The following is a 45150-nucleotide window of genomic DNA, read 5'->3' on the forward strand; positions in this document are numbered from 1 at the left end:
GGTAGAGCGAGTCGATGTCGTCGGGGCCGGAGATCGCGCGTGCGCCGATGAAGCGCTGCCGCGCGGCGCACACGTCGACGAGCGCGATCTCCTCGCGCCCCGGCTGCTCGCCCGCGACGCAGCGCACGACGAGCCGCTTGTTGCGCACGAACGCGACCTCGGCCGGCACCGCGCCGCTCGCGGCGAGCCCTGCCGCGACGCCGGCGACGGTCGCCTCGCGATGTTCGGGAAACGCGTTGTTGGTGCCGGTGGACAGCGCGACGAGCGGCGTCGCGCCGCAATGCGCGGCCACCGCGCGATGGGTGCCGTCGCCGCCGAGCACGACGATCAGCGACACCTCCATCCGGTGCAGATAGGCAGCGCCGGCCTGCGTGTCGGCGACGGTATCGGTGATCGGCAGGTCGACGAAGTCGACCTCGGGCCAGCGCTCGTGCGGCGCGACCGCACGATGCGTGTCGATCGCGCGCAGCAGCAGCGTCGCGATGCCCGTGCGGTCGCGCAGCGTCAGCACGCGCTCGACGCCCATCGCACCAAGGCCGGCCAGCAGGCGCACGATCATGTTCGCCTTCTCCGCGGTCGGAAACACGGATGCATGCGTCGTGAGGCGGCGGATGTCGCGCCCCGATGCGGGGTTCGCGATCACGCCGACGGTAACGGGCGTCGTCACGGGTTTGTCTCCATCCAGTCTGCAGGGCCCGCGCGTTGGCGCGCGCCGGCTCCGCCTGTTTCGTCCGCCGCCATCGACGGGCGGCGGATCGTCGTCGCCGATGCGATCGCGCCGGCTTGCCCTTATCTCTGCAAGCGGCGTGCCATCGTGCGTGCGATGGCCGCGAAACCCGCGTCCGCACTGGCGCAGCGGGCCTGCACGGGTTCGGAATGCGCGACCGTGACGACGCGGCGCGCATCGAATTCGCCGGGACGTCTCACGTCGTCGATACGGCGAACGCGATCGTCGCGGCGCCCGCGCATGCGCGTCGTTCCGCCGCAAACCCAGCGTTCGCGCGGCGTCGCGCAGGCGACGTCCCGCCGCACGCCGCGCATCCGGCCGTCTCAACGGCGCGAGACACGTTGCGATACCGGTGAGACGACCGTCTCACGCACATCGCGTGCTGCGATGCAATGTGATCCGCCGGACCGGATGTGCTACAAGAACAGCGACATCCCCGCCGTACGGAACCGGAGCCGACCATGCCCTACGCCGTCCCCCAGGCCCAGCACGCCGACCGTGTACTTGGCGCGCTCGCCGGACGCCTGCCCGCGCCGGCGGATTCCGCGCGTCTCGTGTCGTCGTGGCAGCGGTCGCTGGAGCGCTACCGTCTCGACCCCGCTTCGTCGATCGGCCCGCGCGTGCTGACCGCGGCGGAGCTGCGCGAAGTACGCGACAAGGAAGAAGCCTTCCTGCGCGCGTCGGGCCAGTGCCTGACACGGCTGCACGACATGATCCGCGTCGCCGACTACTGCGTGATGCTGACCGACGCGCACGGCGTGACGATCGACTATCGGATCGACCGCGAACGCCGCAACGACTTCCGTCACGCGGGGCTGCACATCGGCTCGTGCTGGTCGGAAAGCGAGGAAGGCACCTGCGGTGTCGCGAGCGTGCTGACCGATCTCGCGCCGATCACCGTGCACAAGACCGATCACTTTCGTGCGGCGTTCACGACGCTCACGTGCAGCGCGGCGCCGATCTTCTCGCCGGGCGGCGAACTGATCGGCGTGCTCGACGCGTCGGCCGTGCACTCGCCGGACGGCCGCGACAGCCAGCGCCTCGTCTACCAGCTCGTGCGACAGAGCGCGGCGCTGATCGAGGACGGCTACTTCGTGCACAGCACCGCGCAGCACTGGATATTGTTCGGGCATCCGAACCGTCACTACGTCGAGGCGCAGCCCGAGTGGCTGATCGCGTTCGACGAATGCGGCAACATCGTCGCCGCGAACCGGCAGGCGCGCGACGCGCTGCCGGCGCTACGCGAGCCGCGCCATATCGACGAGATCTTCGATGCGACCGAAATGCCGCTGCGCGACGCCGCGCGGCTCGATGCGATCGTCGCGCTGCGGCTGCGCGCGACCGGCGCCCCGCTCTACGCGCGGCTGCGTGCGCCGCTACGGCGCGCCGGCCGCGAACCCGGCGCGGCATCGCGCCGCCCGGGCACCGCCGCGCCGCGTCACGTCGGCGCGCTGACGCCGTTCCTGAACAGCAGCGACCCGCGCATCGCGCAACAGGCGGAACTCGCGCTGCGGGTCGCGAGCAAGCGGCTGCCGATCCTCGTGCTCGGCGAAACCGGCGCGGGCAAGGAAGTGTTCGCCCGCGCGATCCACGACGCCGGCGCGCGGCGCGCGCGGCCGTTCGTCGCCGTCAACTGCGGCGCGCTGCCGGAAGCGCTGATCGAGAGCGAACTGTTCGGTTATGCGGCCGGCGCGTTCACCGGCGCACGCAAGCACGGTGCGCGCGGCAAGATCGCGCTCGCCGACGGCGGGACGCTGTTTCTCGATGAAATCGGCGACATGCCGCTCGCGCTGCAGACGCGTCTGTTGCGCGTACTGGCCGACGGCGAGGTCGTGCCGCTGGGCAGCGATACACCCGTGCGCGTCGACCTCGACGTGATCTGCGCGACCCACCGCGATCTCGCGCGGATGGTGGCCGACGGCACGTTCCGCGAAGACCTGTACTACCGGTTGAGCGGTGCGACGTTCGACCTGCCGCCGTTGCGCGAACGCGCGGACGTGCGCGACGTGATCGCCGCCGTATTCGCCGAGGAAGCGCAGGCGACCGGCCACGTGCTCACGCTCGACGCGACGCTCGCCGAACAGCTCGCCGCGTATCCATGGCCGGGCAACGTGCGGCAACTGCGTAACGTGCTGCGCTATGCATGCGCGGTGTGCGACGCCGCACGCGTGACGCGGCGCGACCTGCCGGCCGATCTCGCCGCGCAACTCGACGGCGCCCCGACGGGCGCGCTGCCCGATGGCGAACGCGGCCGCATCGTCGCCGCGCTCACAGCGCATCGCTGGCGGCCCGACGCGACCGCCCGCGCGCTCGGCATGTCGCGCGCGACGCTGTATCGGCGCATCGCGAAGTACCGGATCGTCGCGCCGCACCGCGCGTGACGCACCGGCGCACGCTCCGTCAGGCGAGCTGCCCGGCCGCTTCGTTCGCGTCGTCCGCCACGCCGGCCGCTTCGTCGCGCCGCGTGAACACCTCGTGCGCGGCGAACAGCGCGTTGAGCGCGGCCGGCATCCCCGCATACACGGCCATCTGCATGAACACCTCGACGATCTCGTCGCGCGTGCAGCCGACGTTCAGCGCGGCCTCGATATGCACCTTCAATTGCGGCTGCGCGTTGCCGAGCGCGGCCAGCGCCGCGATCGTCGCGATTTCGCGCGCCTTCAGGTCGAGCTGCGGCCGGCTGTAAATGTCGCCGAAGCTGAATTCGACCAGCAGCCGCCCGAAGTCCGGCGCGATCGGCGCAAGCGCCGCGATCACGCGTTCGCCCACTTCGCCGTCGATTTCCTTGAGTTTGTTCCAGCCGCGCGTGTAGCGATCCTCAGCGAGTCGTTCCATCGTGTCCGTCCTGTTCCGATAAAGAGTGAGAAGGATTCGCCCGTCGTTCCGTTTCCCGTGCCTGCGCCTCGTAGTACGCGATCTTGTCGCCGATCGCATCGAGGTTCGCCTGCAGCTCCGCGATATGCGCGCGCACCGCGTCGCGATGCGCGACCAGCAAGTCGCGCCGCGCGCCGAACGTCGACTCGCCCTGCTCGCGCAGCACCGCGAACGCCTGGATCTGCGCGATCGGCATGCCGGTCGCCTTCAGGCGCATCACGAAGGCCAGCCCGGCAAGGTCGGCCGGTGCATAGAGCCGGTGCCCGGCCGCCGTGCGCGAAATCGCACGTAGCAGGCCGGCCTGCTCGTAATACCGCAACGTATGCGTCGACACGCCCGTCAGTTCGGCGACTTGCCCGATCGTCAGCGGACCGGCGGCGGTGGGTTGGGATACGGTTTTCGACATGGCAGGAACAAGGTTAGGAGTTAGAGTTCACTCTAAGTCAAGCGTTGTCGAACGGCCAGCGTCGCGACAACCGGCGACACCGTAAAGAATGGTCAAAATCGGCGCATGGCATCGGTTTCGGCCTTTACAGCACCGCAAGCCTTCAGCAAGATTCGGTCAGCTTGTCTTAAAAAGGGCACGCATTTGTCCTATGCTTAACGGCGACGCCCGGCCACCTCGCGCCCCGTCGTCCGTTGCAACAGCCATTCATCCGTCAGAACCAGGGAGCCTTTGCCATGCTGAAAAAGCTGCTGATGCTGTTCGTCGCGCTATCGCTGTCGCTCGCCGCCGGCCTTGCCGCAGCCGTCGAAGTCAACACGGCCGACCAGGCCGCGCTCGAATCCGTGAAGGGTCTCGGGCCCGTGAAGTCGAAGGCGATCATCGACGAACGCACCAAGAACGGCCCGTTCAAGGACGCCGACGATCTCGCAAACCGCGTGAAGGGCCTCGGCACGAAGTCGGTCGGGCATCTCGAGGAAAACGGCCTGACGATCGGCGGCGCGTCGACGCCGCCGAAGGGCGTGAAGCTGTCGAAGCCGGCCGCGACGACGTCCGCGACCACGTCGACCACGACGTCGGCGGGCACCGCATCGACGTCCACGACCGCGACGGCCGGCACGACGACCGCGGCGCCCGCGCCGACGGCGAGCGCACCGGAAGCGGCCGCCAAGCCGGCCAAGACCAAGCGCGCATCGAAGAAGGAAAAGGCGGCAGCGGCTGCCGCGGCATCCGCCGACGCGGGTGCGAGCGCACCGGCGGCCGCGTCGTCCACGAAGGCGACGAAGGGTTCGAAGAAGAAGAGCAAGAAGGACAAGGCAGCCTCCGCCGCCGCGGCGTCGGGCGCCTGATGTGCGCCGCGCGCACGACGGCGTGCGCGCGGCATTCGTTCAACGGGCGCCGTCGTCACGGCGCCCTTTTCAGTAAAGGTGAAGAACCATGGGTCTCCTCGACATCGTTGGCGGTCTGATCGGCGGCCAGGCCGGCGGCAACTCGCAAAGCGCGCTGATCGCGACCGCGCTCGAATTCATCAACAACCAGCCGGGCGGCCTGAACGGGCTGATCGAGAAGTTCAAGGCCGGCGGCGCCGGCGACGTGATCGGTTCGTGGGTCGGCAACGGCGAAAACCAGCCGATCTCGCCGGACACGCTGCAGAACGTACTGGGCTCGGACGTCGTCGGCTCGCTCGCGAGCAAGGTCGGCATCGATCCGGCGCAGGCCTCGTCGATCCTCGCGCAGGTGCTGCCGCACGTCGTCAACGGCGCGACGCCGAACGGCGAAGTGCCGGCCGGCGGCCAGGTCGACACGTCGAACGTGCTCAGCACGCTCACGCAGCTCGCCGGCATGTTCGGCGGCAACAAGCAGGCCTGAGCGCCCGCCGCGACCGGGCGGCCCGTTCGGCCGCTCCATAAGCAAACACCCCGCCGAGGCGGGGTGTTCGTTTTTGCGCCCGGTGCGAACCGGGCGCGCTGCCGACGGCAGGCGATCAGTGAACGACGCGGTCGAACACGAACTGGCCGTCGTTGACGTCGACCGGGATCACGTCCTTCGGGCCGAAGCGGCCGGCGAGGATCAGCTTCGCGACCGGGTTCTCGATCTCCTGCTGGATCGCGCGCTTCAGCGGCCGGGCGCCGAACAGCGGATCGTAGCCGACCTTCCCGATCTGTTCGAGCGCCGCGGGCGACACGTCGAGCGCCATGTCGAGCTTCGCGAGCCGGTCGTGCAGGCGCGCGAGCTGGATCTTCGCGATCGACTCGATGTTGCTGCGGTCGAGCGCATGGAACACGACGACGTCGTCGATCCGGTTCAGGAACTCGGGACGGAAGTGCTGCTTCACCTCGAGCCACACGGCGTCCTTGATCTCTTCCTGCGGCGCCCCCGTCATGGCCTGAATCACCTGCGAGCCGAGGTTCGACGTCATCACGATCACCGTGTTCTTGAAGTCGACCGTACGCCCCTGCCCGTCGGTCATGCGGCCGTCGTCGAGCACCTGCAGCAGCACGTTGAACACGTCCGGATGCGCCTTCTCGATCTCGTCGAGCAGGATCACGCTGTACGGCTTGCGACGCACGGCTTCGGTCAGGTAGCCGCCTTCCTCGTAGCCGACATAGCCCGGCGGCGCGCCGATCAGCCGCGCGACGCTGTGCTTCTCCATGAATTCGCTCATGTCGATGCGAATCAGGTGCTCTTCCGAATCGAACAGGAACGACGCCAGCGCCTTGCACAGCTCGGTCTTGCCGACCCCCGTCGGGCCGAGGAACAGGAACGAGCCGTACGGACGGTTCGGATCGGCGAGACCCGCGCGCGAACGACGGATCGCATCGGCCACCGCGCTGATCGCCTCGTCCTGGCCGACCACGCGCTCGTGCAGCTTTTCCTCGATGTGCAGCAGCTTCTCGCGCTCGCCCTGCATCATCCGCGACACGGGAATGCCCGTCGAACGCGACACCACTTCCGCGATTTCCTCGGCGCCGACCTGCGTGCGCAGCAGGCGCGGGCGGGTCGGGTTGTGCTGCTCCTGCTCTTCGGCCTGCGTGACCTGCTTCAGTTGCGACTCGAGCTGCGGCAGCTTGCCGTACTGCAGCTCGGCGACCTTCTCCAGCTTGCCTTCACGCTGCAGGCGCGCGATGTCCGCCCGCACCTTCTCGATCTCTTCCTTGAGCTGCGCGCTGCCCTGCACCGCGGCTTTCTCGGCGGTCCAGATCTCCTCCAGGTCCGCATATTCGCGGCCGAGGCGATCGATCTCTTCCTCGATCAGTTGCAGGCGCTTCTGCGACGCTTCGTCCTGCTCCTTCTTCACGGCTTCGCGCTCGATCTTCAGCTGGATCAGACGACGGTCGAGCTTGTCCATCTCTTCGGGCTTCGAATCGATTTCCATCTTGATCTTCGAAGCGGCCTCGTCGATCAGGTCGATGGCCTTGTCGGGCAGGAAGCGGTCGGTGATGTAGCGATGCGACAGCTCGGCCGCGGCGACGATCGCCGGGTCGGTGATGTCCACGCCGTGGTGCAGTTCGTACTTCTCCTGCAGCCCGCGCAGGATCGCGATCGTCGCCTCGACGCTCGGCTCGTCGACGAGCACCTTCTGGAAGCGGCGTTCGAGCGCGGCGTCCTTCTCGATGTACTTGCGGTATTCGTCGAGCGTGGTCGCGCCGATGCAGTGCAGCTCGCCGCGCGACAGCGCCGGCTTCAGCATGTTGCCCGCATCCATCGCGCCTTCGGCCTTGCCCGCCCCGACCATCGTGTGGATCTCGTCGATGAATACGATCGTCTGCCCTTCGTCCTTCGCGATATCGTTGAGCACCGCCTTCAGGCGCTCCTCGAACTCGCCGCGATACTTCGCGCCGGCGAGCAGCGCGGCCATGTCGAGCGACAGCACGCGCTTGCCCTTCAGCGTCTCGGGCACTTCGCCGTTGACGATCCGCTGCGCGAGCCCTTCGACGATCGCGGTCTTGCCGACACCCGGCTCGCCGATCAGCACCGGGTTGTTCTTGGTGCGGCGCTGCAGGATCTGGATCGAGCGGCGGATTTCGTCGTCGCGGCCGATCACCGGATCGAGCTTGCCCGCGCGGGCGCGCTCGGTCAGGTCGACCGTGTATTTCTTCAGCGCCTCGCGCTGGCTTTCCGCGTCCTGGCTGTGCACCTGCGAGCCGCCGCGCACCGCGGCGATCGCGGCTTCGAGCGACTTGCGCGTGAGGCCGTGCTGGCGTGCGAGCTTGCCGGCCTCGCCCTTGTCGTCGGACACGGCGAGCAGGAACATCTCGCTCGCGATGAACGTGTCGTTGAGCTTCTGCGCTTCCTTGTCGGCCTGGTTCAGCAGTCCGGCCAACTCACGGCCGACCTGGATGTCGCCGCCCGTGCCCGTCACTTGCGGCAGGCGCGAGATCGCTTCGTTCAGCGCGCCTTGCAGCGCCTGCACGTGCACGCCCGCGCGCGACATCAGCGAGCGGGCCGAGCCGTCCTGCTGCGCGATGAGCGCCGCCAGCACGTGAACGGGTTCGATGTATTGATTGTCGCGGCCGGCGGCAAGGCTTTGCGCGTCCGCGAGTGCTTCCTGGAACTTGGTGGTGAGCTTGTCGATTCTCATTTAGTCGAGACCTCCAATTTTCGATTAACACCAAGATGAGGATGGCTATGCGGCTTTCAAGCGAAATTCGGGTTGATTCAGCGCAAAAATTGCCGGATAGCCTGAAAACGGTCCAGCGGCGCGATGGGGACGGGATCGCCGTGCGGCGCGCGGCGTCCGCGTGTCAGTGGGCCTTGGGCGACTGCTCGGCGGCGGCCGGCGCGTCGTCCGGCACCGGGGCACGCACGAGCGCGACCGGACGGATGCCGAGCAGCGCCACGAGCGGCGATGCGGGCTCGGCCAGGTCGCCCAGCGTGTGGCGATCGAGTTCCGCGAAGAACGCGTCGCGCGCGGCCGCCAGCACGCCCTTCAGCCGGCACTGCGGCTCGATCACGCAGCCGCGCGACTCGCTGCCGTCGGGCGAAAAGCAGCCGACCAGCGCGAAGTCGTTCTCGGTCGCCCGCACGACCTGGCCGACCGTCAGTTCCAGCGAATCGGCAAACAGCCGCAACCCGCCGTTGCGGCCGCGAACGGTGTCGACCCAGCCCAGTTCGCCGAGTCGCTGGACGACTTTCATCAGATGGTTCTTCGAGATGCCGTAGGCGTCCGAGATCTCCTGGATGGTCGCGAGCCCCTCACCGCGCACGGCCAGGTACAGCATCACGCGTAGCGAATAGTCGGTGTAGTCGGTGAGTCTCATGAGCGAATACGGAAAAGATCGATCGTGCCCCGATTACCTGAGCCGGGCGGCGCTCGATGCGTGCAGGGCCGATGATGGTGCCGTAGCGCGGCCGCGGGTTGCCGAGAGCGCGTGCGCGCAATAAGATGCGCAGTATCTACACGTTTTTCAGGGGTTACAGGACGCTATTTTGCGTCAAAATCCGGCCGGCGTCCTGCTCGTCGCCCGCGCCGCCGCCCCGATCCACCGGCCCCTTTTTTGTCATGACTGCCCTGCCCGCCTCGCCCGAACCCGCACCGGCCCGCCCTCGCGACGCCGAGCCGACCGAAGACAACATCCGCGATCTCGTCTACGCGTTCTACGACCGCGTGCGCGCCGACCCGCTGCTCGGGCCCGTGTTCGACGCGAAGCTGGCCGGGCGCTGGGACGATCATCTGCCGAAGATGGTGACGTTCTGGTCGAGCCTCGTGCTCGGCACCAAGGGCTATCGCGGCAACGTGCAGCAAGCGCACCAGCCGCTCGACGGGATCGAGCCGGCCCATTTCAGCCGCTGGCTGGCGCTGTTCCTGAAGACCGTCGACGCGCGCTACGCGCCGCCCGCGGCGATCCGTTTCATGGAGCCCGCATTGCGGATCGCGCAGAGCCTGCAGTTGAGCCGGTTCGGCTGGGACTACCGGATTCCGCCCGAGCAGCAGGCGCTCCTCGACGCGATCGCGCCGCGCCGCCGCGACACGGGCGACGATCCGCATGGGTTGCCGTCGCGCGCCCGCGGCGAGCCGTTTCCGACCAAGATCATCGGGCGCGGCGTCGACCCGGACGCGTAACGCCCCTCGCGCACGACGATGGCGCGCCTGCAGCACATCGCCGCATCGCCCGGGTGCCGCGCTCAGCGCGGCGTGTTGCCCGACTCGACGCCCCAGCGCGCGAGCGCGGCGTCGTCGGTACTGCGCGCATCGACCCAGCGCTCGCCGTCCGGCGTCGTTTCCTTCTTCCAGAACGGCGCTTCGGTCTTCAGATAGTCCATCACGAACTCGCACGACGCGAACGCATCGCCACGGTGCGCCGCGACCGTCGCGACCATCACGATCTGGTCGAGGGGCAGCAGCCTGCCGACGCGATGCACGATCGCGACGTCGATGCCCGGCCAGCGCCGGCCGGCCTCGGCCGCGATCTTCTCGAGCGCCTTCTCGGTCATTCCCGGATAGTGCTCGAGTTCCATGACGGCGACCGCATCGCCTTCGTTCAGGTCGCGCACCGTACCGACGAAGCACGCGACCGCGCCGATCTTCGGGTTGCGCGCACGCAATGCCATCACTTCGGCATTCAGATCGAAATCGTCGGTCTGGACTCGTACCATAACCATCGTTTGCTCCTGCTCCTGTCGACCCGAGTTGGCGCTTTAGCGCTTACTCGGGTCCCATGCAACGCTGCCGACCCGCGTGAGCGCTTCAGTGCCTACCCCGGGCCCCATGCAAGACTCAACCGCCCGTCACCGGCGGGAAGAACGCGACCTCGCAACCTTCGGTGAGCCGCGTGTCGGGATCGGTCATCTCGTGGTTGCATGCCATGCGCAATGCGCGCCCTTCGGCGAGCGTGTCGGCCCACGCGCCGCCGCGCACGCGCAGCCACGCGCGCACGTCGCCGACGGTCGTCACGCTGTCCGGCACGTCGGCTTCTTCGTCGGCCACGCCCAGTGCTTCACGCACGCTTGCAAAAAATTTCAGCTGAATCTTCATGGTTCGGGGAGCCGCCGCGTTACGACAGCAATTCGGAAAACGGAATGAAACGCACGGTCTCGCCTGCGCTGATCGCGTGCTGCGGCGGATTGTCGATCAGGCCATCGCCCCAGACCGTCGACGTGAGCACGGCCGAGCTCTGGTTCGGGAACAGGTCGAGGCCGCCGGCCGCATTGACGCGCGCCCGCAGGAATTCGTTGCGCCGGTCGCCCTTGCTCTGCGAAAAATCGGCGCGCAGCGACAACGCGCGCGGCGCGACGTCGCGCACGCCGGACAGGCGCAGCAGGAACGGCCGCACGAACAGCAGGAACGTGACGAAGCTCGACACGGGGTTGCCGGGCAGCCCGATGAAATGCGCATCGGCGCGCGCGTCGCCGCGGCGCACCGCGCCGTACGCGAGCGGCTTGCCGGGTTTCATCGCGATCTGCCACAGCGCGAGCCGCCCTTCGGCCTCGACGGCCGGCTTCACGTGATCCTCGTCGCCGACCGACACGCCGCCGCTCGTCAGGATCACGTCGTGATCGCGGGCGGCCTCGCGCAGCGTGTCGCGCGTCGCGGCCAGCGAGTCGGGCACGATCCCGTAGTCGGTCACGTGGCAGCCGAGCCGCTCGAGCAGCCCGCGCAGCGTGAAGCGGTTCGAGTTGTAGATCGCACCGGGCTTCAGCGGCTCGCCGGGCATCGTCAGTTCGTCGCCGGTGAAGAACACCGCCACGCGAATCCGCCGCGCGACCGACAGTTGCGCGCAGCCGACCGATGCGGCCAGGCCGAGCGCCTGCGGCGTGAGCCGCGTGCCGGCCGGCAGGATCACCGCACCCCGACGGATGTCCGCGCCCTGCGCGGTGATCCATTCGCCGGCCTTCGGCGTGTGGAGGATCTCGACCGCGTCGCCGTCGGCCGACGTCTGCTCCTGCATCACGACGGCGTCGGCGCCGGGCGGCACCGTGGCGCCGGTGAAGATCCGCGCGGCCGTGCCGGCCGCGAGCGGCGCGGCCGGATGGCCGGCCGGAATGCGCTGCGACACCGGCAAGCGTCGATCGCCGTGCAGCAGATCGGCGACGCGCACCGCATAGCCGTCCATCGCGCTCGTATGCATCGGCGGCACGTCGAGCGGCGAGCTCACGTCGGCCGCCAGCACGCGGCCGAGCGCGTCGAGCGTGGCGACGGTTTCGGCGCCGGGCAGCGGCTGCGCGGCATCGAGCAGCGCGGCAAGCGCCTCGGCGGTCGACAGCATCGGCGCGCGCGGCGCCGCGGGATTCGGGTTCGACATCGATGGAATCGGGAATCGTTGGAGTCAGTACGTCATTGTAGCGACGCCGCCACGCGGGCGCGCGATATGGCGGACATGCGAAGACTGTGATCGGCGCGAACGCGCGGATTTGGCACGTGTTTCGCGCCACCTGCGATGCCGCAGGCCAAACGAAACGGCCGGAACCCCGATCCGTTCGACGAATCGGCATTCCGGCCGTCCTGCACGACCGGGCCCGCAGGCCCGGCCGCGCGTCATGCGCCCGTATGGGCGGCGATGAAGTCCTTCACCTGCTGCGCGTCGGCCTTCACGACCTCGAAGCGCTGCGGCAGCGCCTCGAGCCCGTCGAATGCGGCCGGCCGCTCGGCTTCGCGATCGAGCGCTTCGCGAATCGTCTCGCCGAACTTGATCGGCTGCGCCGTCTCGAGCACGACCATCGGCACGCCGGCCTCCAGATACTCGCGCGCGACCTTCACGCCGTCGGCCGTATGTGTATCGATCATCGTGTCGTAGCGCGAGAACACGTCGCGGATCGTCGCGATACGGTCGGTGTGGCTGCTGCGGCCGGACACGAAACCGAATTCGGCGACGCGCGCGAAATCGCCGCTCGCCGCGAGATCGAAGCCGCCCTTCTCCTCGACATCGCGGAACAGTTGCATCACGCGGGCCGGATCGCGGCCGAGCAGGTCGAACACGAAGCGCTCGAAGTTCGATGCCTTCGAGATGTCCATGCTCGGGCTGCTCGTGTGATAGGTGTGCTCGGCGCTGCGCACGCGATACGCGCCGGTGCGGAAGAACTCGTCGAGCACGTCGTTCTCGTTGGTCGCGACCACCAGCTTCGCGATCGGCAGCCCCATCATCCGCGCGATGTGGCCCGCGCAGACGTTGCCGAAATTGCCCGACGGCACCGAGAACGATACGCGCTCGTCGTTGGACCGCGTCGCCGCGAAGTAGCCCTTGAAGTAGTACACGACCTGCGCGACGACGCGCGCCCAGTTGATCGAGTTGACGGTGCCGATCTTCTGCCGCGCCTTGAACGCATGATCGTTCGACACGGCCTTCACGATGTCCTGGCAATCGTCGAACACGCCTTCGACCGCGAGGTTGAAGATGTTCGGATCCTGCAGGCTGAACATCTGCGCCGTCTGGAACGCGCTCATCTTCTTGTGCGGCGACAGCATGAACACGCGCACGCCGGCCTTGCCGCGCATCGCGTATTCGGCCGCGCTGCCGGTGTCGCCCGACGTCGCGCCGAGGATGTTCAGCGTTTCGCCATGCTTCGCGAGCGTGTACTCGAACAGGTTGCCGAGCAACTGCATCGCCATGTCCTTGAACGCGAGCGTCGGGCCGTTCGACAGTTCGAGCAGCGACAGCGCCGCGCCGCTCTCGGTGCCGAGCGTCTTCAGCGGCGTGATGTCGGACGCGTTCTCGCCGTGGCGCGTGTTGCTGTACACGGCGGCCGTATACGTGCGGCGGGTGATCGCGCGCAGGTCGTCGGCCGGCACGTCGTCGCAGAACTTCGACAGGATCTCGAATGCGAGATCCGCGTACGGCAGCGTGCGCCAACGCGCGAGCTCGTCGGCGGAGACCTTCGGGTATTCGGCCGGCAGATAGAGCCCGCCGTCCTTCGCGAGACCGCCGAGCAGGATGTCGGAGAACGTGTGGCGCTCGCCGATGCCGGCGCCGCGCGTGGAGATGTAGTTCATGTCGTCAGCCTCAGTTCAGCGCTTCCATGCGCAGCTTCGTCACCTTCGACACGACGGTCGCGAGGCTCTCGATTTGTGCGATCGCCGCATTGACGTTCTTCTCGACCGTTTCGTGCGTGATCAGGATGATGTCGGTCTCGCCGTTCGCGCCGTCGATCTGCTCCGATTCCTTCTGCAGCAGCGCGTCGATCGAGATGCCCGATTCGGCGAGGATGCGCGTGATGGCGGCGAGCACGCCGGTCTGGTCGGCGACGCGCAGACGCAGGTAGTAGCCGCTCGTCACTTCCTCGATCGGCAAAATCGGCGTGTTCGACAGGCTGTCCGGCTGGAACGCGAGGTGCGGCACGCGGTGCTCGGGATCGGCCGTATGCAGGCGCGTGACGTCGACGAGATCCGCGACCACGGCCGATGCTGTCGGCTCCGCGCCCGCACCCTTGCCGTAGTACAGCGTCGTGCCGACCGCATCGCCGTGCACGACGACCGCGTTCATTGCGCCCTCGACGTTCGCGAGCAGGCGCTTTTCCGGGATCAGCGTCGGGTGCACGCGCAGCTCGATGCCGTTCGTGGCGCGGCGCGCGATGCCGAGCAGCTTGATCCGGTAACCGAGCTCCTCCGCGTAGCGGATGTCGGTCGCGTCGAGCTTGCTGATGCCTTCGACGTACGCGCGGTCGAACTGCACCGGCACGCCGAACGCGATCGCGCTCATGATCGTCGCCTTGTGCGCGGCGTCGACGCCCTCGATGTCGAAGGTCGGATCGGCTTCCGCGTAGCCGAGTTCCTGCGCGGCCTTCAGCGCGGTCGCGAAGTCGAGCCCGCGGTCGCGCATTTCCGACAGGATGTAGTTCGTCGTGCCGTTGATGATGCCGGCGATGTACTGGATGCGGTTCGCAGTCAAGCCTTCGCGCAGCGCCTTGATGATCGGGATGCCGCCGGCGACGGCCGCCTCGAACGCGACCATCACGCCTTGCTCGCGCGCGGCTTCGAAGATCTCGGTGCCGTGCACCGCGAGCAGCGCCTTGTTCGCCGTCACGACGTGCTTGCCGTTCGCGATCGCGCGCAGCACGAGCTCGCGCGCGATGCCCGTGCCGCCGATCATCTCGGCGACGATCGCGATCGACGGATCGTCGACGACCGCGTTGAAATCGTCGGTGATCTGCGCGGTGCCGGCGTGAGCGCCGAGCGCGGCCTGCGCCTTGGCCGGGTTGCGCACGGCGATGCGCGCGACCTCGATGCCGCGCCCCGCGCGTCGTTTGATTTCTTCCTGGTTGCGGTGCAACACCGTGAAGGTGCCGCTGCCGACGGTGCCGAAGCCCAACAGGCCAACTTTGATCGGTTCCATGCTGCGTGTGATCGATGAGTAAGAAGTAGTGAGTTCCGTGCGGCCCCTGCCCGCTCAGACCGAATGGCGCTTGCGGTAGCCGTCGAGAAAGCGCGCGATCCGGTTGATCGAATCGGCCAGGTCGTCGAGGTTCGGCAGGAAGACCACGCGGAAGTGGTCCGGCGCCGCCCAGTTGAAACCCGTGCCCTGCACGAGCAGCACGCGTTCCTCGAGCAGCAGGTCGAGAATGAACTGCTGGTCGTTCTGGATCGGGTAGAGCTTCGGGTCGAGGCGCGGAAACATGTACAGCGCGGCCTGCGGTTTCACGCAGGTCACGCCCGGGATCGACGTCAGCATGTCGTACGCGAGTTCGCGCTGCTTGTACAGGCGCCCGCTCGGCACGATCAGCTCGTTGATGCTCTGGTAGCCGCCGAGCGCCGTCTGGATCGCGAACTGGCCGGGCACGTTCGCGCACAGGCGCATCGACGACAGGATGCCGAGCCCTTCGAGGTAGTCCTTCGCTCGCCGGCGGTTGTCGCCGCCGAGGCCCGACACGGCCATCCAGCCCGCGCGATAGCCGCACGACCGATAGCTCTTCGACAGGCTGTTGAACGTGACGGTGATCACGTCCTCCGACAACGCACCCAACGCGGTGTGCTCGAGGCCGTCGTAGACGATCTTGTCGTAGACCTCGTCGGCGAACACGATCAGCCCGTGCTGGCGCGCGATCTCGAGCAGTTCGAGCAGCAATTCGTCGGAATAAAGCGCGCCGGTCGGATTGTTCGGGTTGATCACGACGATCGCCTTCGTGTTCGGCGTGATCTTGCTGCGGATGTCGTCGAGATCGGGCATCCACGCGTTCTGCTCGTCGCACACGTAGTGCACGGGCGTGCCGCCCGACAGGCTCACGGCCGCCGTCCACAGCGGGTAGTCGGGCGCGGGCAGCAGCACTTCGTCGCCGTCGTTCAGCAGCGCCTGAGTCGCCATCACGATCAGCTCGGACGCGCCGTTGCCGATGTAGATGTCGTCGAGGCCGACGCCGACGACGCCCTTTTCCTGCGTGTAGTGCATCACGGCCTTGCGCGCCGAGAACACGCCCTTCGAGTCCGAATAGCCGGACGACGCCGGCAGGTTGCGGATCATGTCCTGGATGATCTCGTCCGGCGCGTCGAACCCGAACGGCGCGAGGTTGCCGATGTTCAGCTTGATGATGCGGTGGCCTTCTTCCTCGAGGCGCTTCGCGTGCTCGAGCACCGGGCCACGGATGTCGTAGCAGACGTTGAGCAGCTTGTTCGACTTCTGAATCGGTTTCACGACGACACGGTTCCTGGGTTGGCCTTGCGGCCGGGGGACGGGATCAAAACTGGAAAGCGGCCGGTCTGTGCGCGCTGTCTAGACTGGGAAAAAGCGGCGGCCGGACGCGGCTTGTGGCGGCGCACGACGCAAGTGGCGCCCGCGGGCGACCAAAAAGTTATAATTTAGCGGATTTTGGCCGACTTTCGCAATGCACCATAGCCGTGCCGGGCCCGCGCCGTCGGGCGTCCGCGCGTGCCCGAGGGCGCGAAACCGGCCGGCCGGGCCGGTACGGCCCTGCCAACCCATTCCTACGGAACCGCGGAATACCGATTTGAAACTGCACCAGGACACGAGCGGCGCGCTCAACACCGTCACCGGCTACGGCCCCGATTATGTCGACGTCAACCTCGAACGCCATGAAACGAGCGTCATCGTGCTGCCCGGCGCGCCGGTCCAGACCTGGCCCGTGTCGTCGTTCGACGCGCTCGCGCCCGAGCATTTCGCGATGCTGCTCGACCCGACGCCCGAGCTCGTGATCTTCGGCAGCGGCGCGCGGCTGCGCTTCCCGCATCCACGGCTCGTCGCGGCGCTCACCGCGAAGCGGATCGGCGTCGAGACGATGGATTTCCAGGCCGCCTGCCGCACCTACAACATCCTGATGGCCGAGGGCCGCAAAGTCGCCGCCGCGCTCTTAATTGAACGTTAACCCCCGATGCGGCAAAAATCGGGCCGGCGCAGCGGGTCGATCCCCCGATCGCCCCGGCCAGGCCGCCCGGCCCCGGCGCATCCGCCGGCGGCCCGTCACAACAACCAAACAGGCTGAAAACCCATGAACGATACGCCGTCGAGGCTACCGCTCAATCGCATCACGCTCGTCCTCCTGCTCGTCGCGCTCGCGATCGTCTGGTTCGCGCCGCTCGGGCTGCGCCACCTGATCCCGAGCGACGAAGGCCGCTATGCGGAAATGGCGCGCGAGATGTTCGTCACCGGCGACTGGATCACGCCGCGCTACAACGGCTACAAGTACTTCGAGAAGCCGCCGCTGCAAACCTGGCTGAACGCGCTGACATTCGCGTGGTTCGGCATCGGCGAGTGGCAAGCGCGTCTGTATACCGCGGTGGCGAGCTTCGCCGGCGTGCTGCTCGTCGGCTACACCGGCGCGCGCCTGTTCAACCCGCTGTCGGGCTTCCTCGCGGCCGTCGTGCTCGCCAGCTCGCCGTACTGGAACCTGATGGGCCACTTCAACGCGCTCGACATGGGGCTCGCGTTCTGGATGGCGCTGTCGCTCTGCTCGCTGCTGCTCGCGCAACGGCCCGGGCTGCGCCCGAGCGCGGTGCGCGGCTGGATGTGGGCGTGCTGGGCCGCGATGGCGTTCGCGGTGCTGTCCAAGGGCCTCGTCGGCCTGATCCTGCCCGGCGCCGTGCTCGTGCTGTATACGCTGATCGCGCGCGACTGGGCATTGTGGAAGCGCCTGTACCTGGTCAGCGGCCTCGTGATCTTCTTCGCGATCGTCATGCCGTGGTTCGTGCTCGTCCAGCAGCGCAACCCCGAATTCTTCAACTTCTTCTTCATCGTCCAGCAGTTCCGCCGGTACCTGACCCCGGAACAGAACCGCCCGGGCCCGCTGTACTACTTCGTGCCCGTGCTGCTGGTCGGCTTCCTGCCGTGGCTGTCGGTCGCGTGGCAGAGCATCCGTCATGCGCTGCGCATGCCGCGCCAGCCGAACGGCTTCTCGCCGATGCTCGTGCTGCTGATCTGGAGCGCGTTCATCTTCCTGTTCTTCAGCGCGTCGCATTCGAAGCTGATCTCGTACGTGCTGCCGGTCGCACCGGCGCTCGCGCTGATTATCGGCGCGTACCTGCCGCTGATGACGGCCGAGCGCTTCCGTCGCCATCTGCTCGGCTACCTCGTGTTCTTCGTCGCCGCGGCGTTCGGGATCATCTTCCTCGCTTATCAAGGCGACGCCCGCACGCCGAACGCGCTGTACCGCGCTTTCCAGATGTGGCTGTACGCCGGTCTCGCGGTCTCGGCCGCGCTGACGCTCGCGGCCGCGTGGCTGAACCGCCGCGCGGGCGTGACCGCCGCGCTCGCCGCGTTCGGCGCCGCGTGGCTTGCGTTCGGCACGATCGGCGGCACCGGGCACGACGAGTTCGGCCGCTACAGCTCGGGCGCGCTGCTCGCGCCGGCCGTGCGCGCCGAACTGGCGAAACTGCCGCCCGACACGCCGTTCTACTCGGTCGAGATGCTCGATCACACGTTCCCGTTCTACATGGGCCACACGACGATCATGGTGCAGCGTCAGGACGAGCTCGCGTTCGGGATCTCGGTCGAGCCGAACAAGTGGATCCCGACCGTCGGCGAATGGATCACGCGCTGGAAGCAGGACGCCCATGCGCTCGCGATCATGGCGCCCGGCCAGTACGACGCGCTGGTCAAGGAAGGCGTGCCGATGCGCGTGATCGCGCGCGACAACCGCCGCGTGATCGTCGAGAAACCGCAATCGTAAGGACGCCCCCGCATGAATCCCGTTTCGTTCGTCTGCATCGTCACCGGCGTGATGCTCAACGCCTGTGCGCAACTTCTGCTGAAAGCCGGCGTCAACGCCGTTGGACACTTCGAATTCAGCCGTGCGAACATCATCCCGGTCGGGCTCAAGATCGCGACCCAGCTGCCGATCATCGGCGGCCTCGGCTGCTACGTGCTGAGCGTCGTCGTGTGGATCGTCGGGCTGTCGCGCGTCGACGTGTCGATCGCGTACCCGATGCTGTCGCTCGGCTACGTCGTCAATGCGTTCGCGGCGTGGTACCTGTTCGGCGAGGTGTTGTCGGTCCAGCGGCTCGTCGGCATCGGCATCATCCTGATCGGCGTGCTCGTGCTCGCGCGCAGCTGAGCACTGCCCGCCGCGTTAAGCGTCCGCCTACAAAAAATCACGGTACGAATCCGCCAACCGGTGTTTAATGCCGGTTTCGGACGGATCGCCCGACCCTTTTATTACACGCCATTACAGGCCAAACGCGTTCATGAGCCAGACTACCGCTCCGTTTCTGCCGTTCACCCGCCCCGAGATCGATGAGGAAACCATCCAGGGCGTCGTCGACGTGCTGCGCTCGGGCTGGATCACCACCGGCCCGCAGTGCCAGAAATTCGAGGCCGCGCTGTCCGAGTACTGCGGCGGCCGTCCGGTCCGCGCATTCAATTCGGGCACCTGCACGCTCGAGATCGGCCTGCGCATCGCGGGCGTCGGCCCCGGCGACGAGGTGATCACGACGCCGGCGTCGTGGGTCTCGACCAGCAACGTGATCATCGAAACGGGCGCGACGCCCGTGTTCGCCGACATCGATCCCGTCACGCGCAACATCGACCTCGACAAGCTCGAACAGGCGATCACGCCGCGCACGAAGGCGATCATCCCCGTGTTCCTGTCCGGCTTGCCGGTCGACATGGACCGCCTGTACGCGATCGCCCGCGCGCACAAGCTGCGCGTGATCGAGGACGCCGCGCAGGCGTTCGGCTCGACGTGGCGCGGCAAGCGCATCGGCGCGATCGGCGACCTCGTGTCGTTCAGCTTCCACGCGAACAAGAACCTGACGACGATCGAAGGCGGCGCGCTCGTGCTGAACGACGAGGACGAAGCCGTGCTCGCGCAGAAGTACCGGTTGCAGGGCATCACGCGCACCGGCTTCGACGGGATGGACTGCGACGTGCTCGGCGGCAAGTACAACCTGACCGACGTGGCCGCGCGCGTCGGCCTCGGCCAGTTGCCGCACATCGAGCGCTTCACCGCGCAGCGCCGCGCTCTCGCCCGCGCGTATTTCGCCGCGTTCGACGGCGGCGCGGCCGTGAAGCTCGGCGTCGGCCTGCCGGTCGCCGAATTCGAGCACGGCAACTGGCACATGTTCCTGGTCACGCTGCCGCTCGAGCGGCTGTCGATCTCGCGCGCCGAGTTCATGGCGCAGATGAAGGAACGCGGCATCGGCACGGGCATCCACTACCCGGCGATCCATCTTTTCACGCTGTACCGTGCGCGCGGTTTCAAGGAGGGCATGTTCCCCCACGCCGAACGGTACGGCGCGTCGACCGTCACGCTGCCGCTGTTTACGCAGATGACGGAAGGCGACGTGCGTCGCGTGGTCGACGCCGTCAATCAGATTTGCGAACAATACGGAAAATAAGCGTACATGAGTCACCTTGAAGCACGCGCCGGGCACTCGGGCGCCGCGCACCTGGACGCCGGCCGGCCCGAAGTATCGGTCATCATCCCCGTGTACAACGAGGAAGACGGCCTCGCCGCGCTGTTCGCGCGGCTGTATCCGGCGCTCGACGCACTCGACGCGTCGTACGAAGTGATCCTGATCAACGACGGCAGCCGCGACCGCTCGGCCGCGATGCTCGCCGATCAGTTCCACGTCCGGCCCGACACGACGCGCGTGGTGCTGCTCAACGGCAACTACGGCCAGCACATGGCGATCCTCGCCGGCTTCGCGCAATCGCGCGGCGAGATCGTCGTCACGCTCGACGCCGATCTGCAGAACCCACCCGAGGAAATCGGCAAGCTGATCGCGAAGATGCGCGAGGGCCACGACTACGTCGGCTCGATCCGCAAGCAGCGCCAGGACAGCCTGTGGCGACGCAAGGCGTCGCAGATGATGAACCGGCTGCGCGAGCGCATCACGCGCATCAAGATGACCGACCAGGGCTGCATGCTGCGCGCGTACAGCCGCCGCATCATCGATACGATCAACGTGTGCGGCGAGGTCAACACGTTCATCCCCGCGCTCGCGTACACGTTCGCGCAGAACCCGACCGAAATCGAGGTCGCGCACGAGGAACGCTTCGCGGGCGAATCGAAGTATTCGCTGTACAGCCTGATCCGGCTGAACTTCGACCTGGTGACGGGCTTCTCGGTCGTGCCGTTGCAGTGGCTGTCGTTCATCGGCGTGATCCTGTCGCTCGGCTCCGCCGCGCTGTTCGCGCTGCTGCTCGTGCGCCGCTTCATCGTCGGCGCGGAAGTGCAAGGCGTGTTCACGCTGTTCGCGATCACGTTCTTCCTGCTCGGCGTGATCATCTTCGCGCTCGGCCTGCTCGGCGAATACGTCGGCCGCATCTACCAGCAGGTGCGCGCGCGGCCGCGCTACCTGATCCAGGCCGTGCTCGAGCAGCACGACGGCGTGCCGCCGGTGCCGGCCGCCGCGCACCGCCCGGGAGCCGCGCAATGAAGCCGCGCGCGGTCGTCTTCGCGTATCACAACGTCGGCGTGCGGTGCCTGCAGGTGCTGCTCGCGCGCGGCGTCGACGTCGCGCTGGTCGTCACGCACGAGGACAATCCGAACGAGAACATCTGGTTCGGCAGCGTCGCGTCCGTCGCGGCCGAACACGGCATTCCGGTCGTCACGCCGGCCGATCCCGCCGATCCGGCGCTGCGCCGCGCGGTGTCCGACGCGCGGCCCGATTTCATCTTCTCGTTCTACTATCGGCACATGCTGCCGGTGGACCTGCTCGCGATCGCGCCGCGCGGCGCGTACAACATGCATGGTTCGCTGCTGCCGAAATACCGGGGTCGGGTACCGACCAACTGGGCCGTGCTGAACGGCGAGACCGAAACCGGCGCGACGCTGCACGAGATGGCCGCCAAGCCCGACGCGGGCGCGATTCTCGCCCAGACCGCGGTGCCGATCCTGCCGGACGATACGGCCGCGCAGGTATTCGACAAGGTCACGGTGGCCGCCGAGCAGACGCTGTGGCGCGTGCTGCCCGCGCTGCTCGCGGGCGAGGCGCCGCACCTGCCGAACGATCTCGCGACCGGCAGCTACTACGGCGGGCGCAAGCCGGAGGACGGCCGCGTCGACTGGTCGAAACCGGCCGCGCAGGTCTACAACCTGGTGCGCGCGGTCGCCCCCCCGTATCCGGGTGCATTCACGGACGTCGGCGGCGCGCGCTTCGTGATCGCGCGCGCGCGCCTTGCGGCGCCCGGCAGCGCGGCGGCGACGGCCGCGGCAGATTTGCCGCCCGGCCTGCACGTAAGCGATAATGCGCTATTCGGCGTCTGCGGCGACAGCCGCGCCCTATCCATTCTCGAGCTGTGGCAGCAGCGCGACGGCGGCGAAACCGTCGTGACGCCCGCGGAATTCGCGCAGTTCATTCATTCTTCCCGTCATTCATGAAAGCAAAAAAAGTCCTGATCCTGGGTGTGAACGGCTTCATCGGCCATCACCTGTCGAAGCGCATTCTTGAAACCACCGATTGGGAAGTGTTCGGCATGGACATGCAGACCGACCGGCTGGGCGACCTCGTCAACCACGAGCGGATGCATTTCTTCGAAGGCGACATCACGATCAACAAGGAGTGGGTCGAGTATCACGTGAAGAAGTGCGACGTGATCCTGCCGCTCGTCGCAATCGCGACGCCCGCGACCTACGTCCAGCAGCCGCTGCGCGTGTTCGAACTCGACTTCGAGGCGAACCTGCCGATCGTGCGTTCGGCCGTCAAGTATGGCAAGCACCTCGTGTTCCCGTCGACCTCCGAGGTCTACGGCATGTGCTCGGACGAGCAGTTCGACCCGGATGCGTCGGCGCTCACCTACGGCCCGATCAACAAGCCGCGCTGGATCTATGCGTGCTCGAAGCAGCTGATGGATCGCGTGATCTGGGGCTACGGGATGGAAGGCCTGAACTTCACGCTGTTCCGTCCGTTCAACTGGATCGGCCCGGGCCTCGACTCGATCTACACGCCGAAGGAAGGCAGCTCGCGCGTGGTCACGCAGTTCCTCGGCCACATCGTGCGCGGCGAGAACATCAGCCTCGTCGACGGCGGCTCGCAGAAGCGCGCGTTCACCGATATCGGCGACGGCATCAGCGCGCTGATGAAGATCATCGAGAACAAGGGCGGCGTCGCGTCGGGCAAGATCTACAACATCGGGAATCCGAAGAACAACTTCTCGGTTCGCGAGCTCGCGCACAAGATGCTCGAGCTGGCCGCGGAATTCCCCGAGTACGCCGAGTCGGCCAAGCAGGTGAAGCTCGTCGAAACGACGTCCGGCGCCTACTACGGCAACGGCTATCAGGACGTGCAGAACCGCGTGCCGAAGATCGACAACACGATGCAGGAGCTCGGCTGGGCGCCGCAGGCGACGTTCGACGACGCGCTGCGCAACATCTTCGAAGCGTACCGCGGCCACGTCGCCGACGCGCGCGCGCTCGTCGAACAGCAAGGCTGATCGGGACGCTCGCTTGGCTCGTATCGTCCTCAAGATCGACGTCGACACGCTGCGCGGCACGCGCGAAGGCGTGCCGAACCTCGCGCGCATCTTCGACCGCTTCAATGCCCGCGCGACCTTCCTCTTCAGCCTCGGCCCCGATCACACGGGCTGGGCGCTGCGGCGCGTGTTCCGCCCGGGCTTCCTGAAGAAGGTGTCGCGCACGTCGGTGGTCGAGCACTACGGCGTGAAGCAGCTGATGTACGGCGTGCTGCTGCCCGGCCCCGACATCGGCCGCCGCGCGATCGCCGACATGCGCGCGATTCACGAGGCCGGCTTCGAATGCGGGATCCACACGTGGGATCACGTCTACTGGCAGGACAACGTGCGCGTGCGCGATCGCGACTGGACCGCGCGTGAAATGCAGAAGAGTCACGCGCGCTTCGTCGAGATCTTCGGCGCGCCGCCCGTCACGCACGGCGCGGCGGGCTGGCAGATGAACGACGCCGCGTTCGAGCAGATCGACGCGTGGGGGATGCGCTACGCGTCCGACGGTCGCGGCCACTCGCCGTACCTGCCCGTGGTCGGCGGCCGCACGCTGTCGCACGTGCAGATGCCGACCACGCTGCCGACGCTCGACGAAGTGCTCGGCGTCGACGGCGTCGACACGCACAACGTCGCCGCGCACCTCCTCAAGTTCACCGAAACCAATCCGCACGACCAGGTGTTCACGCTGCACGCGGAACTGGAAGGCCAGAAGCTCGCGCCCGTATTCGAGCAACTGCTCGCCGGCTGGCGTGCGCAAGGCCACACGTTTGCGACGATGGGCGACTACCATGCAACGCTGGACCGCGACTCGCTGCCATCGTACCCTGTCGCGTGGGGCGAAATCCCCGGCCGCTCCGGTGAACTGATCGTCCAGCCCGACTGAGTTCGCGCGCGAGCCGGCGTCGCCGCCGCGCCCTTGCGACGCCCCGCCGAACCGCGCCGCCGCAGCGGCGCTCTTCCATAACAACAGGAGAAACACGTGTCCGTCGAAGTTGACCGTCAAGTTCCCGATTTCACCGCACCGGCCACGGGCGGCGACATTTCGCTGTCCGACCTGAAGGGCAAGAAGCTCGTGCTGTACTTCTATCCGAAGGACAACACGCCGGGCTGCACGACCGAAGGGCTGCAGTTCCGCGATCTCTATCCGAAGTTCAAGAAGGCCGGTGCGGAAGTCATCGGCGTGTCGCGCGACAGCCTGCGCTCGCATGACAATTTCAAGGCCAAGCTCGAGCTGCCGTTCCCGCTGATCTCCGATGCCGACGAAGCGCTGTGCGCGTTGTTCGATGTCATCAAGATGAAGAAAATGTATGGCAAGGAAGTGCGCGGAATCGAGCGCTCGACGTTCCTGATCGACGCCGACGGCGTGCTTCGCCAGGCATGGCGCGGCATCAAGGTACCGGGTCACGTGGACGACGTGCTAAAGGCTGTACAAGCGCTTTGAGGCGCGTTATATTGGGCCGCAATGAATGCCAGTTCGCCCCATATTTCTCGTAGCTGCGCCGGTGCCCGTTGCAATGCTTGCCGGCACCTGACGCGCATCACGACGGCATCAGCCGAGCCGCATGTCCCTGTCGACGGGGCAGCGGCTTTTTTTATGGAACGCGCGCCGGCCCTCCCCGGTCCGGCCCTTACCGCATCGAGGAGCTGATCGACACTTAGGCGAACCGGCTAGACGAAATTCCTGTGCGCCACCGCGCGCAAACTGCATGCGTCTACGTCACGCAGGATGCGATCAGCGGCGCACTTCATGCGACACGATTCCTCCCGAGGGACACCATGCCTTTGCCTACTCCCCCCAGCAAGCTCGGCAGCCTGCTGCCGCCCGACGAATACAAGGCGAAAGCGCGGCCCGCGAAAGCCGCGAAGAAATCCGCCGAAGGGGACGCATCCACAGCCGGTGACTATGGTTCGGCCAGCGTGGCCCCACCGATGATCGAAGCCGCGAACACGGCCGCGCCGTTGCGCGCCGTCGCGTCTTCGGTGTCCGGCGCCGCGAGCGCACCCGCACGCGGCCGCAAGACCAAGCAGACGGCCGCCCTGCTGCAGCCGCTGCCGGCGCCCGTCGAGCCCGCGGCGCCGGTCGTCGCACGCAACGACAAGCCGGCCGCCGGCAAACCGGCGGCCACGCCCGCGCGCGACGCCGGCGCCGCGACGAAGTCGCGCGGCCGCAAACCCGCCGAAGCCGAACTGCAGAAACTGTTCGTGCTCGACACCAACGTGCTGATGCACGACCCGAGCAGCCTCTTCCGCTTCGAGGAACACGACGTCTATCTGCCGATGATGACGCTCGAGGAACTCGACAACCACAAGAAGGGGATGTCCGAAGTCGCGCGCAATGCACGCCAGGTCAGCCGCACGCTCGACGCGCTCGTCGCCGACGGCGGCCCGATCTCGGCCGGCATTCCGCTGTCGCGCCTCGGCAGCCGCGACGCGCTCGGCCGCCTGTACTTCCAGACGAAGCTCGCCGACATCGCCCCCATCGAAGGCCTGCCCGAAGGCAAGGCCGACAACCAGATCCTCGGCGTCGTGCGCGCGCTGCAGCGCGACCGCCCCGATCGCCAGGTCGTGCTGGTGTCGAAAGACATCAACATGCGGATCAAGGCGCACGCGCTCGGCCTGCCCGCGGAAGACTACTTCAACGACCAGGTGCTCGAGGATTCGGATCTCCTGTACAACGGCGTGCGCGAGCTGCCGCAGGACTTCTGGACCAAGCACGCGAAGGGCATGGAGAGCTGGCAGGACACGAAGACGGGTACCACGTACTACCGCGTGACGGGCCCGCTCGTCGCGTCGATGCTCGTCAACGAGTTCGTCTATCTGGAGCCGCAGAACGGCGAGCCGACGTTCCACGCGATCGTCCGCGAGTTGAACGGCAAGACGGCGCTGCTGCAGACTTTGCGCGACTACAGCCACCACAAGAACAACGTGTGGGGCATCACCGCGCGCAACCGCGAGCAGAACTTCGCGCTGAACCTGCTGATGAACCCCGAGATCGACTTCGTCACGCTGCTCGGCCAGGCCGGCACCGGCAAGACGCTCGTCGCGCTCGCGGCCGGCCTCGCGCAGGTGCTCGACGACAAGCGCTACAACGAGATCATCGTGACGCGCGCGACCGTGCCCGTCGGCGAGGACATCGGTTTCCTGCCCGGTACCGAGGAAGAGAAGATGCAGCCGTGGATGGGCGCATTCGACGACAACCTCGAAGTGCTGCAGAAGACCGACGATGCGGCCGGCGAATGGGGGCGCGCCGCGACGCAGGAGCTGATCCGTTCGCGCCTCAAAGTGAAGAGCATGAACTTCATGCGCGGCCGCACGTTCGTCGACAAGTACCTGATCATCGACGAGGCGCAGAACCTGACGCCGAAGCAGATGAAGACGCTCGTCACGCGCGCGGGTCCCGGCACGAAGATCGTCTGCCTCGGCAACATCGCGCAGATCGACACGCCGTACCTGACCGAAGGCAGCTCGGGCCTGACCTACGTCGTCGACCGCTTCAAGGGCTGGGGCCACAGCGGCCACGTGACCCTCGCGCGCGGCGAACGCTCGCGGCTCGCCGACTACGCGTCGGACATCCTGTAACGCGCAGGCCGGCCGATCGGCCGGCTTTCGACGCCACGCGGCGCTCCGTTTTTGGAGCGCCGTTTTTATTTAGGGTCGAAGATATAAGTAATGCTTCGTCACGCAACCATGCAGTTTACGCGCGAAACTTCAAGTAAATTCTCAAGAATGGTTGCTTAAGCCCCGCCGGTGCGTCTACCATCGGGTCTGTCTGTCGTCATACGATTCGCGAGCGCGCCGCGCTCGCCCGCCTTGCCATGCTTCGAATCTGGGTTCCCGTCGCCGTCGTCTCCCTGCTTGCGGCCTGTTCCAGCGTGCCGCCGCAGTCGGCATCGCGTTCCGCTTCGGGCATGAAGATCACGACGCCGCGTGCATTCCCCGCGCCCGCCAATTTCCCGAAATTCGTCGACCACAGCGTCGGTCAGGAAGAAATCTCGATCCAGGCGATGAGCCTCGTCGGCGTCCCGTATCGTTGGGGCGGCAACACGCCGGCGAGCGGCTTCGATTGCAGCGGGCTCGTCCGCTACGTGATCGGCCGTGCCGCAGACGTGAACCTGCCGCGCACGACCGCCGACATGAGTAGCCGCGGCGTGTCGATCGAACCCGATGAAATCGCGCCGGGCGACCTGATCTTCTTCAATACGACCGGGCGTCCGCATTCGCACGTCGGCATCTATGTGGGCAAGCTGCGCTTCGTGAACGCGCCCTCGAGCGGCGGCACCGTGCGGCTCGACTATCTGACGAATCCATACTGGGCGAAGCGCTTCGACGGCATTCGTCGCGTCGCGCCGCCGCGCTCGGCCCCGACGCCGTTCGATGCGCCGACCTACGAAGCCAAGCGCGACGAGCCTCGCAATGCGCCGGCGGTCGCGGCCGCTCCCGTGGTCGTGACGGCTGCCGCCGCGCCGCGGCAGCCCGCGTATGCGCCGCCGCAAACGAGAGCGACGCAGGCGCCGGCCGCCCCGACCACGCCGGTCGTGACGGCCGCCGCAGTTGCACCGGCGGCACCGGTCGCCGATCCGTACGAACCTCCGCCGCCGCGGATGCAGGCGGCGCAGCAGCAAGCCACGTCGGCGAATGACGCGATGTCCGCGATGACGGCCGATGCCGCACCGGCCGCCCCGGCGGAAGTCGGCACGCAGATCCCGACGACCGCGCTGACGGCCGCCGAGGCCGCCGCCTTCGATGCCGAACCGCCGCCCGCCACCGCGTCGACGCCCCCACGCGGTATCGAGCCCGCGCCCGTGCAGGTATGGCGAGCATCGACGCAATCCGCGCCCATCAGCCCGCGCACCGGTACGGCAGACGATCCGATCGCGCGGTTTGCGAACGGCAGTTATTGAGCGATTGCCCGACTCCGCGCGTCAACGACGTTGACGGCATCTGCCGCCCCGCCTCGTCGCCGCTCTCTTGCGCCGCCCCCAAAAGAAAATGCGCCGCAGTCTTTCGGCTTGCGGCGCATTTCATGTCGATCCGGCCGTGTCGGCGCTCAGAAGATCTGGCGTCCGAGCCACCACCCGCCAGCCGCGAACAACGCGGCCGCCGGCAGCGTCAGCACCCACGCCCACACGATGTTGCCGGCGACGCCCCAGCGCACGGCCGACAGCTTCTGCGTCGCGCCGACACCGACGATCGCGCCGGTAATCGTGTGCGTGGTCGACACGGGAATGCCGAGGAACGACGCGATGAACAGCGTGATCGCGCCGCCGCTTTCCGCGCAAAAACCGCCGACCGGCTTGAGCTTCGTGATCTTCTGGCCCATCGTGCGCACGATGCGCCAGCCGCCGAACAGCGTACCGAGGCCCATCGACAGGTAGCACGCGCCGATCACCCAGGCCGGCGGCGCATCGGCGCTCGCCGACGCGTAACCGCTCGCGATCAGCAGCATCCAGATGATACCGATCGTCTTCTGTGCGTCGTTGCCGCCGTGACCCAGGCTGTACAGCCCGGCCGACAGCAGTTGCAGCCGGCGGAAGCGCCGGTCGACCTTGCTGGGCGCGGTACGGAAATACAGCCACGACACGCCGAGCATGAACAGCGACCCGAGGATGAAACCGAGCAGCGGCGAAATGAAGATGAACGCGATCGTCTTCAGCAGCCCGTCGATGTTCAGCGCGCTCCAGCCGGACTTCGCGAGCGCCGCGCCGACGAGGCCGCCGATCAGCGCGTGCGACGAGCTCGACGGAATCCCGTAGTACCACGTGATCACGTTCCAGCCGATCGCGCCGACCAGCGCGCCGAACACGACGTAATGGTCGACGATCTCGGGGTCGATCGTGCCTTTACCGACGGTCTGCGCGACTTTCAGGTGGAAGATGAAGTACGCGATCACGTTGAACGCGGCCGCGAACACCACGGCCTGCTGGGGTTTCAGCACGCCGGTCGACACGACGGTGGCGATCGAGTTCGCCGCGTCGTGAAAGCCGTTCATGAAGTCGAATACGAGCGCGACGAGCACCAGCGTCGCGACCATCCATAGGGCGAGTTGTATCGAATGCATCGTGGTCCGCTCAGGCGTTTTCCAGCACGATGCCTTCGATGATGTTCGCGACGTCCTCGCACTTGTCGGTGATCTCCTCGAGCAGCTCGTAGATCGCCTTCAGCTTGATGAGCGTCTTCACGTCGTCTTCCTCGCGGAACAGCTTCGACATCGCCGCGCGCAGCACGCGATCGGCCTCCGACTCCCAGCGGTCGATTTCCTCGCACTGCTTGAGGATCTGTGCCGACTGCTTCATGTCGGACAGCAAGCCGACGGCCTGCTGCACGTGTTGGGCCGACTGCGTGACGATGTGCGCGAGCTGGCTCGCCTCGGACGTGACGGACTGCACGTCGTACAGCGACACGGCCGTCGCGACGTCTTCCATCAGGTCGAGGATGTCGTCCATCGTCGTGATCAGCTTGTGGATCTCGTCGCGATCGAGCGGCGTGATGAAGGTCTTGTGCAGCAGATCGATCGCCTCGTGCGTGAGCTTGTCGGCGGCCTTCTCGGCGATTTGCACGTTTTGCTTGTGAATCTCGGCGTCGGCGAGATTGTCGATCAGCAGTTCGAGCTCGCGGCCACCGGAAACGATGTGCTTCGCGTGCGCGTTGAAGAGTTCAAAGAACTTGCCCTCGGTGGGCATGAATCGACCGAACATGGGATTCCTGAGAGATTGTCAAACTACTGTCACGAAAACGGGCGACATTGTACCGTTTCCGGTCGCGACGCGACGTGCGCATATGCGCACGCCGGGATTGGATACAACATTTGGCGAAATAGGTGTTTACAACCGGCTTCACTCGCCGTAGAAGGTTTGCGCCCCGGCAAAGTTGTCGAACTTCGTGTATTGCCCCAGGAACGTGAGCCGAACGGGCCCGATCGGGCCGTTACGCTGCTTGCCGATGATGATTTCGGCCGTCCCCTTGTCTGGGCTGTCGGGATTGTAGACTTCATCGCGATAGATGAACAGGATCACGTCCGCATCCTGTTCGATTGCGCCCGATTCGCGCAAATCCGACATCACCGGACGCTTGTTCGGGCGCTGTTCGAGGCCGCGGTTCAGCTGCGACAGCGCGATCACCGGCACGTCGAGCTCCTTCGCGAGACTCTTCAACGAGCGCGAAATCTCCGAGATTTCCGTCGCGCGGTTCTCGCCCTGCGACGAGCCCGACATCAGCTGCAGGTAGTCGACGATGATCAGGCCGAGCTTGCCGCACTGCCGCGCAAGGCGCCGCGCGCGCGAGCGCAACTCCATCGGGTTCAGGCCGCCCGTCTCGTCGATGAAGAGCTGCGCCTCGCTCATCTTCTGCACCGCGTGCGTCAGTTTCGGCCAGTCCTCGTCCGTCAGGCGGCCGGTTCGCATCCGGTGCTGGTCGAGCCGACCGATCGAGCCGAGCATCCGCATCACGAGCTGGGTGCCCGGCATTTCCATCGAGAACACCGCGACCGGCAACCCGTACTCGACCGCGACATATTCGCCGATGTTCATCGAAAATGCGGTCTTACCCATCGACGGTCTGCCGGCCACGATGATCAGTTCGCCGCCGTGCATCCCCGACGTCATCCGGTCGAGATCGACGAAGCCGGTCGGCGTGCCGGTGACGTCGCTCGGATTCGCGGTGTGGTACAGCGTGTCGATGCGCTCGACCACCTGCGTGAGCAGCGGGCCGATCTCGAGGAAGCCCTGGTTGCCGCGCGCGCCCTCTTCGGCGATCGAGAACACCTTCGATTCGGCTTCGTCGAGCAGCTGGCGGACTTCCTTGCCCTGCGGATTGAAGGCGTCGGCCGAGATTTCGTCGGCGACCGACACCAGCCGGCGCAGCACCGCGCGGTCGCGCACGATTTCCGCGTAGCGGCGGATGTTCGCCGCGCTCGGCGTGTTCTGCGCAAGGGCGTTCAGATACGCGAGCCCGCCGACGTCGTCGGCCTTGCCGGACGTGGTCAGCGCTTCGTACACGGTCACGACGTCGGCCGGGCGCGTCGCCGCGATCAGCCGGCCGATGTGCTCGTAGATGATCCGGTGGTCGTAGCGGTAGAAGTCGCCCTGCGACAGGAAGTCGGCAATCCGGTCCCATGCCGCGTTGTCGAGCAACAGGCCGCCGAGCACCGACTGTTCGGCTTCGACCGAATGCGGCGGGACTTTCAGCGATTCGATTTGGGGATCTTGCGGCGCGTTCATGGGTTGGGATTATCGCGAATAGATGGCGGCAGCGCTACCACCGCTTGCCGGCGAGCAGGCAATAAAAAAGGCAGGCCCCGGTTGCCCGGGCGCCTGCCCTTGTCCGGACGGCGGAAGCCGCCCGGCAAGCTTGCATACGCTTACGCGTGGTCGCCGATCACGTTGATCGTGACGTCGACGACGACGTCCGTGTGCAGCGCAACCTGGACGTTGTGCTCGCCGATCATCTTCAGCGGGCCTTCCGGCATGCGCACTTGCAGCTTTTCGACTTCGTAGCCTGCCTTCTTCAGCAGTTCCGCGACGTCGCCGTTCGTGACCGAGCCGAACAGACGGCCGTCGACGCCCGACTTCTGCGTGATTTCGAACGTCTGGCCGTTCAGCTTCTCGCCGACTGCCTGCGATGCCGCCAGCTTTTCAGCGGCGATCTTTTCGAGTTCAGCGCGGCGCACTTCGAATTCGGCGATCGCTTCCTTCGTTGCACGGCGAGCCTTGCGGTTCGGGATCAGGAAGTTGCGAGCGTAACCGTCCTTGACCTTGACGATATCGCCGAGGTTACCCAGATTGGCGACTTTTTCCAACAGAATGATTTGCATTCGAATTCTCCTTATTGCGTCGCCTGATTACGCCTTGTGCTGATCGGTGTACGGCAGCAGCGCGAGGAAACGCGCACGCTTGATGGCCGTATCCAGCTGACGCTGATAGTGCGCCTTCGTACCCGTCAGACGAGCCGGCGTGATCTTGCCGTTTTCGCCGATGAAGTCCTTCAGCGTTTCCGTGTCCTTGTAGTCGATCTGCTCGACGCCGGCAGCCGTGAAACGGCAGAACTTCTTGCGCTTGAAGAGCGGGTTTTGTTGCTGACGACGCTTGTCGAATTTCTTACCAGTCGGGCGGGGCATGATTTCAGTCCTTTCCAATGTCCTGCAATGCTGTGATGTGAAACACCAAGGTTCTCGCGTTGCGGCTTTTCTTGGCCAGGAAGCCCGTGAACAGCGTTTCGACGCCCATTTCACGACTTTCCAGCTTGCCGCTCGCCTCACCGGCCGCCACCGCCTCGATCGTCATTTCGACCTGGCGGGGAATGCCTGCTTCGACGACTTCCGTGCGGTGATGCAATGTGGCGCTTGCGATCGGAACACCTGCCGGCGTGTATCGCACCGGTGCGCGTTCGACGACGCTCGCCGTCAATTGCAACCTGTTCACGTGAGTGGCGCGCTCCTTGATGGCTTAATGCGTGACGAACTTAAGCCTGCGCTTCGGCCGGCTGAGCTGCAGCCGCCTTCTTGGCTTCTTCGCGCTGAACTTCCTTCATCATCGGCGACGGGCCGGTTTCGGCCTTCTTCATCTTGACGATGAGGTGGCGCAGCACGGCGTCGTTGAACTTGAACGCGTGTTCGAGTTCGTCGAGCGTCGTCTGGTCGCACTCGATGTTCATGCAGACGTAGTGAGCCTTCGCGAGTTTCTCGATCATGTAGGCCAGTTGGCGACGGCCCCAGTCTTCGACGCGGTGGATCTGGCCGCCGTGCGACGTGATCGTGGTCTTGTAACGCTCGATCATCGCGGGCACTTGCTCGCTTTGATCGGGGTGCACGATGAATACGATTTCGTAATGACGCATTACACACTCCTTGTGGATTAAAGCCACCCGGGCGTCTGAACCGGTGTGGCAAGTGAGAAGCCGAAGATTCTAACCCGGTTACGGGGCGCATGCAAGGCCAATCGACGATTGGCAAACGGATTCGGTCGTGTTTTCAAAGACTTGAACAGGTATGCCGGCGCAAATGCCATCGGTTCGCGCGTTATCGCACCGGGGTCGGAACAGCCATGCGCCGGCCCCGCCGCCGGCGCGGTCATTCGCCGTGCGTGCCCGCAAGCCGAGCGTCGAGCGCCGTCCGGAACGCCGCGAGCGCCGACGGCTCGGCGTCGGTCACGGCCCACCACGTCATCCCGGCCGCGCTCCAGCGGTCGAGCGCATAGCCCTGCGACACCGTCGCATACGGAGCAGCCGGCCGCTCCCCGGCCGGCTGCACGTAGACGTCGACAACGTGCTGCCGGTGGCGATAGACGAGCACCGCGACGCGGCGACGCCCGACGTAGTCGAGCCGGCCGCCGACCAGCGCGAAGCCGCTCGCCGCAAGATCCTCGACCGGCGGAGCATAGTCGAGCCGGCCGTTGAACCACGGCTTGACCGTGTGCCGGTCGGTCGAGATCACGTCGATGTCGCGCGCCGACAGGTCGGCCCGCACATGGCTCGCGACGAGCTCGTCGACCGTTCGGTCGGTATCGGCATGGCGGGCGGACCATGCCATTGCGCCCGCCGCCGCGAGCGCCACCAGCAACGCGACGCCCCAGCCGAGGCCCGGCAACGCGGCCACGCGGGGCCCGGCACCGGTCGATACCGGTCGTGCCGCGCCACCGCGCCCGGGCAGCCACGAGAACCGGTCGCGCCCGCGCGGCCGCCGCGGCGGCGACCGGGGCTCAGGCCGCGGCTCGGCCCGCGACGGCTCTTGGGCATGCGCGTCGGCCGCCGCCGGCAGGCTCGCGAGGATGCTCGCCCGCAGCGCGTCCGGCGCGCGGTGATAATCGGCCTGCCGTACGGCCTGCACCAGCGCGACGATCCGCGCACGTTCGCGGCGGCACGCATCGCACCCGTCGACATGCTGCTGGACCCGCAACGCATCGGGCGCCGACAGCTCGCGGTCGACGTCCGCGTCCAGCAACGCTCGCGCTTCGTTACAGTCCATCGATAGCCTCCGATGCGGTTCCGCCTGCCGGCGCACGGCCCGGCCGGCCTTCGGTCGCCGGCGCAGACGCGCCGCCCAGCAACGCGGCGAGCTTGCGCCGGCCGCGCGCGAGCCGCGACATCACCGTGCCGACCGGCACGTCCGCGATCGCCGCGATCTCGCGGTAGCTCAGGTCCTCCATCTCGCGCAGCACGAGTACCTCGCGGTATTCGGGCGGCAGCTGCGCGAGCGCCGCATTCACGAGCCGCACGTTCTCTCCGCGCAGCAGGTGCGCCAGCGGATCTTCCGTGGCCGGCTGCCAGTCGTCGGGCACGTCGGCGTCGTCGAGCGTGTCGGGCAGCGCGACCTCGTGCGCATGCGTGCGCCGCCGCCACTCCGTGTACCAGGTGTGGCGCACGATCGTCAGCAGCCACGGCCGCGCGTTGTCGCCGCGACACGAATCGACGAAGCGCAGCGCGCGCATGCACGCGTCCTGGACGACGTCGTCCGCATCGCCGGCGCTGCCGCTCAGCCAGCGCGCGAGGTTGTACGCGGCGTCGAGATGCGGGAGCACGAGCGCGCGAAACCGCTCGCCGCGCGCGATCGCATCGTCCGCCGCCCGTTCATCGACCGCCTGTCCGGCTTGCCCCACATGGCCTCCCTGGTCCCGGCGGCCGACGCCGCGCCCGTTCCGCGCACGGCGCCCGGACAGACCGGCAACGTGCGCGCTCGATGACCTTACCGCCGCTGCGTCGAGTTTATTCCCGCACCGTGCACACGAAGCGTAAAAAATCGCCGGACGGCCGCACGGGCTGCCCCGTCACGGCGTGGTGCTCCAGTAGCCGGGGCGCGCGTACGCGGCGCGCAGGTAGTCGATGAAATAGCGCACGCGCGCCGGCACGTAGCGTTGCTGCGGGTAGACCGCGAGGATGTCGTAGTCGGGCAGCGCATATTCGTCGAGCACGGTCTCGAGTTCGCCCGTTTCGAGCTGCGCGGCGATTTCCCACGTCGAGCGCCAGCCGAGCCCGAGCCCTTCGGCCACCCAGCGGTGCAGCAGCTCGCCGTCGTTGCAGTCGAGATTGCCGGTCACGCGCATCGTCGCGATCTTGCCGTGGCGCTGGAAATACCAGCCGCGGTTCTGGCCGCCCTGCAGGTTGAACGCGAGACAGTTGTGCTTCAGCAGGTCGTCGAGCGACTTCGGCCGGCCGTGCTTGCGGAAATACCCGGGCGTGCCGCACACCACGCGCCGGTTCGACGCGAGCTTCACCGCGACGAAGTTCGGATCGACCGCGCCGCCGATCCGGATCGACAGGTCATAGCCCTCGCGCACGAGATCGACGACGCGGTCGGTCAGGTTGAACGACAGCTGCATCTCCGGCTTGTCGGCCAGAAAGCCGGGCGCGTGCGGCGCGACGTGCTTGCGGCCGAACGCGGCCGGCGCCGACACGATCAGGTGGCCGCTCACCGCGCGCCGCCCGGCGGCCAGCTCGTTCTCGGCCTGATCCCATTCGCCGAGCAGCCCGCGGCAGCGCTCGAGGAACGCGGCCCCCTCCTCGCTGACGACCAGCCGCCGCGTCGAGCGGTACATCAGCTTCACGCCGAGGCGCTTCTCCAGCGCGTCGATGCGCCGCCCGAGCACCACCGGCGACACGCCCTCCTCGAGCGCCGCCGCCGCGAGGCTGCCGGCATCGGCCACCCGCACGAACGTCTCGATCTGCTTGAAGCGGTCCATCTTCCGTCTCCGTTCCGACTCCGGCGGGAAGCCCCGTCCGGCGGTCATTCCATACTTTTAGTTTCGAAATAAGCGACTTCGGCTGATCTTATCAAACCTTTCCTGCATCCCTAAAGTGTTCCCAACAGACCGATTCGCAAGATCCGCCACATTCAAGGAGACATTCATGGCCAAGATGAGAGCCGTCGACGCAGCCGTACTCGTGCTCGAGAAGGAAGGCATCCAGACCGCGTTCGGCGTGCCGGGCGCCGCGATCAACCCGTTCTACTCGGCCATGCGCAAGTCGGGCGGCATCAGTCACGTGCTGGCCCGTCACGTCGAAGGCGCGTCGCACATGGCCGAAGGCTTCACGCGTGCGGCGCCGGGCAACATCGGCGTGTGCATCGGCACGTCGGGCCCCGCCGGCACCGACATGATCACCGGCCTCTACTCCGCGTCGGCCGACTCGATTCCGATCCTCGCGATCACGGGCCAGGCGCCGCGCGCGCGCCTCTACAAGGAAGATTTCCAGGCCGTCGACATCGAATCGATCGCCAAGCCGGTCACCAAGTGGGCCGTGACCGTGCGCGAACCGGCGCTCGTGCCGCGCGTGTTCCAGCAGGCGTTCCACCTGATGCGCTCGGGCCGTCCCGGCCCGGTGCTGGTCGACCTGCCGATCGACGTGCAGCTCGCCGAAATCGAATTCGACATCGACACGTACGAACCGCTGCCGGTCTACAAGCCCGCGGCCACCCGCGCGCAGATCGAGAAGGCGCTCGCAATGCTGAACGACGCGGACAAGCCGCTGATCGTGTCGGGCGGCGGCGTGCTCAACGCCGCGGCCGAAGACCTGCTCGTGCAGTTCGCCGAAACGGTCGGCGTGCCGGTGATCCCGACGCTGATGTCGTGGGGCGCGATTGCCGACGACCACCCGCTGATGGCCGGCATGGTCGGCCTGCAGACGTCGCACCGCTACGGCAACGCGACGATGCTCGCATCCGACTTCGTGCTCGGCATCGGCAACCGCTGGGCGAACCGCCACACGGGCAGCATCGAGGTCTACACGAAGGGCCGCAAGTTCGTGCACGTCGACATCGAGCCGACGCAGATCGGCCGCGTGTTCGGCCCCGACCTCGGCATCGTGTCGGACGCGAAGGCGGCGCTCGAGCTGTTCGTCGCGGTGGCACGGGAATGGAAGACCGCCGGCAAGCTGAAGGATCGCAGCGCGTGGGTCGCGGAATGCCAGGAACGCAAGCGCACGCTGCAGCGCAAGACGCACTTCGACAACGTGCCGGTCAAGCCGCAGCGCGTGTACGAAGAGATGAACAAGGTGTTCGGCCGCGATACCTGCTACGTCAGCACGATCGGCCTGTCGCAGATCGCCGCCGCGCAGTTCCTGCACGTGTTCAAGGCGCGCCACTGGATCAACTGCGGCCAGGCCGGCCCGCTCGGCTGGACGATCCCCGCCGCGCTCGGCGTGCGTGCGGCCGACCCGAGCCGCCCGATCGTCGCGCTGTCCGGCGACTACGACTTCCAGTTCATGATCGAGGAGCTGGCGGCCGGCGCGCAATTCAAGCTGCCGTACGTGCACGTCGTCGTGAACAACTCGTACCTCGGGCTGATCCGCCAGGCGCAGCGCGCGTTCGACATGGACTACTGCGTGCAGCTCGCGTTCGACAACGTGAACGCGCCGGAACTGAACGGGTATGGCGTCGACCACGTGGCCGTCGCGGAAGGCCTCGGCTGCAAGGCGCTGCGCGTGTTCAAGCCGGAAGAAATCGAGCCGGCGCTGCGCCAGGCGCAAACGCTCGCGGAAGAGTTCAGCGTGCCGGTGGTCGTCGAAGTGATCCTCGAGCGCGTGACGAACATCTCGATGGGCACCGAAATCGACGCGATCAACGAATTCGAGGAGCTCGCCGAAAAGGCCGAGCACGCACCGACCGCGATCTCGATGCTCGACTGAACCGCACGACATTTTTGACTGACCGACCGAAGAGGCTTAGCTCATGCCGAAGTTTGCTGCAAACCTGACCATGCTGTTCAACGAAGTGCCGTTCCTCGACCGCTTCAAGGCGGCCGCGGACGCGGGCTTCGACGCCGTCGAGTTCCTGTTCCCGTATCCGTACGCGAAAGAGGAACTCGCCGAGCGGCTCGAGACGCACCGCCTGCGCCTCGTGCTGCACAACCTGCCCGCCGGCAACTGGGATCAGGGCGAGCGCGGCATTGCGTGCCTGCCCGATCGCGTGAGCGAATTCCAGGAAGGCGTCGGCCGTGCGATCGAGTACGCGAAGGCGCTGAAGGTGCCGCAGCTGAACTGCCTCGTCGGCATCCCGTCGGCGAGCACCGCGCGCGACAAGACGTTCGTGACGATCGTCGACAACCTGCGCTTCGCCGCCGACGCGTTGAAGCGCGAAGGCATCCGTCTGCTCGTCGAACCGTGCAACAGCTTCGACATCCCGGGCTTCGCGCTGAACCGCTCGTCCGAAGGGCTCGACGTGATCCGCGCGGTCGGCTCGGACAACCTGTTCCTGCAGTACGACATCTATCACATGCAACGCATGGAAGGCGAACTGGCCGCGACGATCGAACGCAACCTCGCGTCGATCGGCCACGTCCAGCTCGCGGACAACCCGGGCCGCAACGAGCCGGGCACCGGCGAGATCAACTACGCGTTCCTGTTCGCGCTGCTCGACCGGCTCGGCTATGCCGGCTACGTCGGCTGCGAATACAAGCCCCGTACCACCACGACGGAAGGCCTCGGCTGGCTGCAAAGCGTGGCCGGCTGCGCACCGGCCTCGGCGCGTCGCGCCGCCTGAGTCGCGCCCTTCCCGTTTTCAGCCCTATAGGAGACTTTCACATGGCAACCATCGGTTTCATCGGCCTCGGCATCATGGGCGCGCACATGGCGCGCAACCTGCTCAAGGGCGATCATCAGCTCGTCGTAAACGGTGCGTTCCCGATTCCCGACGACCTGCGCGGCAGCGCGAAGGTCGTCGCGAACTCGACCGAAGTCGCGCAGCACGCCGACATCATCATCTCGATGGTGCCGGACACGCCCGACGTGCGCAACGTGCTGTTCGCCGACGACGGCGTCGCGAAGGGCCTGACGGCCGGCAAGCTCGTGATCGACATGAGCTCGATTTCGCCGCTCGACACGCAGGCATTCGCGAAGCAGATCAACGCGCTCGGCTGCGACTACCTCGACGCGCCGGTGTCCGGCGGCGAGGTCGGCGCACGCGAAGCGACGCTGACGATCATGGTCGGCGGCCCGGAGAAGGCATTCGAGCGCGCGAAGCCGCTGTTCGAGAAGATGGGCAAGAACATCACGCTCGTCGGCGACAACGGTGCCGGCCAGACCTGCAAGGTCGCGAATCAGATCATCGTCGCGCTGAACATCGAGGCGGTCGGCGAAGCGCTGCTGTTCGCCGCACGTTCGGGCGCCGACCCGGAGCGCGTGCGCCAGGCGCTGATGGGCGGCTTCGCCGCGTCGCGCATCCTCGAAGTGCACGGCGCGCGGATGACCAAGCGCACGTTCGATCCGGGCTTCCGCATCGAGCTGCACCAGAAGGACCTGAACCTCGCGCTCGACGGCGCACGCAAGCTCGGCCTCGCGCTGCCGCACACCGCGAGCGCGCAGCAGCTGTTCAGCGTGTGCGCATCGCACGGCGGCAAGGCATGGGATCACTCGGCCCTCGTGCGCGCGCTCGAGATCATGTCGAACTTCGAGATCGGCCATACGCCGGCCGCGTAACGCGGATGCCGCAACGCGCGCTTTCGCTGCAATGGCGCAGGCGCGCGACGCATACACGCGACTCGGCCACGGCCGGTCGCCTCGATGCGCGACGCACGCGCGCATCACGTTGGGGCGCCCCGCCCCGCATCGCCAACGGCATGCGGGACGGGGCGAAAAACGCCGCTCTGGGCTGAGAGCGGCGTGGTGGGGTCCGCAGCGGCACCCGGCGGCGCCGGGGAAGCCTTGGTCGGTCAGACGTCGTCGTCGGGTGTCCGCCTGTCGGATTTCGCGTATTACATTTCTTTACGTTCGAGCGTGCGATTTTTCATGCAATCGTCGCGTTGAACGCCTACACTTTCGCCACGCCTTTCGAGAAAACCGCCGCGCTTGCGCCCGCCCAGGTGGCCGCATCCAGCGCGGTGTTTTTTTCGCCACTTCATGGCGCGTTTTCTTTTCAACCACCTAAGGAGTGCAGCGATGGGTCTTCTTTCGTTTATCAAAGAGGCGGGTGAAAAACTGCTGGGTCATGCCGACGCGCAAGCGGCGGAAGATCCGAATGCCGCAAACCAGACCGCGGCCGACGCAATCAAGAACTACATCAACACGCAAGGTCTCGACACGTCGAATCTGACCGTCGCGTTCGACGGCGCGTCGCGCACCGTGTCGCTGTCGGGCAGCGTGCCCGATCTCGACACGAAGGCGAAGGTCAAGGTCGCGGCCGGCAACGTGCAAGGCGTCGCGGGCGTCAACGACGACGGCCTGCAGCCGGACGATCCGGAAGTGCAGTACCACGACGTGAAGCCGGGCGACACGCTGTCGGCGATCGCGAAGGAAGTGTATGGCGACGCGAACAAGTACCCGGTGATCTTCGAGGCGAACAAGCCGATGCTGTCGAGCCCCGACCGCATCTACCCGGGCCAGAAGCTCGTGATTCCGCCGCAGTCCTGATCGTGCAATCCTGATCGTTCTCGCAGTACCGACGCAAAAATGGCAGGCCACCGGCCTGCCATTTTTTATGCGCGCCGCACGCCGCCCGAGCGGCGGCCATCCGTCACAGCGTATCGAACGCGTGCTGCAGTGCGTCTCGATCCCGAATGCCGTTCGCCAGCGCGAGCATCAGCAGCACGCGCGCCTTGAACGGGTGCAGCGAGCCCGCGCTCACGAAACCGAGCGCATCGTCGCTCGCGGCGCCGTTGCGCATCACGTGTCCCGAACCGACGCGCGACGCACGGACCACCGCCACGCCCGCGTTCGCCGCATCGGCGAGCGCCGCCTGCAGCACCGCATGGATCGACCCGTTGCCGGTGCCCGCGACGACGAGCCCGCGCACGCCGGCCGCGACGAGCGCGTCCACGGCCGTGCGCGTCACGCCCGCATAGCTCGCGACGACTTCGACCGGCGGCCAGGTCGCGGCGATCGCCAGTTGCGTGTCGCGCGTGCGCGTGACGCGGCGCGCGAATTCGACGCGGCCGTCCTGCACCCAGCCGAGCGCGCCGAGTTCAGGCGACTGGAATGCGTCGACCGCATAGGTGCTCGTCTTCACGACATCGCGCGCGCCGTGGATCCGGTTGTTGAACGCGACCAGCACGCCCTGCCCGCGCGCGGCCGGATGCGCGGCCACCGTCACCGCGTTCAGCAGGTTCAGCGGGCCGTCGGACGACAGCGCGGTGGCCGGCCGCATCGCGGCCGTCAGCACGACCGGCTTGTCGCCCCGCACGACCAGATGCAGTGCATACGCGGTTTCCTCGAGCGTATCGGTGCCGTGGGTGATCACGATGCCGTCGACGGCCGGGTCGGCCATCAGCGCGTCGATCCGCGCGGCGAGCGTGTTCCACAGCGGCAGCGCGAGATCCTTGCTGTCGATGCTGGCGACCTGTTCCGCGTCGATGCGTGCGACCGACGCGAGTGCCGGCACGGCGTCGACCAGGAAATTGACGCCGAGCGCGCCGGCCTGGTAGCCGGCCGTGCTGGCGGCGTCGGGCGCAGCGCCGGCGATCGTGCCGCCCGTGGCGAGTACGGCGATGCGCGGCAGCGGCGCCGCGAACGAAGGGGATGCGATGTTCGGTGTATTCATGGCCGCGATTGTAATGGCTCGCGGCCGCGAGCCGGCAGGTTCCGGCGCGGCGGCCGGCGATAGCCGGCGCGCATCATGGTTTGTCCCGATCTCCGGGCCGCGCGCGGCGTCAACGACCATGGCGTCCGCAACGTTATAGGAAGTGCCGTTTTGGTGTTTTCACCTTGATTTGCCATAATCGGAGCGCGCGGTGCGATGTGGCCCTGTCCTCATCGCGTCGTGCTTCGTGACGGCGTCGATCACACGCAATTCACCCCATGGGAGTGTCGAAATGAAAATCCAATCGCTCGTAGCCGCAGTGCTTCTCGGCGGCATGCTGGCTTCCCCCGCGTTCGCGGCGAACAGCCAGCAGGACAAGATGAAGGCCTGTAACACCCAGGCAGCCGGCAAGACGGGCGACGAACGCAAGGCGTTCATGAAGGACTGCCTGTCGGCGAAGCCCGCGAAGGCGATGACGCAGCAGGAAAAGATGAAGGCGTGCAATACGCAGGCCACCGGCAAGAAGGGTGACGATCGCAAGGCGTTCATGAAGAGCTGCCTGAGCAACCAGCCGGCCGCCTGAGTCCCGGCGCTCCCGCCTCGAATGCCGCGCCCCGCTTCGGCGGGCGCGGCATTTTCATTTTCGTTGCACGCGCATCGACGCCCGCACTCCCGTCTTTCCCGCCCCGTTTTTTCCGGCAGCCGGCCCCGCGCCGCCACGCGGTGCGGCATTTCGCCGCGTTTTCTTCTATGATGGCTGCAACGCGGCCCACCCAAGACCAAGAAGCGCCATCGGGCCGCCCTCGAGACGGACGCGCACGCGCGTCAAACGGAGGCTTGGATGGCATGGAGACAACACCGCTGGTTCCGCCGCTGGCTGATCGTGATCGTGTTCTGGGCGGTGCCCGTCGCGATCGTCGCCGTACGCGAGATCCGCGAGGAAATGGCCTACAACAAGGCGGACCTGCAGCTCGCGCTGACCACCTGGCAGCTCACCGACGCGCAGCAGGCCGCCGGCGCCGCCGCGAAGTGTCACGGGGAGCCTGACGAAGCGCGCGCGGCCGGCTGCCCGGCCGACGTGCTCGCCGCCAACGCGCCGCGCCAGCAGGCGGCTCGCGACGAATACGTGGTACGCCGCAATACGCTCGCCGGCTATCTGTGGCATGCGTTCGTCGGCTACTGGGTCGTCCCGGCCGCGTTCCTGTTCGCGTGCGGCATCGTGATCGCGCTGATCCGCCGCGCGCTTCGCCGCCCGCCGATCAAGCCGCCCGTTCCGCCCGTCACACACTGACACGGGCGCGCGCTGCAAACGCCGCGCCCTCCCGCCCGCTCGTCGCGCGCCCCGCATGCCGACCCGCCCCCTCGCGCGTCGGCGCCGCATCGTCCGTTGGCGCGCCGCGACACCCCCACGCGATTTGACGCTTTTTCACGCGGCAACGAAAAGAGGCCGTAATCCGCTGTGATATAACTGCCGACGTGATCCGCTCCTTGAGCGAGACTCACTCCGAACGTCATCCGATGGAGAACAACGATGCAAAAACGGAATCTTGTGCTGAAAGCCGCCGCTGCGCTCATCGTCGGTAGCCTCGCGCTCACCGGTTGCACCACCACCCCGGACAAGCCGGACAACGCCGCGACCAACGCGTCCAAACGCCAGTCGATCGACGCAAGCGTCGACGCCACGCTGTCGCGCATGTACTCCACGGTCAAGGGTTCGCGCGAACTCGTCGCGAAATCGCGCGGCGTGCTGGTCTTCCCCGAAGTGCTCCAGGCCGGCTTCATCGTCGGTGGCCAGTCCGGCAACGGCGCGCTGCGCGTCGGCGGCAGCACGGTCGGCTACTACAACACGTCGTCGCTGTCGGTCGGCCTGCAGGCCGGCGCGCAGTCGAAGGCGATCGTGTTCCTGTTCATGACGCAGCAGGCGCTCGACGAATTCCGCAACTCGGACGGCTGGGCCGCCGGCGCCGGCGCCTCGGTCGCACTCGTGAAGATGGGCGCGAACGGCGCGGTCGATTCCAACACGGCCACCGCACCGGTCCAGGTCGTCGTGCTGACCAACGCCGGCCTGATGGGCGACGTATCGATCAACGGCACGAAGGTCACGAAGCTCAAGATCTGACGTTGACGCCCTGCCCGCGCGGGCCTCGCGCGGGTCATGCACAAACGGCGATGTCCTTGCGGGCATCGCCGTTTTTTTATCCGCCGGCGCGCTGCGCCAACGCGGCCGGGTCAATCGGGCCGCTCAGGTCGTCGAGTCGATCACCTTGAAGCGCGAGCGCTTCTGCGCGCGGATCACCGACTGGTACACGTCCACGTACTGCTGCGCCATCCGGCGCGACGTGAAGCGCTCCTCGAAGCGCTGCCGCACGCGCGCACGCGGCAGCAGGTGCAGCCGGTTCACGGCGGCCACCGCGCTGATTTCATCCTCGACGATGAAACCCGACACGCCCTCGTCCACCACTTCGGGCACCGCGCCGCGGTTGAACGCGATCACCGGCGTGCCGCACGACATCGCCTCGATCATCACCAGGCCGAACGGTTCCGGCCAGTCGATCGGAAACAGCAGCGCATGCGCGCCCGACAGGAATTCAGCCTTCTCGTGATCGGCGATCTCGCCGACGTATTCGACGTGCGGCAACGCGAAGAGCGGCTTGATCTCGCGGTCGAAGTATTCCTGGTCGGCCGCGTCGATCTTCGCGGCAATCCGGATCGGCAACCCGCACTGGCCGGCAATGCGGATCGCGGTGTCGACGCGTTTTTCCGGCGAGATGCGGCCGAGGAATGCGAGATAGCGCGGCTCGACGGGCTGCGGCATGTACAGCGTCTCGGGCAACCCGTGATAGACGGTCGTCAGCCATTTCGCCTGCGGCAACGGCTGGCGCTGCGAATTGGAAATCGAGATCACCGGGGCCGTGTTGAACGTGTCGAACACCGGTTGCTGCTCGGGCAGGTCGAGGCGGCCGTGCAGCGTCGTCACGTAGGGCGTGTCCTGTCGGTTGAAGACCGAGAACGAGTAGTAGTCCATGTGGAAATGGAGCACGTCGAAATCCTTCGCGCGGCGCGCGACCGTCTCCATCAGCAGCATGTGCGGCGCAACCCGGTCGCGGATCGACGAATCGAGTCGCAGCGCGCGCGGCCACACGGGCTCGAGCTTCGCCCGCGTCGTCGAATCGCCGCTCGCGAACAGCGTCACATCGTGGCCGAGCTCGACGAGCGCCTCGGTGATGTAGGACACGACGCGCTCCGTGCCGCCGTACAGCTTCGGCGGTACGGATTCCGTCAGCGGGGCGATCTGGGCAATTCTCATGGTCCACGTCTCCTTATATCTTCGATTTGCTTCAAACTTCAGTGGTGGCGCGCCGTTTGGCGCGCTGCTTTGCCGGTTGGCGGC

45 protein-coding genes and 1 pseudogene (1 of these 46 cut by a window edge) are annotated in these 45150 nt (G+C 66.9%); 22 read left to right on the plus strand and 24 right to left on the minus strand.

Annotation, left to right across the window (positions count from 1 at the left end; all coding sequences use genetic code 11):
• On the minus strand, nucleotides 1–667 hold the 5' portion of the coding sequence (locus WS61_RS26755; protein ID WP_059504961.1) for an ATP-NAD kinase family protein. It extends 392 nt beyond the left edge of the window; 667 of the gene's 1059 nt are visible here — the first part of the coding sequence; its start codon is at nucleotides 665–667; its stop codon lies beyond the left edge, outside the window.
• A 521-nt stretch (nucleotides 668–1188) separates the two neighbouring features.
• Here WS61_RS26755 and WS61_RS26765 point away from each other — a divergent pair.
• The gene (locus tag WS61_RS26765) at nucleotides 1189–3108 is read left to right on the plus strand and encodes a sigma-54-dependent Fis family transcriptional regulator (protein ID WP_059504966.1); all 1920 of its coding nucleotides are present in this window, start codon (nucleotides 1189–1191) and stop codon (nucleotides 3106–3108) included.
• A 19-nt stretch (nucleotides 3109–3127) separates the two neighbouring features.
• Here WS61_RS26765 and WS61_RS26770 read toward each other — a convergent pair whose 3' ends face one another.
• Complete coding sequence (locus tag WS61_RS26770; protein ID WP_059504968.1) at nucleotides 3128–3562, minus strand: carboxymuconolactone decarboxylase family protein; 435 nt, start codon at nucleotides 3560–3562, stop codon at nucleotides 3128–3130.
• The gene (locus WS61_RS26775; RefSeq protein WP_059504969.1) at nucleotides 3546–4007 is read right to left on the minus strand and encodes a MerR family transcriptional regulator; all 462 of its coding nucleotides are present in this window, start codon (nucleotides 4005–4007) and stop codon (nucleotides 3546–3548) included. Before WS61_RS26775 ends, WS61_RS26770 begins: the two co-directional genes overlap by 17 nt.
• A gap of 275 nt (nucleotides 4008–4282) precedes the next feature.
• On the opposite strand from WS61_RS26775, the gene WS61_RS26780 reads away from it, so the two are divergent.
• Nucleotides 4283–4894, plus strand: a complete 612-nt coding sequence (locus WS61_RS26780; RefSeq protein ID WP_006496393.1) for a helix-hairpin-helix domain-containing protein — start codon at nucleotides 4283–4285, stop codon at nucleotides 4892–4894.
• A gap of 88 nt (nucleotides 4895–4982) precedes the next feature.
• A complete protein-coding gene (locus tag WS61_RS26785; RefSeq protein WP_059504971.1) occupies nucleotides 4983–5414 on the plus strand; it encodes a YidB family protein in 432 nt (143 codons plus the stop codon).
• Nucleotides 5415–5529: 115 nt separating this feature from the next.
• Here the strand turns inward: WS61_RS26785 and clpB are convergent, their stop codons facing one another.
• Both clpB and WS61_RS26795 read right to left on the minus strand, forming a co-directional pair.
• Complete coding sequence (gene clpB / locus WS61_RS26790) at nucleotides 5530–8127, minus strand: ATP-dependent chaperone ClpB (protein ID WP_059504973.1); 2598 nt, start codon at nucleotides 8125–8127, stop codon at nucleotides 5530–5532.
• 163 nt (nucleotides 8128–8290) lie between these two features.
• A complete protein-coding gene (locus WS61_RS26795) occupies nucleotides 8291–8806 on the minus strand; it encodes an Rrf2 family transcriptional regulator (protein WP_059504975.1) in 516 nt (171 codons plus the stop codon).
• 242 nt (nucleotides 8807–9048) lie between these two features.
• Between WS61_RS26795 and WS61_RS26800 the strand changes: the two genes are divergently transcribed.
• On the plus strand, nucleotides 9049–9609 hold the full coding sequence (locus WS61_RS26800; protein WP_059504977.1) for a group III truncated hemoglobin: 561 nt from the start codon (nucleotides 9049–9051) through the stop codon (nucleotides 9607–9609).
• A 62-nt stretch (nucleotides 9610–9671) separates the two neighbouring features.
• Here WS61_RS26800 and WS61_RS26805 read toward each other — a convergent pair whose 3' ends face one another.
• From WS61_RS26805 to WS61_RS26830, 6 genes are all read right to left on the minus strand, one after another.
• Nucleotides 9672–10148, minus strand: coding sequence for a molybdenum cofactor biosynthesis protein MoaE (locus WS61_RS26805; protein WP_059504979.1), 477 nt, complete (start codon nucleotides 10146–10148; stop codon nucleotides 9672–9674).
• Nucleotides 10149–10263: 115 nt separating this feature from the next.
• Nucleotides 10264–10521 (minus strand): molybdopterin converting factor subunit 1, encoded by a 258-nt coding sequence (moaD, locus tag WS61_RS26810; protein ID WP_050013225.1) that lies wholly within the window; start codon nucleotides 10519–10521, stop codon nucleotides 10264–10266.
• A gap of 19 nt (nucleotides 10522–10540) precedes the next feature.
• Nucleotides 10541–11788, minus strand: a complete 1248-nt coding sequence (gene glp, locus WS61_RS26815; RefSeq protein WP_059504980.1) for a gephyrin-like molybdotransferase Glp — start codon at nucleotides 11786–11788, stop codon at nucleotides 10541–10543.
• Between the two features lie 233 nt (nucleotides 11789–12021).
• Complete coding sequence (thrC, locus tag WS61_RS26820; RefSeq protein ID WP_059504982.1) at nucleotides 12022–13473, minus strand: threonine synthase; 1452 nt, start codon at nucleotides 13471–13473, stop codon at nucleotides 12022–12024.
• A 10-nt stretch (nucleotides 13474–13483) separates the two neighbouring features.
• The gene (locus WS61_RS26825) at nucleotides 13484–14812 is read right to left on the minus strand and encodes a homoserine dehydrogenase (RefSeq protein ID WP_059504983.1); all 1329 of its coding nucleotides are present in this window, start codon (nucleotides 14810–14812) and stop codon (nucleotides 13484–13486) included.
• Between the two features lie 54 nt (nucleotides 14813–14866).
• Nucleotides 14867–16105, minus strand: a complete 1239-nt coding sequence (locus WS61_RS26830) for a pyridoxal phosphate-dependent aminotransferase (protein ID WP_059504985.1) — start codon at nucleotides 16103–16105, stop codon at nucleotides 14867–14869.
• 313 nt (nucleotides 16106–16418) lie between these two features.
• On the opposite strand from WS61_RS26830, the gene WS61_RS26835 reads away from it, so the two are divergent.
• The 9 genes from WS61_RS26835 (at nucleotide 16419) to WS61_RS26875 (ending at nucleotide 24767) form a co-directional block, all read left to right on the plus strand.
• On the plus strand, nucleotides 16419–16793 hold the full coding sequence (locus tag WS61_RS26835) for an Mth938-like domain-containing protein (RefSeq protein ID WP_059504987.1): 375 nt from the start codon (nucleotides 16419–16421) through the stop codon (nucleotides 16791–16793).
• A 123-nt stretch (nucleotides 16794–16916) separates the two neighbouring features.
• A complete protein-coding gene (locus tag WS61_RS26840; RefSeq protein WP_059504989.1) occupies nucleotides 16917–18593 on the plus strand; it encodes a glycosyltransferase family 39 protein in 1677 nt (558 codons plus the stop codon).
• A 12-nt stretch (nucleotides 18594–18605) separates the two neighbouring features.
• A complete protein-coding gene (locus WS61_RS26845) occupies nucleotides 18606–18977 on the plus strand; it encodes an EamA family transporter (protein ID WP_006482863.1) in 372 nt (123 codons plus the stop codon).
• A gap of 130 nt (nucleotides 18978–19107) precedes the next feature.
• Nucleotides 19108–20259: a DegT/DnrJ/EryC1/StrS aminotransferase family protein gene (locus tag WS61_RS26850; RefSeq protein ID WP_059504991.1), complete on the plus strand. Its 1152-nt coding sequence runs from the start codon at nucleotides 19108–19110 to the stop codon at nucleotides 20257–20259.
• Nucleotides 20260–20265: 6 nt separating this feature from the next.
• Nucleotides 20266–21303, plus strand: a complete 1038-nt coding sequence (locus WS61_RS26855; RefSeq protein ID WP_059504993.1) for a glycosyltransferase — start codon at nucleotides 20266–20268, stop codon at nucleotides 21301–21303.
• Complete coding sequence (locus WS61_RS26860; RefSeq protein ID WP_059504995.1) at nucleotides 21300–22247, plus strand: formyltransferase; 948 nt, start codon at nucleotides 21300–21302, stop codon at nucleotides 22245–22247. Before WS61_RS26855 ends, WS61_RS26860 begins: the two co-directional genes overlap by 4 nt.
• On the plus strand, nucleotides 22244–23299 hold the full coding sequence (locus tag WS61_RS26865; RefSeq protein WP_059504997.1) for a bifunctional UDP-4-keto-pentose/UDP-xylose synthase: 1056 nt from the start codon (nucleotides 22244–22246) through the stop codon (nucleotides 23297–23299). Before WS61_RS26860 ends, WS61_RS26865 begins: the two co-directional genes overlap by 4 nt.
• Before the next feature lie 13 nt (nucleotides 23300–23312).
• On the plus strand, nucleotides 23313–24209 hold the full coding sequence (locus WS61_RS26870; RefSeq protein WP_059504999.1) for a polysaccharide deacetylase family protein: 897 nt from the start codon (nucleotides 23313–23315) through the stop codon (nucleotides 24207–24209).
• A gap of 96 nt (nucleotides 24210–24305) precedes the next feature.
• A complete protein-coding gene (locus WS61_RS26875; protein ID WP_034207483.1) occupies nucleotides 24306–24767 on the plus strand; it encodes a peroxiredoxin in 462 nt (153 codons plus the stop codon).
• Nucleotides 24768–24965: 198 nt separating this feature from the next.
• Here the strand turns inward: WS61_RS26875 and WS61_RS35980 are convergent.
• Nucleotides 24966–25207: pseudogene (locus WS61_RS35980) on the minus strand (hypothetical protein); the annotation flags it as partial.
• On the opposite strand from WS61_RS35980, the gene WS61_RS26880 reads away from it, so the two are divergent.
• Entirely contained in the window at nucleotides 25103–26905 is a 1803-nt protein-coding gene (locus tag WS61_RS26880; protein WP_059505001.1) for a PhoH family protein, read from the plus strand. The pseudogene WS61_RS35980 and the gene WS61_RS26880 sit on opposite strands and share 105 nt — an antisense overlap.
• Before the next feature lie 236 nt (nucleotides 26906–27141).
• Nucleotides 27142–28227 (plus strand): C40 family peptidase, encoded by a 1086-nt coding sequence (locus WS61_RS26885; RefSeq protein WP_059505003.1) that lies wholly within the window; start codon nucleotides 27142–27144, stop codon nucleotides 28225–28227.
• A 146-nt stretch (nucleotides 28228–28373) separates the two neighbouring features.
• Here the strand turns inward: WS61_RS26885 and WS61_RS26890 are convergent, their stop codons facing one another.
• The 10 genes from WS61_RS26890 to WS61_RS26935 all read right to left on the minus strand — a co-directional run bounded on the left by WS61_RS26890 (nucleotide 28374) and on the right by WS61_RS26935 (nucleotide 35994).
• Nucleotides 28374–29384, minus strand: a complete 1011-nt coding sequence (locus tag WS61_RS26890; protein ID WP_059505011.1) for an inorganic phosphate transporter — start codon at nucleotides 29382–29384, stop codon at nucleotides 28374–28376.
• A gap of 10 nt (nucleotides 29385–29394) precedes the next feature.
• Nucleotides 29395–30021 (minus strand): DUF47 domain-containing protein, encoded by a 627-nt coding sequence (locus WS61_RS26895; RefSeq protein WP_006478627.1) that lies wholly within the window; start codon nucleotides 30019–30021, stop codon nucleotides 29395–29397.
• 138 nt (nucleotides 30022–30159) lie between these two features.
• Nucleotides 30160–31542 (minus strand): replicative DNA helicase, encoded by a 1383-nt coding sequence (locus tag WS61_RS26900; RefSeq protein ID WP_034207487.1) that lies wholly within the window; start codon nucleotides 31540–31542, stop codon nucleotides 30160–30162.
• A gap of 140 nt (nucleotides 31543–31682) precedes the next feature.
• Nucleotides 31683–32135: a 50S ribosomal protein L9 gene (gene rplI / locus WS61_RS26905; RefSeq protein ID WP_027784634.1), complete on the minus strand. Its 453-nt coding sequence runs from the start codon at nucleotides 32133–32135 to the stop codon at nucleotides 31683–31685.
• 27 nt (nucleotides 32136–32162) lie between these two features.
• Nucleotides 32163–32438 carry a 30S ribosomal protein S18 gene (gene rpsR, locus WS61_RS26910; protein WP_006486248.1) on the minus strand — a complete coding sequence of 92 codons (276 nt, stop codon included), beginning with the start codon at nucleotides 32436–32438 and terminating at the stop codon, nucleotides 32163–32165.
• Between the two features lie 4 nt (nucleotides 32439–32442).
• On the minus strand, nucleotides 32443–32742 hold the full coding sequence (priB, locus tag WS61_RS26915; RefSeq protein ID WP_006486250.1) for a primosomal replication protein N: 300 nt from the start codon (nucleotides 32740–32742) through the stop codon (nucleotides 32443–32445).
• A gap of 40 nt (nucleotides 32743–32782) precedes the next feature.
• Nucleotides 32783–33157: a 30S ribosomal protein S6 gene (gene rpsF / locus WS61_RS26920; RefSeq protein WP_027784636.1), complete on the minus strand. Its 375-nt coding sequence runs from the start codon at nucleotides 33155–33157 to the stop codon at nucleotides 32783–32785.
• A 232-nt stretch (nucleotides 33158–33389) separates the two neighbouring features.
• On the minus strand, nucleotides 33390–34283 hold the full coding sequence (locus tag WS61_RS26925; RefSeq protein ID WP_059505013.1) for an anti-sigma factor: 894 nt from the start codon (nucleotides 34281–34283) through the stop codon (nucleotides 33390–33392).
• Nucleotides 34273–34914, minus strand: coding sequence for an RNA polymerase sigma factor (locus WS61_RS26930; RefSeq protein ID WP_059505014.1), 642 nt, complete (start codon nucleotides 34912–34914; stop codon nucleotides 34273–34275). The genes WS61_RS26925 and WS61_RS26930 overlap by 11 nt, the downstream gene beginning before the upstream one ends.
• Nucleotides 34915–35082: 168 nt before the next feature.
• Nucleotides 35083–35994 (minus strand): LysR family transcriptional regulator, encoded by a 912-nt coding sequence (locus WS61_RS26935; RefSeq protein ID WP_059505016.1) that lies wholly within the window; start codon nucleotides 35992–35994, stop codon nucleotides 35083–35085.
• 166 nt (nucleotides 35995–36160) lie between these two features.
• Between WS61_RS26935 and gcl the strand changes: the two genes are divergently transcribed.
• From gcl to lysM, 4 genes are all read left to right on the plus strand, one after another.
• The gene (gene gcl / locus WS61_RS26940; RefSeq protein ID WP_059505018.1) at nucleotides 36161–37936 is read left to right on the plus strand and encodes a glyoxylate carboligase; all 1776 of its coding nucleotides are present in this window, start codon (nucleotides 36161–36163) and stop codon (nucleotides 37934–37936) included.
• Nucleotides 37937–37979: 43 nt separating this feature from the next.
• On the plus strand, nucleotides 37980–38789 hold the full coding sequence (gene hyi / locus WS61_RS26945) for a hydroxypyruvate isomerase (protein WP_034207492.1): 810 nt from the start codon (nucleotides 37980–37982) through the stop codon (nucleotides 38787–38789).
• Nucleotides 38790–38830: 41 nt separating this feature from the next.
• Nucleotides 38831–39724: a 2-hydroxy-3-oxopropionate reductase gene (locus WS61_RS26950; RefSeq protein WP_059505020.1), complete on the plus strand. Its 894-nt coding sequence runs from the start codon at nucleotides 38831–38833 to the stop codon at nucleotides 39722–39724.
• Between the two features lie 459 nt (nucleotides 39725–40183).
• On the plus strand, nucleotides 40184–40654 hold the full coding sequence (lysM, locus tag WS61_RS26955; RefSeq protein WP_059505022.1) for a peptidoglycan-binding protein LysM: 471 nt from the start codon (nucleotides 40184–40186) through the stop codon (nucleotides 40652–40654).
• Nucleotides 40655–40757: 103 nt separating this feature from the next.
• Here lysM and WS61_RS26960 read toward each other — a convergent pair whose 3' ends face one another.
• Entirely contained in the window at nucleotides 40758–41780 is a 1023-nt protein-coding gene (locus WS61_RS26960) for an asparaginase (protein ID WP_059505024.1), read from the minus strand.
• A gap of 271 nt (nucleotides 41781–42051) precedes the next feature.
• Between WS61_RS26960 and WS61_RS26965 the strand changes: the two genes are divergently transcribed.
• From WS61_RS26965 to WS61_RS26975, 3 genes are all read left to right on the plus strand, one after another.
• On the plus strand, nucleotides 42052–42342 hold the full coding sequence (locus tag WS61_RS26965) for a PsiF family protein (RefSeq protein WP_011549641.1): 291 nt from the start codon (nucleotides 42052–42054) through the stop codon (nucleotides 42340–42342).
• A gap of 258 nt (nucleotides 42343–42600) precedes the next feature.
• Entirely contained in the window at nucleotides 42601–43050 is a 450-nt protein-coding gene (locus WS61_RS26970) for a hypothetical protein (RefSeq protein ID WP_059505027.1), read from the plus strand.
• A 240-nt stretch (nucleotides 43051–43290) separates the two neighbouring features.
• A complete protein-coding gene (locus tag WS61_RS26975; protein WP_034207498.1) occupies nucleotides 43291–43878 on the plus strand; it encodes a YSC84-related protein in 588 nt (195 codons plus the stop codon).
• Nucleotides 43879–44001: 123 nt separating this feature from the next.
• Here the strand turns inward: WS61_RS26975 and WS61_RS26980 are convergent, their stop codons facing one another.
• Nucleotides 44002–45066 (minus strand): glycosyltransferase family 4 protein, encoded by a 1065-nt coding sequence (locus tag WS61_RS26980; RefSeq protein ID WP_059505029.1) that lies wholly within the window; start codon nucleotides 45064–45066, stop codon nucleotides 44002–44004.
• Nucleotides 45067–45150: the final 84 nt, after the last annotated feature.

The sequence above is a fragment of the Burkholderia sp. ABCPW 11 genome, from assembly GCF_001523445.1.
Classification (GTDB): Bacteria; Pseudomonadota; Gammaproteobacteria; order Burkholderiales; family Burkholderiaceae; genus Burkholderia.

What these genes read in the sequence shown, in the direction of transcription:
- WS61_RS26765 (WP_059504966.1), top strand. Translation starts at nt 1,189, where the DNA reads ATGCCCTACGCCGTCCCCCAGGCCCAGCACGCCGACCGTGTACTTGGC.
- WS61_RS26770 (WP_059504968.1), bottom strand. Translation starts at nt 3,562, where the DNA reads ATGGAACGACTCGCTGAGGATCGCTACACGCGCGGCTGGAACAAACTC.
- WS61_RS26775 (WP_059504969.1), bottom strand. Translation starts at nt 4,007, where the DNA reads ATGTCGAAAACCGTATCCCAACCCACCGCCGCCGGTCCGCTGACGATC.
- WS61_RS26780 (WP_006496393.1), top strand. Translation starts at nt 4,283, where the DNA reads ATGCTGAAAAAGCTGCTGATGCTGTTCGTCGCGCTATCGCTGTCGCTC.
- WS61_RS26785 (WP_059504971.1), top strand. Translation starts at nt 4,983, where the DNA reads ATGGGTCTCCTCGACATCGTTGGCGGTCTGATCGGCGGCCAGGCCGGC.
- clpB (WP_059504973.1), bottom strand. Translation starts at nt 8,127, where the DNA reads ATGAGAATCGACAAGCTCACCACCAAGTTCCAGGAAGCACTCGCGGAC.
- WS61_RS26795 (WP_059504975.1), bottom strand. Translation starts at nt 8,806, where the DNA reads ATGAGACTCACCGACTACACCGACTATTCGCTACGCGTGATGCTGTAC.
- WS61_RS26800 (WP_059504977.1), top strand. Translation starts at nt 9,049, where the DNA reads ATGACTGCCCTGCCCGCCTCGCCCGAACCCGCACCGGCCCGCCCTCGC.
- WS61_RS26805 (WP_059504979.1), bottom strand. Translation starts at nt 10,148, where the DNA reads ATGGTTATGGTACGAGTCCAGACCGACGATTTCGATCTGAATGCCGAA.
- moaD (WP_050013225.1), bottom strand. Translation starts at nt 10,521, where the DNA reads ATGAAGATTCAGCTGAAATTTTTTGCAAGCGTGCGTGAAGCACTGGGC.
- glp (WP_059504980.1), bottom strand. Translation starts at nt 11,788, where the DNA reads ATGTCGAACCCGAATCCCGCGGCGCCGCGCGCGCCGATGCTGTCGACC.
- thrC (WP_059504982.1), bottom strand. Translation starts at nt 13,473, where the DNA reads ATGAACTACATCTCCACGCGCGGCGCCGGCATCGGCGAGCGCCACACG.
- WS61_RS26825 (WP_059504983.1), bottom strand. Translation starts at nt 14,812, where the DNA reads ATGGAACCGATCAAAGTTGGCCTGTTGGGCTTCGGCACCGTCGGCAGC.
- WS61_RS26840 (WP_059504989.1), top strand. Translation starts at nt 16,917, where the DNA reads ATGAACGATACGCCGTCGAGGCTACCGCTCAATCGCATCACGCTCGTC.
- WS61_RS26845 (WP_006482863.1), top strand. Translation starts at nt 18,606, where the DNA reads ATGAATCCCGTTTCGTTCGTCTGCATCGTCACCGGCGTGATGCTCAAC.
- WS61_RS26850 (WP_059504991.1), top strand. Translation starts at nt 19,108, where the DNA reads ATGAGCCAGACTACCGCTCCGTTTCTGCCGTTCACCCGCCCCGAGATC.
- WS61_RS26855 (WP_059504993.1), top strand. Translation starts at nt 20,266, where the DNA reads ATGAGTCACCTTGAAGCACGCGCCGGGCACTCGGGCGCCGCGCACCTG.
- WS61_RS26860 (WP_059504995.1), top strand. Translation starts at nt 21,300, where the DNA reads ATGAAGCCGCGCGCGGTCGTCTTCGCGTATCACAACGTCGGCGTGCGG.
- WS61_RS26865 (WP_059504997.1), top strand. Translation starts at nt 22,244, where the DNA reads ATGAAAGCAAAAAAAGTCCTGATCCTGGGTGTGAACGGCTTCATCGGC.
- WS61_RS26880 (WP_059505001.1), top strand. Translation starts at nt 25,103, where the DNA reads ATGCCTTTGCCTACTCCCCCCAGCAAGCTCGGCAGCCTGCTGCCGCCC.
- WS61_RS26885 (WP_059505003.1), top strand. Translation starts at nt 27,142, where the DNA reads ATGCTTCGAATCTGGGTTCCCGTCGCCGTCGTCTCCCTGCTTGCGGCC.
- WS61_RS26890 (WP_059505011.1), bottom strand. Translation starts at nt 29,384, where the DNA reads ATGCATTCGATACAACTCGCCCTATGGATGGTCGCGACGCTGGTGCTC.
- WS61_RS26895 (WP_006478627.1), bottom strand. Translation starts at nt 30,021, where the DNA reads ATGTTCGGTCGATTCATGCCCACCGAGGGCAAGTTCTTTGAACTCTTC.
- WS61_RS26900 (WP_034207487.1), bottom strand. Translation starts at nt 31,542, where the DNA reads ATGAACGCGCCGCAAGATCCCCAAATCGAATCGCTGAAAGTCCCGCCG.
- rplI (WP_027784634.1), bottom strand. Translation starts at nt 32,135, where the DNA reads ATGCAAATCATTCTGTTGGAAAAAGTCGCCAATCTGGGTAACCTCGGC.
- rpsR (WP_006486248.1), bottom strand. Translation starts at nt 32,438, where the DNA reads ATGCCCCGCCCGACTGGTAAGAAATTCGACAAGCGTCGTCAGCAACAA.
- rpsF (WP_027784636.1), bottom strand. Translation starts at nt 33,157, where the DNA reads ATGCGTCATTACGAAATCGTATTCATCGTGCACCCCGATCAAAGCGAG.
- WS61_RS26925 (WP_059505013.1), bottom strand. Translation starts at nt 34,283, where the DNA reads ATGGACTGTAACGAAGCGCGAGCGTTGCTGGACGCGGACGTCGACCGC.
- WS61_RS26935 (WP_059505016.1), bottom strand. Translation starts at nt 35,994, where the DNA reads ATGGACCGCTTCAAGCAGATCGAGACGTTCGTGCGGGTGGCCGATGCC.
- gcl (WP_059505018.1), top strand. Translation starts at nt 36,161, where the DNA reads ATGGCCAAGATGAGAGCCGTCGACGCAGCCGTACTCGTGCTCGAGAAG.
- hyi (WP_034207492.1), top strand. Translation starts at nt 37,980, where the DNA reads ATGCCGAAGTTTGCTGCAAACCTGACCATGCTGTTCAACGAAGTGCCG.
- WS61_RS26950 (WP_059505020.1), top strand. Translation starts at nt 38,831, where the DNA reads ATGGCAACCATCGGTTTCATCGGCCTCGGCATCATGGGCGCGCACATG.
- lysM (WP_059505022.1), top strand. Translation starts at nt 40,184, where the DNA reads ATGGGTCTTCTTTCGTTTATCAAAGAGGCGGGTGAAAAACTGCTGGGT.
- WS61_RS26960 (WP_059505024.1), bottom strand. Translation starts at nt 41,780, where the DNA reads ATGAATACACCGAACATCGCATCCCCTTCGTTCGCGGCGCCGCTGCCG.
- WS61_RS26965 (WP_011549641.1), top strand. Translation starts at nt 42,052, where the DNA reads ATGAAAATCCAATCGCTCGTAGCCGCAGTGCTTCTCGGCGGCATGCTG.
- WS61_RS26970 (WP_059505027.1), top strand. Translation starts at nt 42,601, where the DNA reads ATGGCATGGAGACAACACCGCTGGTTCCGCCGCTGGCTGATCGTGATC.
- WS61_RS26975 (WP_034207498.1), top strand. Translation starts at nt 43,291, where the DNA reads ATGCAAAAACGGAATCTTGTGCTGAAAGCCGCCGCTGCGCTCATCGTC.
- WS61_RS26980 (WP_059505029.1), bottom strand. Translation starts at nt 45,066, where the DNA reads ATGAGAATTGCCCAGATCGCCCCGCTGACGGAATCCGTACCGCCGAAG.